The sequence below is a fragment of the Paenirhizobium cremeum genome (assembly GCF_022884085.1).
GTDB classification, from domain to species: Bacteria; Pseudomonadota; Alphaproteobacteria; order Rhizobiales; family Rhizobiaceae; genus Allorhizobium; species Allorhizobium cremeum.
Map to the genome: position 1 here is coordinate 112,108 of NZ_JAGGCS010000013.1, position 42,906 is coordinate 155,013.

At 56.8% G+C, this 42,906-nt stretch carries 38 protein-coding genes (1 of these 38 only partly in view); 12 read left to right on the plus strand and 26 right to left on the minus strand.

From position 1 onward, the window contains the following. The 4 genes from J5N58_RS20675 to J5N58_RS20690 all read right to left on the minus strand — a co-directional run. On the minus strand, positions 1-899 hold the 5' portion of the coding sequence (locus tag J5N58_RS20675; RefSeq protein WP_232365661.1) for an arsenic resistance protein. 64 nt of this gene lie to the left of the window's left edge; 899 of the gene's 963 nt are visible here — the first part of the coding sequence; its start codon is at positions 897-899; the stop codon falls past the left edge of the window. A gap of 370 nt (positions 900-1,269) precedes the next feature. Next, entirely contained in the window at positions 1,270-1,824 is a 555-nt protein-coding gene (locus J5N58_RS20680) for a DedA family protein (RefSeq protein ID WP_244712777.1), read from the minus strand. 347 nt (positions 1,825-2,171) lie between these two features. After that, the gene (locus J5N58_RS20685; RefSeq protein ID WP_083532141.1) at positions 2,172-2,873 is read right to left on the minus strand and encodes a L,D-transpeptidase; all 702 of its coding nucleotides are present in this window, start codon (positions 2,871-2,873) and stop codon (positions 2,172-2,174) included. A 31-nt stretch (positions 2,874-2,904) separates the two neighbouring features. Continuing rightward, entirely contained in the window at positions 2,905-3,519 is a 615-nt protein-coding gene (locus J5N58_RS20690) for an SCO family protein (protein ID WP_154722832.1), read from the minus strand. A gap of 79 nt (positions 3,520-3,598) precedes the next feature. Here J5N58_RS20690 and J5N58_RS20695 point away from each other — a divergent pair, with 79 nt between their 5' ends. The 3 genes from J5N58_RS20695 to J5N58_RS20705 all read left to right on the plus strand — a co-directional run bounded on the left by J5N58_RS20695 (position 3,599) and on the right by J5N58_RS20705 (position 5,764). Then, a complete protein-coding gene (locus J5N58_RS20695) occupies positions 3,599-4,159 on the plus strand; it encodes a disulfide bond formation protein B (RefSeq protein ID WP_244712779.1) in 561 nt (186 codons plus the stop codon). Continuing rightward, on the plus strand, positions 4,156-4,818 hold the full coding sequence (locus J5N58_RS20700; protein ID WP_112590890.1) for a DsbA family protein: 663 nt from the start codon (positions 4,156-4,158) through the stop codon (positions 4,816-4,818). The genes J5N58_RS20695 and J5N58_RS20700 overlap by 4 nt, the downstream gene beginning before the upstream one ends. Positions 4,819-4,912: 94 nt before the next feature. Continuing rightward, the gene (locus J5N58_RS20705) at positions 4,913-5,764 is read left to right on the plus strand and encodes a cation diffusion facilitator family transporter (RefSeq protein ID WP_244712781.1); all 852 of its coding nucleotides are present in this window, start codon (positions 4,913-4,915) and stop codon (positions 5,762-5,764) included. A 2-nt stretch (positions 5,765-5,766) separates the two neighbouring features. Here J5N58_RS20705 and J5N58_RS20710 read toward each other — a convergent pair whose 3' ends face one another. The 3 genes from J5N58_RS20710 to J5N58_RS20720 form a co-directional block, all read right to left on the minus strand. Beyond that, entirely contained in the window at positions 5,767-6,816 is a 1,050-nt protein-coding gene (locus J5N58_RS20710; RefSeq protein WP_244712784.1) for a flavin-containing monooxygenase, read from the minus strand. 200 nt (positions 6,817-7,016) lie between these two features. Next, entirely contained in the window at positions 7,017-8,102 is a 1,086-nt protein-coding gene (locus J5N58_RS20715) for a L,D-transpeptidase family protein (RefSeq protein WP_244712786.1), read from the minus strand. 213 nt (positions 8,103-8,315) lie between these two features. Continuing rightward, positions 8,316-8,849, minus strand: a complete 534-nt coding sequence (locus J5N58_RS20720; RefSeq protein WP_244712788.1) for a hypothetical protein — start codon at positions 8,847-8,849, stop codon at positions 8,316-8,318. A gap of 962 nt (positions 8,850-9,811) precedes the next feature. On the opposite strand from J5N58_RS20720, the gene J5N58_RS20725 reads away from it, so the two are divergent. Continuing rightward, entirely contained in the window at positions 9,812-10,417 is a 606-nt protein-coding gene (locus J5N58_RS20725; protein WP_244712790.1) for a transglutaminase-like cysteine peptidase, read from the plus strand. Positions 10,418-10,690: 273 nt separating this feature from the next. Beyond that, complete coding sequence (lspA, locus tag J5N58_RS20730; protein WP_244712792.1) at positions 10,691-11,200, plus strand: signal peptidase II; 510 nt, start codon at positions 10,691-10,693, stop codon at positions 11,198-11,200. A gap of 54 nt (positions 11,201-11,254) precedes the next feature. On the opposite strand, the gene J5N58_RS20735 is transcribed toward lspA (J5N58_RS20730), so the two are convergent. After that, positions 11,255-11,764, minus strand: coding sequence for a copper chaperone PCu(A)C (locus tag J5N58_RS20735; protein ID WP_113465178.1), 510 nt, complete (start codon positions 11,762-11,764; stop codon positions 11,255-11,257). A gap of 123 nt (positions 11,765-11,887) precedes the next feature. Between J5N58_RS20735 and J5N58_RS20740 the strand changes: the two genes are divergently transcribed. Beyond that, positions 11,888-12,304, plus strand: coding sequence for a MerR family transcriptional regulator (locus J5N58_RS20740; RefSeq protein ID WP_112590905.1), 417 nt, complete (start codon positions 11,888-11,890; stop codon positions 12,302-12,304). Positions 12,305-12,532: 228 nt separating this feature from the next. On the opposite strand, the gene J5N58_RS20745 is transcribed toward J5N58_RS20740, so the two are convergent. After that, entirely contained in the window at positions 12,533-13,858 is a 1,326-nt protein-coding gene (locus tag J5N58_RS20745; protein WP_113465180.1) for an Nramp family divalent metal transporter, read from the minus strand. A gap of 306 nt (positions 13,859-14,164) precedes the next feature. Here J5N58_RS20745 and J5N58_RS20750 point away from each other — a divergent pair, with 306 nt between their 5' ends. Beyond that, the gene (locus J5N58_RS20750) at positions 14,165-15,307 is read left to right on the plus strand and encodes a peptidoglycan L,D-endopeptidase MepK (protein ID WP_230175219.1); all 1,143 of its coding nucleotides are present in this window, start codon (positions 14,165-14,167) and stop codon (positions 15,305-15,307) included. Between the two features lie 74 nt (positions 15,308-15,381). On the opposite strand, the gene J5N58_RS20755 is transcribed toward J5N58_RS20750, so the two are convergent. The 8 genes from J5N58_RS20755 to J5N58_RS20790 all read right to left on the minus strand — a co-directional run bounded on the left by J5N58_RS20755 (position 15,382) and on the right by J5N58_RS20790 (position 25,525). After that, positions 15,382-15,966, minus strand: coding sequence for a hypothetical protein (locus J5N58_RS20755; protein ID WP_113465182.1), 585 nt, complete (start codon positions 15,964-15,966; stop codon positions 15,382-15,384). Positions 15,967-16,095: 129 nt separating this feature from the next. Then, positions 16,096-16,593 carry a copper chaperone PCu(A)C gene (locus J5N58_RS20760; RefSeq protein WP_244712794.1) on the minus strand — a complete coding sequence of 166 codons (498 nt, stop codon included), beginning with the start codon at positions 16,591-16,593 and terminating at the stop codon, positions 16,096-16,098. A 120-nt stretch (positions 16,594-16,713) separates the two neighbouring features. Continuing rightward, the gene (locus J5N58_RS20765; protein WP_290371393.1) at positions 16,714-19,320 is read right to left on the minus strand and encodes a heavy metal translocating P-type ATPase; all 2,607 of its coding nucleotides are present in this window, start codon (positions 19,318-19,320) and stop codon (positions 16,714-16,716) included. Between the two features lie 259 nt (positions 19,321-19,579). Then, positions 19,580-20,035, minus strand: coding sequence for a DUF411 domain-containing protein (locus tag J5N58_RS20770; protein ID WP_244712796.1), 456 nt, complete (start codon positions 20,033-20,035; stop codon positions 19,580-19,582). A gap of 14 nt (positions 20,036-20,049) precedes the next feature. Next, positions 20,050-23,211 (minus strand): efflux RND transporter permease subunit, encoded by a 3,162-nt coding sequence (locus tag J5N58_RS20775; protein ID WP_080843341.1) that lies wholly within the window; start codon positions 23,209-23,211, stop codon positions 20,050-20,052. Further along, positions 23,208-24,638 carry an efflux RND transporter periplasmic adaptor subunit gene (locus J5N58_RS20780; protein ID WP_080843342.1) on the minus strand — a complete coding sequence of 477 codons (1,431 nt, stop codon included), beginning with the start codon at positions 24,636-24,638 and terminating at the stop codon, positions 23,208-23,210. The genes J5N58_RS20775 and J5N58_RS20780 overlap by 4 nt, the downstream gene beginning before the upstream one ends. Then, positions 24,635-25,039, minus strand: coding sequence for a FixH family protein (locus J5N58_RS20785; RefSeq protein WP_080843343.1), 405 nt, complete (start codon positions 25,037-25,039; stop codon positions 24,635-24,637). The genes J5N58_RS20780 and J5N58_RS20785 overlap by 4 nt, the downstream gene beginning before the upstream one ends. A 123-nt stretch (positions 25,040-25,162) precedes the next feature. Next, positions 25,163-25,525: a hypothetical protein gene (locus J5N58_RS20790; RefSeq protein ID WP_225341520.1), complete on the minus strand. Its 363-nt coding sequence runs from the start codon at positions 25,523-25,525 to the stop codon at positions 25,163-25,165. A gap of 204 nt (positions 25,526-25,729) precedes the next feature. Between J5N58_RS20790 and nadE the strand changes: the two genes are divergently transcribed. Beyond that, a complete protein-coding gene (nadE, locus tag J5N58_RS20795; protein WP_230175143.1) occupies positions 25,730-26,548 on the plus strand; it encodes an ammonia-dependent NAD(+) synthetase in 819 nt (272 codons plus the stop codon). A 22-nt stretch (positions 26,549-26,570) separates the two neighbouring features. Here the strand turns inward: nadE and lspA (J5N58_RS20800) are convergent, their stop codons facing one another. After that, complete coding sequence (gene lspA / locus J5N58_RS20800; RefSeq protein WP_080843345.1) at positions 26,571-27,062, minus strand: signal peptidase II; 492 nt, start codon at positions 27,060-27,062, stop codon at positions 26,571-26,573. After that, positions 27,059-27,925: a cation diffusion facilitator family transporter gene (locus J5N58_RS20805; protein WP_225341519.1), complete on the minus strand. Its 867-nt coding sequence runs from the start codon at positions 27,923-27,925 to the stop codon at positions 27,059-27,061. The genes lspA (J5N58_RS20800) and J5N58_RS20805 overlap by 4 nt, the downstream gene beginning before the upstream one ends. 69 nt (positions 27,926-27,994) lie before the next feature. Between J5N58_RS20805 and J5N58_RS20810 the strand changes: the two genes are divergently transcribed. Beyond that, complete coding sequence (locus J5N58_RS20810) at positions 27,995-28,390, plus strand: MerR family transcriptional regulator (protein WP_097143401.1); 396 nt, start codon at positions 27,995-27,997, stop codon at positions 28,388-28,390. 862 nt (positions 28,391-29,252) lie between these two features. Here J5N58_RS20810 and J5N58_RS20815 read toward each other — a convergent pair. The 6 genes from J5N58_RS20815 to J5N58_RS20840 all read right to left on the minus strand — a co-directional run bounded on the left by J5N58_RS20815 (position 29,253) and on the right by J5N58_RS20840 (position 36,440). Further along, positions 29,253-30,065, minus strand: a complete 813-nt coding sequence (locus tag J5N58_RS20815) for a hypothetical protein (protein ID WP_244712798.1) — start codon at positions 30,063-30,065, stop codon at positions 29,253-29,255. Between the two features lie 6 nt (positions 30,066-30,071). Then, positions 30,072-32,528, minus strand: coding sequence for an AAA family ATPase (locus tag J5N58_RS20820; RefSeq protein ID WP_244712800.1), 2,457 nt, complete (start codon positions 32,526-32,528; stop codon positions 30,072-30,074). Beyond that, positions 32,525-32,737 carry a hypothetical protein gene (locus J5N58_RS20825; RefSeq protein ID WP_244712803.1) on the minus strand — a complete coding sequence of 71 codons (213 nt, stop codon included), beginning with the start codon at positions 32,735-32,737 and terminating at the stop codon, positions 32,525-32,527. Before J5N58_RS20825 ends, J5N58_RS20820 begins: the two co-directional genes overlap by 4 nt. A 354-nt stretch (positions 32,738-33,091) precedes the next feature. Continuing rightward, on the minus strand, positions 33,092-34,354 hold the full coding sequence (locus J5N58_RS20830) for an HNH endonuclease (RefSeq protein WP_342346011.1): 1,263 nt from the start codon (positions 34,352-34,354) through the stop codon (positions 33,092-33,094). A 43-nt stretch (positions 34,355-34,397) separates the two neighbouring features. Continuing rightward, positions 34,398-34,880, minus strand: coding sequence for a hypothetical protein (locus J5N58_RS20835; RefSeq protein WP_342346012.1), 483 nt, complete (start codon positions 34,878-34,880; stop codon positions 34,398-34,400). 346 nt (positions 34,881-35,226) lie between these two features. Continuing rightward, positions 35,227-36,440, minus strand: a protein-coding gene (locus J5N58_RS20840) for an IS3 family transposase (protein WP_244712807.1) whose coding sequence is annotated in 2 segments (ribosomal slippage) — positions 35,227-36,104 and positions 36,104-36,440 — 1,215 coding nt in all. Because the reading frame shifts where the segments join, the coding sequence is not laid out codon by codon here. 209 nt (positions 36,441-36,649) lie between these two features. On the opposite strand from J5N58_RS20840, the gene J5N58_RS20845 reads away from it, so the two are divergent. Genes J5N58_RS20845 through J5N58_RS20855 form a run of 3 tightly spaced genes read left to right on the plus strand, consistent with a single transcriptional unit; the run spans position 36,650 to position 41,785 of the window. Continuing rightward, the gene (locus J5N58_RS20845; protein ID WP_244712809.1) at positions 36,650-40,087 is read left to right on the plus strand and encodes a hypothetical protein; all 3,438 of its coding nucleotides are present in this window, start codon (positions 36,650-36,652) and stop codon (positions 40,085-40,087) included. Then, positions 40,084-40,545 (plus strand): DNA-binding transcriptional response regulator, encoded by a 462-nt coding sequence (locus J5N58_RS20850; protein WP_244712811.1) that lies wholly within the window; start codon positions 40,084-40,086, stop codon positions 40,543-40,545. Before J5N58_RS20845 ends, J5N58_RS20850 begins: the two co-directional genes overlap by 4 nt. Position 40,546: 1 nt before the next feature. Then, a complete protein-coding gene (locus tag J5N58_RS20855) occupies positions 40,547-41,785 on the plus strand; it encodes a phosphorylase family protein (RefSeq protein WP_244712813.1) in 1,239 nt (412 codons plus the stop codon). 3 nt (positions 41,786-41,788) lie between these two features. Here J5N58_RS20855 and J5N58_RS20860 read toward each other — a convergent pair whose 3' ends face one another. Next, on the minus strand, positions 41,789-42,883 hold the full coding sequence (locus J5N58_RS20860) for an RHE_PE00001 family protein (RefSeq protein ID WP_244712831.1): 1,095 nt from the start codon (positions 42,881-42,883) through the stop codon (positions 41,789-41,791). Positions 42,884-42,906 lie beyond the last annotated feature (23 nt).

Below are 42,906 nucleotides of genomic sequence, written 5' to 3' on the forward strand. Positions count from 1 at the left end.
TCGATCAGTGTCTGCGTGACAATTATTGCCGGAAGGATCGGTACAGCACCCGGGACAGCGAAAGCCAGCGGCAGGACGACCAGAGAGTTGCGCGTGGCGGCACTGAATGCGACGGCACGGCCCGCTGGCGCATCAAGCCGGAACAACTTACTCATACCCCACCCCGCCAAGGGCGCAGCAACCGCGTATGCCACGTATATTGGCACAACACGGAAAGTGGCATCGAGTGCGGGGCCGAGTTGCGGTACGACGGCAGCAACCACGACGAAGAGTACGAACGCTGTCGCAGGAACCGGAAGCAGCCCCAAAACCGCCGACGCACGCTGCCCTGCCACACTTCGGCCGGCCGAGAACTGGATGAGGACGGCGAAGACAAGCGGGACTGCGATCAGCCAGACGAACGCGTGGAAAAATGGTCCGGCTTTGATAAGAGACCCAGCCTCGGGACCGAGGAAAACGCTCAAATAGACGGGCAACAGTAGCATTTGGACGATCAAGAGCGTGGGTGTTGCTGCCAGCAGGAGACGGGCGTCGGCGCGGCCAAGATGCGAGAACGTAACGACATAGTCGATGCATGGGGCGAGAAGGACCAGCAATACGCCAAGCCGTATCATCGGATCAGGTGGAAGAAACGGGACGAGAACTCCCACTAGCATAGGCATGACGACAAAATTCGCCAGCAGCAGGACGCCAAGGAAGCGGAATTGCGCGAGGGCCATCCGAAGTTCGGCAAGCGGAACCTGAAGGAAGGTCACAAACAACATGAACGCTAGCGACGGATTTATGCCGATCTCAAGTGCGGTTGTTCCAGAGATCGAGAGAGCCGCCAGAGCGCCAAGGATAACTGCGCCAAAATAGATCTGGACCTGATGATTTTCGAGGGTGTCACGGAGGGTCAACGGAGCGCTTTCAGTTTTCATTTCAGGCCGACGAAGCTAGCCAGGTCCGAGAACAATGGCCGCCGTTGCTATCCGGTGGTTTAGTCTTCGAACGCCTTTGGTGCCAGCTCGTTGCAGACAAGAAAAGCGCTGCGGGGCTGGAGAACTGGACAGGGAGGCGGACAGAAAAGTCCGATTTCCAGCATCACCTGAAAGCTTCCACTATATGCCGCAAGTCGCTGAATTTGAGCATGTCGACCTGCGCCGTAGATCAGCGTGACAGTTTGAAAGGTCTGGGGATAGGTCGGTCCGGGTGCGTGTCAGGCTTTGCGGTATACATGCGCTGTTCTCTGCCTTTCCATGTTGACCAGGCATGAAACTGCTGATGACTTCAATTGGATTGTTCTCCAATTTTCGGGATTCGGACAGCTATCCGATTTATCCGCCACCATGCGAAGACCGACAGGAGGAGCATTGCGGCAAGTAAGACAATACTTGCAAAGCCCCAGCCGGTTTCCACCGCCTCCTCTATCTGTGCGCCGAAAACGAAGCCCGCCGAAACCAGGCAGGCGGTCCAAACTATTGCGGATGCTGCATTCAGAACTGTAAACTTTGCCCATGACATTGATCCGAGACCAACCGGAAGCGCGCCGATGGTCCGCATACCCTTGGGATATCTGTAAAGAAAGATGTAGGCCCAGCCGTACTTTGCAACTAGGATTTTCGCGGCCGCATAGGCCTTTTCGGCAAAAGGCCACCTCGTTAACCACGCATCCCCGTATCGTCTCGCGATAAAGAACCGTGCTTCGTCCCCGAGATAGCCGCCGGCAAAGGTCACCGCTAAAACAAGGGACAAGTCCAAAGCTTGTGTTTGAGCCGCATAGCCCGCGAACAACGGGAGACTACCGCTTTTCAGCATGCAGTATGCGAAAAGCAGGATGTACATCCATGTCCCGTATTCTCGTACTAGATCAGACAAACCGTCCATATCGCTTCACCAAATCAAATCGCAGGCACAAACAGAAACTCTTTTGTGTACGATCTACACGATCTATCGGATGTTTTCCGTCGCATGGCCTGCCTGGTGAGTGCACGACCATCGGACATCTGGTTCAGTTTGGCATAGCCCGGGCACGAGCTGAGGCTTCCGGTGTTTTCCGACAGCCTCTACATGACAGCGCCAGGGGAATGCGGATAATCGGAGTCAGCTCCTACAGGGCACAGGCCTCGCATGCCTGGCCTCACGACTTCAGGCCGCTGAACTGTCGGTGGGGACTTCACGGTTTTCTCCGCCTATGCCTCAGAGAAGCGAGGCAGGCTGGTAACGACGATGGGGGTTTTGCCTGGCACTCGACCATACAAGTCGACCACGTCCTGATTGATCATCCGGACACACCCTGAGGATACCGACTTGCCGATCGTCCACCATTCTGGCGATCCATGGATGCGGTAAAGCGTGTCTTCGCCATTCTGGAAAATGTAAAGCGCACGCGCGCCCAATGGATTCTTGAGGCCAGGTGGCATACCGCCATTGGCAATGCTGTAGGGCGCAAGTTCCGGCTGTCGAACGACCATCTCGTCAGGTGGCGTCCAGCGCGGCCACTGACGTTTGTACTGAATGACCCCCTTGCCCGACCATTCGAACCCCTGCCGGCCGAGACCGACCCCGTATCGCATCGCCTGTCCGCCCTCGTAAGTCAGGTAGAGAAAATAGTTGGCCGTATCCACGACCAATGTGCCTGGCCGCTCTCCAGTCGGATCACTCACCATCTGCCGGTAATAGCGCTTGGCGATCTTCTGGTAGGGTATAGCAGGCAGCGGGAACTGTTCGTTCAGTATCGGTCCATAGGTGGTTTCCAGAACTGGATGGGATATGGGTACGATTTCAGACTGTGTCGTCTCTGCGGTCGTTGCCGAGCAGCCAGTCAATACAGCCGCCGCTGCCCCAGCCCCCCCGATAACGAAGCCTCGTCGTGTCAATTTGCCAGACTGCAATGTATTTCCTCTCGACGGTTGAAGTTCTGGCTTACGAGCCGGTCATCAGATTGCGGATTTTCTTCATGCGAACCTCGCGGGATTCATGCATGTCGAGCGTTCCTTTGAAGCTACCATTGGCGTCCATCATGTATACGCCAGCCGTATGGTCCATTGTGTAGCTTCCATCTTCGGTCGGAACCTTGCGTGCGTAGGCGGAGAAAGCTTTGACAGCCGTCGCTGTTTGCTCCGGCGTTCCCCGAAGGGCAAGGATTCGACGGTCGAAGGATGTCATGTACTCGTTGAGCAACTGCTGAGTATCTCTCTCTGGGTCAACGCTGATGAAAACAACGTTGAAACCGCTCGCAGCGGGCCCGAGTTCATTCATCAGGTCACTCAGCTCGAACAGCGTTGTGGGGCAGATGTCAGGGCAGTGGGTAAAGCCAAAGAACGCCAAATACGGCTTTCCCTTGAGGACAGCGTTATCGATCACTTGGCCCCGGTGCGAAACCAACTCAAATGGGCGACCGATCGAAGGGGTAGAGGACGTGTCTGGCTCACCACGTTTGCCGCCACTCGATTGGAGCAAGTAACCTATAATCAGTAGCAATGTGACGATCGCAACCACACACCACGCCACAAGTCGAAACGCTCTGAGAGCTTTCATCTAATTCCCTGCCGACATTCACCCTGAAGAACCTCTTAGAGTAGTCCTAATCCCTCTAGTAGCTTGAGGTTCAAGGCAAGTGGCGAAGAAAATCGCAATTCTCCTCAGTCATGTCGCTGTCATCCACATCGGACAGAAAGCGCCCTTGACCCTCAAGCTACTAGAGGTTTCATACTGGCAAGCATCAATGAACGACGGGAATGGCAGAGCAGTGGTGAAATCTAACGACGGGGCATGGCTTGCGATCTTTAGCGCGTGGATGATTGCCATGAGTTCGACGCTCGGCGCATTGTTCATCGGTGAGGTCATGGGACAAATGCCATGCGATCTCTGTTGGCACCAACGAGCCTTCATGTTTCCACTGGCAGTCCTGCTCGCCGTCGCCGCCTTCCGCTCTGATGCCCGTGCCTGGATCTATGCAGTTCCGCTGGCAGCGGTGGGATGGTTGATCGCGGCATTTCACAACCTGCTCTACTTCAATATCATCCCCACGGCCATCAAGCCTTGCGGCCAAGGGCCATCCTGCTCGGGCGCGGGTATGCTCCTCTTCGGAACCCTCCCCATTCCGCTCCTGTCGCTTGGCGCGTTTACCGTCATCATCGCCCTACTTCTAATCGTGCGCCGGAGAACACCAGCATGAACAGACGCACTTTCGTCATCGCTTCGGCTTCAGCTGCGATCGCAGTTTTCGCAGGAGGTGCCGCCCTCTATAGTGGGCTCACTCCAGAAGCTGAGCCAGCGCCCTCCCCAATGCCGGGGAACAATACCCTTGTCAGAATGCACTCGCCGGTCATGGGGCCGGTTTCGGCGCCTGTGACAATTGTCGAATTTTTTGATCCGTCATGTGAGGCGTGCCGGGCATTTTATCCGCTCGTAAAGCAGATGATGGCGCAGACCGGAACCGACGTGCGGCTCGTCCTGCGATACACCGTATTCCACGAGGGTTCCGACGATGCCGTGCGCATATTGGAGGCCGCGCGCAAACAGAACCTGTTTGAACCGGTCCTAGAAGCGATACTGGAACAGCAGCCGGTCTGGGCCGACCATGGCAAGCCAGATCTGGAAAAGGCATGGCAGATTGCGGCAATGGCCGGACTTGATGTCGAGCAGGGCAAGAAAGATGCGGTGTCCCCCGCGATCGACAATATTCTTGCCCAGGATATGGCGGACGTTCAGGCCAACAATGTGAAACAGACCCCGACATTTTTCGTCAACGAAAAGCCTCTGACAGAGTTCAGTCCGCAAGGTCTTTTCACACTGGTGAAGGCTGAGATCGATGCCAGCAAGGCAGGATCCTGACCTCGGAGACAGGACCGGAATTCATGAGTGGACATCACCACGATCATGGAGCGGATGCAGGAGACAAGCGTATAGGGGAGCAATTCTCGTAAACGTGCTCCTTACCTTTGCGCAGATTGCCGGCGGCATCTTGTCCGGCAGTCTTTCCCTGATCGCGGATGCGCTCCACAACTTCAGTGACGCTGCATCACTTGTGATTGCGTATGGCGCACGCCGAATCTCGCGCCGCCCTTCCGACAAAGGGATGACGTTCGGCTATGTTCGTGCCGAAATCGTCGCATCGCTGATCAACTATACGACTTTGATCGTCGTTGGGCTCTATCTCGTGTATGAAGCGGTCATGCGGTTCATCACACCGGAGCCTATAGAAGGGTGGACGGTCGTGATCGTCGCAGGCATCGCGCTCGTCATCGATTTGATCACAGCGATGCTCACCTACACCCTTTCAAAAACCAGCATGAATATCCGCGCCGCTTTCTTGCGCAATGTGTCGGACGCCCTTGGATCGGTGGGTGTTATCATTGCCGGCACGCTTGTGCTGATATTCGGCTGGACATGGATTGACCCGGCGATCACCCTCATGATCGCAGGCTACATACTCTGGCAGGCCTTCACTGAGATCGGAGGATCGATCAGGATTCTGATGATGGCGGCGCCTGAGGACGTGGATGTGAACAAACTTGTTTCAGACATGCGTTCCGTCGAAGGCGTCCAGGAGGTGCACCATGTGCATGTGTGGCGGATCGATGAAGATCACAAGGCATTGCAAGCGCATCTCGTTGTGACGGAGTCATCTCTGCGCAGTGTTGCTGAAGTGAAAGGCGCAGTGCGAAAAATCCTGCGGGACAGGCACGGTATCGACCACAGCACTCTGGAGATCGAAACGCCAGAGGACGGTTGCGAAGACGGCGTACAGGTCATCGGTCATAATGTTATAGAGACCTGAGACTAGAGGCTTTGCAGGCACCGTTGACGGATATGCTCGACGATGAAAGCCGCATCGTCAGCGGCACCTGCGATCAGACCAGAGGCACGGTTCCGCTGCCAAGGTCGGCCAACATAGTAGAGACCGGCAACAGGCGAAACCCCGTTGGAGTGTATTGGGACAGCCCGAGCATCAACTGCACCCTCGACTTCAATCCAAGGGAGCTCATCGGCATAGCCTGTCGCCCAAACTATGGATCTGATGTTCTCGCTCGATCCGTCGGCGAAACTTGCCCCGCGGTCATGGATCGCAGCCAGTCTCGGCTTCAGGATTACCCCCAACCGCCTAAGTGAAGCATCGTCATTGCCACGAACAGGGAATGGATCCTCACGCCTCATCCTTCGCCCGATGATCCCCTGCGCCGATACACGTAGAAGGCCGAGCTGCCCCAGCCATACCCACAAACTGCGTCCGAGGATCTTCTCCGGTAAAAGCCTGCGCTTTCGCCCGCGTGCAAGCAGCACCTGTTGAAACCCAGCCATCGCAATTGCCACGTCCCTTCCACTCGCGCCATCTCCGACAACAAGAACAGGGCCTTTCGCCACCGAGCCCGGATTGCGGAACTCAGCTACGTGCATCTGCTGAATGTCGGCCGGGAGCAGTTTCGACAATCCAGGAATTCGCGGTGTCGAAAATGCCCCCGTGGCAACGATGACGGTATGACATGTGATTCGATCGCCGTCTTGCGTTGACGCCACGAAGAGACTGCCCACCTTCTCAAGTCGGACGACCTTCTTCGAACTGATGACCGGAAGTTTATGGAAGGAAGCATACCGCCGCAGATAGTCATCCTTTCCAGCAAAGCCATTTGCATCACCAACCAGGGGCATATCCGAGAGCGCGCTGATGCTGCGAGGGGTAAAGAGTGTGAGGTTGTCATATCTGTTGCGCCAGCTGTCTCCGATTTTTGTGCCAGCATCGACAATGAAGAATGTCAGGCCCTGCTGCTTCAAGGCATACGCCGCGGCGAGCCCGGCTTGCCCCGCCCCGATAATCAAGATGTTGGTCCGCACTGCATGCCCCTCAAGCAACATCGTCTTTACCCATCAACGGCTGGGGACGTTACGATTACATTGGGTTCAGGCCTTGCCTCTCGACCAATATGCGAGAAGCTCAAGAGAAAGACCGCCACAACGAAAATCGTGAGCACTGCCAACACAATCCAGTTATTGCGCCGTATCTTCTTAATCCGATCATCGGGCTGGGCCATAATTCAGTCTCCTGTCGCACTTGCGGCAGTCACCCCGTCGCCAGACCTGGCTTTCTTCTTTTGGAATGGGTCAGCCAACGCCGCATCTGGTCTGCTGACCGGATATTTTGTGCCCGAAATGCGAGCCGCAAGTCGGTCCGGACCCTCTTTCTTAAGGAGTGCGCGGAAACTTGGATGCATTCCGCCATCCACATAGGATGACACCGTCGAGCCGCCGGCCTGTTGAAGAGCAGCCTCAAGCTTTTGGGTTTCTTCGGCCATGCGGGCCATCAGTGCGGGATCAGAAGAAGCGGCGCTTGCGGGGCAAGCCTCCAGTGGGTAACGGGGCTCTCCGCCCACGAACTCTTTGTTGAACATGTAGCGGCGGCCACACACCGAGACTTTTGGTTGCTCCCGGGTCAATTCGAAAACGTCGTATCCCTCCTTCAGCGTCCGCCAGAACGACAGGTGTTCGTTGTCTCTGTGCAGCGTCATATTTTCCGTCGTCATCCGGAAAGGATAGGCCTGGACCTGGAAACGCTCCTGTCCCGATGAAAGTGCCTTGGCGACGATCGCATATATTTCACCGACGCCCTGGTCTGTCAGCGCAAAGCAACCGGAAGAGGAGCAAGCACCGTGGACCATCAGCGCCTCGCCGGTATAGCCGAGTGCCGACTCAAGCCTGTTTGGATACCCCAGGTTGAAAGATACATAGTACTGCGATTTAGGATTCAGCATCCCTTTCGAAACGTGGTAGAACCCCTCGGGTGCCTGGCGATCACCTTCCTTGACCTTGGGGCCTAGCTTCCCGGACCACCTGCACATAGGATATGTCTTGAGCAACGCGTAGCGCCCACTTCGGTCGATCTTCCAGACCTCGAGCTCGCTTTCCTGCTTGAAGATCCTGATGAGGACAGGGCTCTCCGCTGCCATCCCCTTCTTTGACATCTCTGCCAGCATCTTGCTCGACAGTTCGGGTGCCCTGCTGGACAGGTCGTCCAGCCCCATGTCTGAAACACATCCGGATAAGGAGACAGCTATAAACGCTCCAATGCAGGCATTCCGCGCGATCAAAAGTGCTCGCTCATTCAAATTCTGAAACCAATTCATTTCGTCACTCTTCGCGCTTTCAATGAAACCCTGCCGAAATCACCCGGAAGATGCCGAGCCCACCACGGCAGCCGGCAGTCCAAGAAGGGGGGACGACCGCACGACGCCGCATCGAACAAATCCTTAGCCGCCGGTATAAATATAGGACCTCAAGTAACTAGAGCTACAAGGGGTCGCCCTCGGAAAAGCTGAACGCTTCTCCCACCCAATCATCTACCCATCTTTGGGCACCGGACCAGGCACGACATCGAGCAGAGATTTATCAACCAGGGGAGTTACCTTCATCGGGCTTGCCCCGGAGGTGCGCATCCGGTCCATGTCTGCTGCAGTGAGGTAATCGAGCTTGGTGATCAGAGTTTTATAGTAGGCTTGCCGACCAGTCCGCTTGTTCATCCGCTCCACCAGATCTAACCTCAGGGTGTCAGCTGCGAATTCGGGATCGGTAAGAACCGGTCTGGACACCAGTGTCGCGATCAATTCGTCCGTCAGTTCTACCTCCGGACTGGGACTAGCGCGGAGTGCCTCGTCATTTGCGGTCATTGCCACTTCCGCGACGACGTAACCGTCAACCTTGTTCTCCCGAATGATCGGTACGGTCACCATCGCCGACTTAACCACCTCATGTTCGGTCAGCCTAGGAGACTGCGCCTCAACCTGTTTGGGCGCCGGTGCCCACTGGAAACCAGCGTAGACAGCAACCAAACACACTACGACACACCACACCCCGGAGAATGCAATCTTCCACATTTACTGATCTCCATGAGGACCAACCGGTGCTACGCCGGGATCCTTCGACGGATCGCTGTCTTGTCATCGCATTCAGGCGTGATTGGACAGTGCTCGATCCTTTATTCGATGAGAGCCGCTTTCAAGCCGCGTGTTGGACCCAATCCAACATCTACGGAAACTCGTTGACGATCCGTGCGCTTTAATCGGGAAGGTCAGGCTCGGGGAGGAGGATCAAGGAGATAGATGCCGGCGAAGATGCGGAACCGATTTGCTGAGACTCTATAGGCAGAGCTCATTCGCTCCGAAATTGGAGCGCTTTTCTGTATGCAAGCCAGAAGCTCGTGGGAATGTTCGACCAGATGGTGGCATTTCGCATGGGTACCGCCAGACCCAGTCCCTTGATGGACGTTCATGCATATCGTCGGCCCGGAGCTGCTGTCTCTTGCGACTGAGCCACGCGGACCCATGATGACAACTGCCAAAAGCAGTGCCACACACAAAATCCGAATCGATTTTCTAAGCCGCAACATCATCACACATTACATTCAACCTGTTTGACATTGCGTGAAGCTGGTGCGCTGACCTTGCCGCAGAACGGTTCATGCAGACAATAAGAATTGATTTCCCCGTGTAAGACCGTCGCCTCTAAACTTGGGATATGATCGCGTCAATTACACAAATCTCAAAGAACCTTGGAATGATCGTTGCGTTTTCGCTGGCGGGATTTGTGTCCGTTAAGATTGCTTTTGCCGTCGTTTGCTGGGGCATAGGACATGACTCCTTCGAGGCCATCGCGGGAATGGTCGCATCCATTGGTCTTGGGGGCTGGATCGGCATAGAGGCCTATCTGTCGTTCACAAGCTGGCGATCCAATAGGAAGGTGTCTGAATTCGACACAAGCCGATAAAATTGCACTGAATATCTTTGCGTGATGGTCGTGTTCGATCCTCATAAATCGTCCAAGCACACAGGGACGACTTATGACCGCTAGATTTCTGCTCGCAATTTTCGCCATAACGATCATTTCGACCGGCGCCGCCTGGAAACCGGAAGCGGCAACGTGGGATTCCATGCCTGTCGCCGGGGCAACGTCACAACCGATCGGCCACTTCGAATTCTGCAAACGATATCAAAAAGAATGCCAGCCTAACGCTGCAGATCGCGCACGCCTAAAGCTCACAGAGGAGATCTGGAATAGCCTCGTTGAGGTCAACCAGGTCGTCAATACAATCCCGGCCATCGAGGATATCGAGATCTATGGCGTCGAGGAATTTTGGAACTATCCTACCACCGCAGCCGACTGCGAGGACTTTGCTCTTCTGAAGCGCAAGCTTTTGATGAGACGCGGGATCGCGGTCTCCAATCTGCTGATCACAGTTGTACTCCAGCCGGACGGATCCGGGCATGCTGTTTTGACGGTGCGATCACAGATGGGCGATTTCATCCTCGACAACCTGCGTGGTGAAATCAGAAATTGGTCAGAAACTGAATATACCTACCTCAAGCGTCAGGATTCACGCAATCCGGGGAAATGGGTGAAGATCAGGGACGGTCGAGACACAACGGCGGTCAGCGGCATTCACTAACCCGACTAACCAGGTAGACCGGCCGACCCTGCGGCAGTCAGCCGGGGATGCCTGACGAGGCGAAACCTCGCAGTAACTGGTGACCCAGCTCGGATGATGAGCTCCGGCCGCCACTACACGTTTCCTTGATGCAATAGCTGACGCCCAAGTTTACGCTTGAAGCTCTAGTTCCTGGAGGTCGTATGGCAAGAACCCTGTGAGCATGAAATCCCGCTCGCGGCCAATCTTGCAAATCTTCGCGCATGTCAGAGCGTGCTCAGCCTGGAACTGAAAATGTTATTCTCGAATAAAGGCCTGTTCAGGCTTACCCTTATCGTCCTCGGGGTTGTCGCAATCTGCGGTATCGATCTGTCCGTCAAATCCGTCATGGCCGAGCTTCTGGAAGCCCCAACGGGGGCCATTGAGTTGACCCCCTTTTTCAACCTGACGCTCACCTACAACACGGGTGTCAGCTTCGGACTATTTTCCGACACCATCGTGTCAGCACCCCGGATGTTCGCCACAGTTCAAGGGGGCATCGTTGTCGGACTGGTGATCTGGGCAGTATTCGCCAACAGTGTGCTGGAAGGAATGGCCATCACGGCAATGGCTGGGGGTGCGAGCGGAAATGTCGTCGATCGTTTGATGAACTTGAGAGTTACCGACTATCTAGATTTTCACGCGTTCGGCTGGTCATGGCCTGCCTTCAATATTGCGGATGTGTTCATCGTCTGCGGTGCCATTGTCCTTGTGGCGGCCTCGGTAGTTCAGACTAAAGACGAACATTCGTCGACGAATTCCTGACGACGTGCGGCGCGAGGACAAAGCAAAGCACCAACTTCCAGTTTTTGGTGGCTTTCATTCGCGATTTGGTTCTCCATGGTGATGATTGGTTTCCGCAGAATCTGGAGCAATAATCTCAAGCGGGACAGCACGCGAGGTTCCGTCATCAAATTTCAGCGTCATTGTTGCTGCTTTGGGAGGACCCGAGTTACGCACCAGTGAAATGAAAACCGAGTCCGGTCCCATGTCCAGTTCCGCCTTTCGGGGTATCACGACATAGGTGTCCGACAGCGGCACTTGTTCGAAGCCCTTGGATTTCGCCATTGGGCTCACGAGTGTGGCAGTCGTGTAGCCTGCGACCTTGACAGAGACAATCGCCATGTCATCGGGCGTACCATTGTAGACGGTGACATATGCTTTATCCGTTGCCCCGTCCGGCGTCAGAGCCAATTCGGCGTGTTCGATGGTCAAGGCATCGTAGTTGATTTGATGAAGACCATTTGTCACTTCAGCCAATACGCCACTTTGACCGGCGATAAAAAATGCGCCGGCTGCCACACGCCAACGTTTCGCTTGATTTGCCATATGTAAATCCTCACATGTGCCGAACCATTGCTTAAATACCTCTCGGTTGCCCGAGGGTTCAGGTTCGCGTGATGGGCTAATTTGTCGCGGCCTGCACCTGCCGCGTCTGGAGAGGGAGGAAGCATGCTCACGATCGGAGATCTGTCCAGGACCACCGGCGTCAAGGTACCAACAATTAGATATTACGAACAGATGGGACTGCTCTCACCGCCGGAACGTTCTGAGGGCAATCAGCGACGATACTCGAAGAGCGAGCAGGAACGCCTCTCATTCATTCGGCACGCCCGCGATCTTGGACTGACGATCGAAGCTATTCGCGAGCTTATAGAGCTCAGCCAGCATCCCGAAAAGCCGTGTGCGGAGGCCGACAAGATAGCTGCCGAACAGCTCGTCACAATCCGACAGAAGATCGAGAGGTTGAAGAAGCTGGAAGCCGAACTCGAACGGATCTCAACACACTGCCATTCGAATCAAGTACGCGATTGCTATGTGATCAGGGCTTTGGCGAACCACGATATGTGCGCCACCGAGCACGACTGACGCTCACTTTCGAACGCCTAACACTGAGTACGCGGTCATTCCAGTTGATGCCGATCTGTTTTGTCGGTGCGATGCGTGGCGCGCACAAAGTCGCACACATCGTTTAGGCTTATAGAATGGATCAGTGGCACAGGCACTAAATCTCGTAAGGGTTACATCAAGGTGCCCGCTACTTCTCGGAGTGGTTCGAAGTACTCCGGAAAAGATGGGTCTATCGTGGCTACTGCATCACGAAACGAAGTCGACCAAAAGCTTCAGGTTCAGCAAAGCGATCACGATGGCGATGATCCAGGCGAAAGCTGAGAGCCATAGGGGTGTTTTCATCTCTCCCATTTTAGCAGCGTCGGCGGTAAACATGACCAGTGGGAAAACCGCAAAGGAAAGTTGGAGACTAAGCACAACCTGGGTCAATATCAGAAGTTGGGCAGTGCCGCTGTCCCCGAAGGCTATCGTGACCCCTGCGGCGGGTATGATGGCGATCCCCCGGGTGATCAGACGGCGAAGCCAAGGTGCAAGCTGGATCTTCAGGAATCCCTCCATCACGATCTGACCCGCAAGCGTCGCCGTCACCGTTGAATTGATGCCGCAGCACAACAGGGCGATTCCGAACAATGTCGGTGCAACGGCCAAACCTAGCAAGGGGGCCAGCAGACTATGAGCCTCACCCAGCTCTGCGACTGAAGTCAGCCCCTTTTCGTGGAACGTTGCGGCAGCTAGGATGAGGATAGAGGCGTTGACAAGCAAAGCGAACATCAAGGCGACCGTAGAGTCGATCGTCGCAAATTTAAGAGCCTCGCGCTTTTCAGGCAGCGTATCACCAAAGTCCCGCGTCTGCACGATGCCAGAGTGGAGGTAGAGATTGTGCGGCATGACGGTCGCACCGAGTATCCCGAGCGCCAAATAGAGCATGTCTGGATTGGTGACGATCTCTGTCGTTGGAGCGAAGCCGAGGATCACTTGACCCCAGTCCGGATCAGCAAGAGCGATCTGAACCGCGAAGCAGACGGCGATAACGCCGAGCAAAGTTATGACAAGCGCTTCGACCCAACGGAAGCCAAGCTTTTGCAGGTAGAGGATCAAGAATACGTCCAGAGCAGTGATGACCACTCCCAGCTCGAGCGGAATTCCGAAAATGAGGTTTAGGCCGATTGCAGTGCCGATCACCTCGGCGATGTCAGTCGCAATAATCGCAATTTCGGCGAGCAGCCACAGCACCATGGCGACCGGTTTGGGGTAAGCATCACGACAGGCCTGCGCAAGATCGCGCCCCGAAGCGATGGCAAGGCGCGCGCATAGCGACTGAAGGACGATCGCCATGATGTTTGAAACCAGGGCCACCGTGAGTAGCGCATAGCCGAAGCGCGATCCCCCGGCCAGAGATGTCGCCCAATTGCCTGGATCCATGTACCCGACTGCGACAAGATAGCCGGGGCCGAAGAACGCCATCGCCCCTCGGAAAGTGCCAGCTCCTGACGCGACCTTTATCGACCGGTGCACATCCGAAAGGGATGCCTCGCCAACCGTTCGCTGCCATCCCCTCACCGGTCCGTCCATCGTCTCACCGTGCTTTCAAAGCCCGCCCCTATTTGCAATTGCAAATCATTCTCATAAAGGGGCTATACACGCAAGCGGGATCGTTCAGATCCTCACCAATTGGGATCTATTAGGGCTTTGTTGACCATAATCGGATTTACTAATGGCGATCCGTGGGTGGCAGCAATGTTCGCCAGACCCGTACTCAGAGAGCCGTCAAGTGTGGAGTAACCAGTGAGCGAGTTGCCAGCTTGCGTCAGACCCTGTCCAGCCGCAGCCTTCCTATCTGGGTTCATGCGGTGCGTGGGGACGGCTACAATCGCAGTGATGCTCGCAGTGGTACTGCTGGTGGGTTCGTCGTCACTTGCGACAGCCGCGGCCGACAGATCGCTGAAGCTGTTTTTCACTCACACTGGGGAACGTGCGACAATTACATTCAAGCGGGGCGGGAAGTTCGATGCCCGTGGCCTTGGTCAGATCAACCGTTTCCTGCGTGACTGGCGCAAGAACGAGCCAGCGAATATCGATCCCCGTCTACTCGATCTTGTGTGGGAAGTTTACCAGCGCAGCGGATCAAACGACTATATCCATATAGTCTCTGCCTATCGCTCCCCGGGGACAAACAAGATGCTCCGAGGACGATCGAGGGATAGTGGGGTCGCAAAAAACAGTCAACACACCCTCGGCAAGGCGATGGATTTTTATATTCCGGGCGTCAAACTGGCCAAGCTGCGATCACTTGCAATGCAGATGCAAGTTGGTGGAGTGGGCTACTATCCGGCATCGGGATCTCCGTTTGTCCATCTTGATGTCGGCAATGTCCGTGCATGGCCCCGCATGACGCGCAAAGAGCTGGCTCGGATCTTTCCCGATGGAAAAACAATGCACCTTCCCTCTGATGGCCGCCCTCTCCCCGGCTACGATTTGGCAGTCGCCGATTATCGTCGGCGCGTCGGCGCAAAATCGATCGAGATCGCTTCCAGTGCTGGAGATGACGACAGTAATTTCACTTCCGCTTCGTCAAACAGCAGCCTGGTCACCGCAATGCTACCGACTGGACGGAGCCGAGCGGAGGACGCGCTCGATCTTCAAACAAGCCGGCAGACCATGGTCGGCGAGGCTAGGTCCGAGTTCACCGATTTAAGCGCTTTGGCCATTCCTGTACCAGTTGCACGCCCTACTTCCGAAATGGAGACACCTGAGGTCGAGGTTGCCTCACTTGGCCCGATCACTGATCGCACACAGATTGAGAGTTTCCGCCCTTCCGCCATCCTTGATCTGCCGGAGCCGGCAGCTTTGATCGCGCTATTTCCGATTCCTGCAGCAGACAGAGATGCTGAGGAGGAGGCTGATGGTCAGGAAACGCTCATGACATGGGCGCTATCGGCTCCAGGCGCCACAACGGGATTGAAAGCGCCCCTCATGTCTGCACGACTGTTTGCAATCAGGACTACCCAGATCGCCCCCTAAATCAAGGGTCGGAGCCGTTGTGCCAGGCTGCAACAAACGTCTCGCACGTCGATGCTCGAATCTTCGGCTGTGCTTCAGCTTTTAGCAGGGGCCGGCATTTCCAAATCGTTTGAACAGCCTGTCGCGTCATCAATGCCGGCGGCGATTGCTGCCAGATCTTCCGGTTTGGCATTGAAGCGTAGACCGTGAAACTCGCCGTCTGACCCAGCTCCACCTTCTATAGAAAACCCGGAGAATTCGCCTTTTTGCTTTTCTGCGTCACTAACTGGACTGGGAATGAGGATCACCTGGGCGCCGATTGCCCGACCGCGCATTCCGGAGACCGTGGTTGGCCCTTTGCTGTCCAGAACGGAAATCTGGATGAGATGACCCGCCTCGACCTTGCGAAGAGATTCGGCAACACGCAGGGCGGTCCGAAGACGGACCTGTTCATCCACTGGCTCTGTGACGATGAACTGCCGGATCCAGATGCCGTCGCGATCCCTCGCCTTGGCTGTGGCGACGGTCTGACACTCGGCACCGCTCTTCTCAGCCGATAAACCCAAAAGCTCTTCTGGACCATAATAGACTGCAGCCGCACCACCGGCAACGCCGACGCAAAGTGCTCCGAATAAAACCGCCAAGCTGATCCTTAAGATGCGCCGTCTTCGTTCCTGCATGGAGAAAACCTTCGGTGGGAGCCTATGCCCAGATCTAACCACCGAAGTCTTGAAACCGAATGAAGCAAAAAGGTTAATCGAGGTTCCCCGCAGAGCACCCGCCTGCAGCCAACACGCGTTCACTGAGGATCACGGGGTGTGCCCGGCGTGGTCATCCGAGTTTGCTGTTGCACCTTTTTGGACGACAAACTCCACTTCCACGGCCCCTGCCTTCTGGAACTGCAGCGTTGCCTTGAACTTCTCACCCTCCGCCGGACGCTGCGTCGGTTTTTCAAACATGATGTGTGCGGCGCCCGGCTCCAGCTTCACAGTGGAGCCGGCGCTTATTGTGATGCCTTCCTTGACGGGTCGCATACGCGCCACTCCGTCGACGACAGATGATACGTGGATTTCAAACCGCTCAGCGACCGGACTGCTTCCTCCAAGAAGGCGATCATCCGTCGTGCCCGTGTTGACGATCGTCAGATAACCGCCAAGAACCGGAGCAACCACAGGAGCCTTTAAGGACCACGGATGCTTTATCTCCAGGCTCCCTACCGTAAAATCATGAGACGATGCAGGACCGAAAGACGCAGTCACGCACGTCAAGGCAACGAGCCCAAAAGCCAGTGTTTTTTGAAATTGCACGTAATTTCTCCGCATAGTTAGTGGGATACATCAGATCCGAAACCGTCATCTCTTGAGAGGTCTGAACAGGTTGGCATGACGACAAGTTGAAAGAGACCTGGAACGCCGGTGGCGCCGCGTTCAGCGAATGGGACGTAACAACCGCAACGCATTCATGGTTACAAGGACTGTCGCACCTGTATCGGCAAGAATTGCAGGCCACAGGCCCGTGATGCCCAGGATAGTCGTCACCAAAAATACCACCTTCAAACTCAAAGCGATGGTAATGTTCTGGAAAATGTTGCGCATAGTACGTTTCGAGAGATCGATCATAAGGGCGACATCAGCCACCCTGCCGTGGAGAACCGCGGCGTCTGCCGTCTCCAGCGCCACGTCCGTTCCACCACCCATAGCAATCCCGACATCAGCTGCCGCTAGCGCTGGCGCGTCGTTGATCCCATCGCCGATCTTGCCGACAACATAGCCCTCTTTCTTCAATTCGCCCACGATCCGCTGCTTGTCTTCAGGCATCAGCTCCGCACGGACCTCGATGCCGAGTTGCGCACCGATGGCGGTGGCAGTCCGCTTGTTGTCGCCTGTCAGCATGATCGTCTTTATGCCTGCATCCGTCAGGGCCTTGAGACCCGCAACAGCATCGGCTCTAGGCTCGTCGCGCATGGCAATGGCACCAGCGAGAACATCGCCAATGACCAGTACAGACACGGTCTTTCCTTCATCGTTGAGAGACGTGATCTTCTCCAAGTGAGCAACTGGAACCGGAACTCGCTCTGCTGCAGCCCTGGGCGAGCCAAAAAAGACCTCAACGCCGTCCACGATGGCGGAAACACCCTTGCCGCCGAGAGCCTTCGCATCGGTCCCCGTGGGCGGTACGATGCCTTCCTCCTTGGCTTTGCTTAAGATCGCAAGGGCGAGAGGATGGCTGGATCCCACTTCAAGCGCTGCGGCAAACCGAAGGACGTCCTCACTTTCCCGGCCGAACGCGACCACATCAGTCACCTGCGGTTTGCCTTCGGTGAGCGTGCCAGTCTTGTCGAAAGCAATCGCCGTAAGCTCGCCAAGACCTTCTAGAACGGCGCCGCCTTTGAGGAGCAGGCCGCGGCGCGCGCCCGACGACAGTGATGCAGCGATCGCAGCCGGGGTCGAAATGACAAGTGCGCATGGGCAGCCGATCAGCAGCACGGCAAGCCCCTTGTAAACCCACTCACTCCATATTCCACCCGCAAACAGCGGAGGAATGACTGCCACCAAAGCGGCAACGACAACCACGCCAGGAGTGTAGTATTTGGAGAAACGGTCAATAAAGCGCTCAGTCGGAGCCTTGGATTCCTGCGCTTCCTCGACGAGACGAACGACACGGGCGATCGTATTGTCTGCGGCTGCGGCCGTGACCCTGACACGCAGAACCGCATCACCATTTACGGTGCCCGCAAAAACAATGTCGTCGACGGCCTTGAGAACAGGCACACTTTCCCCGGTCACGGGCGCCTCGTCGATCGAACTTTCGCCTGCAACGATGACACCATCGGCGGAGATCCGATCACCAGGGCGGACCAGTATGATTGAACCAACCGCAAGAGTTTCGGCTGGCACCTCGCGGGTCTCGCCGCCTTCCTCCAATAACGCCGTCTTGGGAACGAGCGCCGTAAGGGACTTGATGCTGTCGCGCGCCTTTCCGGCGGCAACGCCTTCAAGCAGTTCGCCAACCAGAAAAAGGAAGACGACCGCAGCGGCCTCTTCGGTTGCGTTAATGACCAGTGCGCCAGCAGCGGCGATCGTCATCAGCATCTCGATGGAGAATGGCGTGCCAGCCAGCGCGGCCATGATAGCCCTTCGGGCGATCGGCACGAGGCCGACAAGCATTGCAATCGTGTAGGCATATGTTTCGATCGCTGGGAACATGTACCCAATGCCATAAGCGACAGCTAGCGATCCACCCGCGAAGATCGTCAGACGCCCCTTCTTGCTCGCCCACCAAGGACCTTCGGAAGAACCGTGATCGTGACCGTGGAGTCCCTCAACTTTGTCCAGCGCCGCGCTTTTCGATCCATGGTCGTGTCCAGCGTGGGCGTTGTCAGAACCCTCTTGGGTCGTGGACGATGTGCGCCTGTCCGTTCCTGGCATGGGAACGATCGTGTAACCGAGACTGGAGACCCGTTTTTCTATCGCTTTGATATCCGCTGACTGCCGATGTTTGACCGTCATGGTTCCGGCCGTGACCGACACGGAGACGTCATCGACAGCGTCCATCCGTCTGATGGCCGTGTCAATCTTGGAAGCACATGACGCGCAATCCATTCCGCCGATACGGAAACGTGCCTGCAGGATAGGGGGTGCCACATCATCTGAAGGCGCGACGCGATCGGGCTCATGATCATGCCCAGTGCAATGGGCGCCATGATCCGAACGATCATCATGACTGGACTGTCCGTGCGGCTCTGCATGTAGGTGATCGCGCATGCAATCCGGTCCGTGTTTATGGACGGGTTTCCCAACGGTTTTGGAAATTGTTGAGATCAGGAAGGCCTGATAGCCTAGGCCCGACAGCTTGTTGCGAATCGTGTCCAGAACGCTGATCTCATCGTGCTCGACTGTCATTGTGCCGGCGGTGACAGATACAGACACCTCTTGAATGCCCGGAATACGTTTTACGGCGGTGTCGATCTTGTTTGCACACGAGGCGCAATCCATTCCGGTTACCCGGAAACGAGTGTGTAACGAGTTGCTCACGGGAAATCCTCACAATGTGAAAAATCAACCGTACGACCTCTAGCTACTAGAGATACAAGAAAAATCTCTCAATCGAGAGACGGATCAATTCAGCCGGCAAGCTCAAACTGCCTTGTAGCCTGAAGAGATTCGAACCTTCTGCCCATCAACCAGACCTGCGGGTAGGGTCACACCGATCGTGGCCACTAACCACCGCGATGACTTCGATGGCAGACGCACCCAAAAGCGCTGCTACCTGAAACGTCATCCCATCCTACGGTTAGATCTTAGGCCTCACCGCTTGGTAGAGGGTACGAATGCCGTCCCTTCCAACGGACATGACGTCGTACGAAGCGCTGGGGCTGTCTCCCATGCCCAACGAACCGACAGGCATGCCCGGAACAGACAGACCTGCCAAGTCCGGTTTTTCGGCCAACAACCTCGTCACCGCCTGTAGTGGCACATGTCCCTCCAGGTAGTAGCCTGCGACTACGGCGGTGTGGCAGCCACGGAGGTCGGTCGGGACATTGAAACGGTCCTTCACGACCTCGATGTCGACTACCTCTTCGGCCTTCACCACAAACCCAGCATTTGTCATTGCCGCAGCCCACGCGTAACAACAGCCGCAGTTGGGGTCCTTATACACGATCATGCCTTCACCTGCCGCCAGCGCCGTTCCAGTGACGGGCAACGCTGCGACAGCGACCAGGGTGCAAAGGAATTTTCTTCGATTCATCGTCGTTCTCCTTCTCAAAAAGCTTCTGCCGTTACGGAAGCCGGAAACTGGCTCACCTCGCGTGCTCGCTTCAACCCGTAGCCCTTGACCAAGCCGTAGACGGCGGGAATCACGATCAACGTCAGCAACGTCGATGATACCATGCCGCCGATCATCGGCACGGCGATCCGCTGCATGATTTCCGACCCCGCTCCCGTGCTCCAGAGGATAGGCACGAGACCCGCCATGATCGCCACGACGGTCATCATCTTCGGTCTAACACGCTCGACCGCCCCGATCATGATCGCCCTGTCGAGGTCTTCCTTTTCGAATGCCCTGCCCTCGGCCTTGGATTTGGCCTTCTCGTCCCTGAGCGCGTGGTCGAGATAGATCAGCATGATCACACCGGTTTCGGCCGCCACGCCTGCAAGCGCGATGAACCCGACCGCGACGGCGACGGAAGCGTTGAAGCCCAGCCACCACATCATCCAGATGCCGCCGACCAAAGCGAACGGCAGAGACAGCATGACGATCAGTGTTTCGGTCAATGCCTTAAAGTTCAGGTAGAGCAACAGGAAGATCAGCGCCAGCGTCAGCGGGACGACGATCATTAGCCGGTCCTTTGCCCGTTCCAGATATTCGAATTGCCCGCTCCATGCGACGGAATAGCCCGTGGGCATCTCGACGCTCGCCGCGACGGCTTCTTGGGCTTCGGCAACGTAGCCCCCAAGGTCGCGGTTGGCGATGTCTACGAAGATATAGACGGCGAGCTGGCCGTTCTCCGTCCTTATGGTCGTGGCACCGCGCGTGAGCTTGACTTCGGCGACCTCGCCCAACGGAACCGTGCCGCCACCGGGCAATGATACCTGGACGTCCCTCGCGATGGACTGGGGATCGCTTCGGAAAGCCCTTGGGTAACGGATGGCGACGCCGTACCGCTCTCTGCCCTCCACCGTCGAGGTCACGACCTCGGACCCCAGGGCCATTCCGATGACATCCTGGACATCGTCGATCGAAAGCCCATAGCGCCCGAGCGCCATGCGATCAGGGATGATATCGAGATAGTATCCACCGATGACGCGCTCGGCGTAGGCACTCGACGTTCCCGGCACCGCCTTGAGAACGGTCTCTATATCGCGAGCGACCTTCTCCATCTCGTTCAGGTTGGTCCCGTAGACCTTGACGCCGACGGGCGTGCGTATTCCGGTCGAAAGCATGTCGATGCGGGCGCGGATGGGCATCGTCCAGGCGTTGGAGACACCGGGAAACTGAAGTGCCGCGTCCATCTCCTGTTTCAGACTGTCAGACGTGACGCCCGGCCGCCATTCGGACTTGGGTTTCAGGGTGATGATGGTCTCAAACATTTCCGTCGGAGCCGGATCGGTTGCCGTCAACGCCCTACCCGCCTTGCCGAACACCGACTCGACCTCGGGGAAAGATTTGATGATGCGATCCTGCGTTTGCATGAGCTCCGCCGCTTTTGTCACCGAGAGGCCGGGTAGCGTTGTCGGCATGTACATCAGCGTGCCCTCGTCGAGATCAGGCATGAACTCACTCCCGATATGCTGCACGGGCCAGACGGTCACCCCGAGGATCACGATGGCTACCAGGATTGTCAGGCTCTTGGCCTTAAGGACGCCCGCGATGACCGGACGGTATATCCAGATCAGCAGTCTGTTCAGCGGATTCTTGTGTTCTGGGACAATGCGGCCGCGGACGAACAGGATCATCAGTGCCGGAACAAGTGTGATGGACAGCAGCGCTGCCGCCGCCATCGCGAAGGTCTTGGTGAAGGCGAGCGGTCCGAACAGGCGGCCCTCTTGCGATTCAAGCGTAAAAATCGGCAGGAACGACACCGTGATGATCAGCAGGCTGAAGAAAAGCGCCGGGCCGACCTCGCTTGCCGCCTCGATCAGCACTTCGGCTCGAGGCTTGTCAGGAGGCGCGCGTTCCAGATGCTTGTGGGCGTTCTCGATCATGACGATGGCCGCGTCGATCATCGCACCGATAGCGATAGCTATCCCGCCGAGGCTCATGATGTTCGCTCCCAGACCTAGCGCCCGCATGGCCATGAAGGCGATGAGAATGCCGATCGGCAGCATGATGATGGCCACGAGCGCGCTTCGGATATGCAAAAGGAAGGCGATAGTCACCAGTGCAACCACGATCGATTCCTCGATCAACGTGACTTTCAAGGTCTCGATTGCCGCTTCGATGAGTTTCGAACGATCATAGACGGGCAGGATTTCGGTACCAGCCGGAAGACTGCTCTGCACCGCCGCCAAGCTTTCCTTCGCATTTTCGATGACGGTCAGCGCATTCGCGCCGTCGCGCTGGAGGACGATTCCGCTCGCGACTTCGCCGTCTCCGTTCAGCTCTGTGATCCCGCGCCGCTCGTCCGGGACCAATTCCACTCTCGCAACGTCGGACAGACGCAGCGGAACGCCCGCACTGGTGTTCAGGACAATGCTCTCGATGTCCCTGATGCCCTGCAGGTAGCCCTTGCCACGCACCATGAACTCAAATTCGGAAAGTTCGATCGTGCGCCCGCCGACATCGCGGTTGCTGGAGCGCACGGCATCGGCGATATCCGAAAGCGAGACATTCTGGGCCCTTAGCCGGGCTGGATCAACGACGATGGAATATTGCTTGACGAAGCCGCCGACGCTGGCCACCTCCGCCACTCCCTCGGACTTGGAGACGGCGAAGCGTACTACCCAGTCCTGAAGTGAACGCAGCTCCGCGAGCGACAGCTCCTTGGCGACCAAGGCATACTGGTAGACCCAGCCCACGCCCGTGGCATCCGGGCCGAGACTTGGCGACACGCCGTCAGGCAGCCGGTTTGCGGCCGCGTTCAAGTATTCGAGCACGCGGCTGCGCGCCCAGTAGGGATCGGTTCCGTCCTCGAAGATCACATAGACGAAAGACACGCCGAAGAACGAGAACCCCCGCACGACCTTCGATTTGGGCACTGTCAGCATCGAGGTCGTCAACGGATACGTAACCTGGTCCTCGACGACCTGCGGAGCCTGGCCCGGATAGTCAGTGAAGACGATGACCTGTACGTCGGAGAGATCGGGAATGGCGTCCAGCGGAAGCGTGCGCAGCGCATAGACACCACCCGCGATGGACAGCGCCGCGCCGACGAAAATGAGGACAATGTTGCGGGCCGACCAGGCGATGACGTTGGCAATCATGGCTTCGCCTCGTCGTCAACGGTCAGGGCGCTGAGCGCGGCGTTCAGGTTGCTTTCCGCATCGAGAAGGAAGTTGGCGGACACAACCACGCGGTCACCCGAGACGACACCCTTGGTTATCTGCGTCACGTCTTCACCTCGAACACCGAGAGCGACATCGACAGGCTCGAACCTGCCCTCGCCCTTGTCGAGGAAGACGATCTGGCGATCGCCCGTGTCGATGACTGAACTGTTGGGGACCGCAACGACCGGGTTTCCCGCTCCCGCTTCAATCTCCACCTCCGCATACATGTTGGCCATCAGCTGCCCCTCGGGATTAGGAAGCTCAATCCGGATCTTTGTCGTGCGGGTCTGCATCTGCACCTCGGGATAGATGAGGTCGACCGTTCCCCGGAAGATCGTGCCGGATACGTTTCGGACGCTGACGGAAACGTTGGCACCCATACGAACGGAGCCCAGTTCGTATTCGGGGACGTCGGCGATCACCCAGACCTTCGATACGTCAGCGATGCGGAAGAGAATGTCTCCAGCCTCGGCCATCATGCCGCTGACCGCCATGCGCTCCAACACGACGCCGTCCCTTGGCGAGGTGTAGGCAATGCTTTGTGGGACCTTTCGCTCAGTCGCAATGCTGGCGATCGTCGCCGAGGGCACCCCAAGGTTCTTCAGGCGGAGCGCAGAGCCAGATTCCGGCCCGGGCTTGCCGCCATTGCGCATCTCCGTCGCATATTCGGCCCCGGCGGTGGCGATCTCCTTCGAATAGAAGTGAAAGAGATTCTCGCCCTTTGTGATCCTGTCTCCTGTCGTGACGTCCGCGACGTCTTCGACAAAGGCGTCGGCCCGCATGGAAACGATGCTGACCATGCGCTCGTCGAGTGCGACGGTTCCGGGTACTCGGATTTTCCGGCTGACGTTCATCCTTTCAGCGAGCGCGGTCTTCACCCCCGTCCGCTGGAGTTTGCCCAGCGTCACTTTGACGGTGGAACTGTCGCTGACTTCGCCGTCATAGACAGGGAGATAGTCCATCCCCATCGAATCCTTCTTCGGCACCTTGGACGTGTCGGGAAGGCCCATGGGGTTGCGGTAGTACAGGACCTTCCGTTCCGGTGTGACTGATGACGTGTCGGCCGCAGGCAGGACCGCCCCGCTCGCGCCGAGGCTGATGTCCTCGCTTGCCCGGACAGGTGTGAATGGCCGCCCGTCATCCGTGTTCGTCGGTTTGGCAGAGTATTCGGCCATACCGTCCGGGTGACGGTAGTAGATCACCGCTCCCGTTCCTTCGTGTCGCGGTTCAGCCTCGGTGGCCATCCCGGTGCCTTCAACGTATCGCCGCAGGTACGCACCGACATCGTTCTTTCCCGCCCAATAGCCTCCCCCGCCGACGATCGCGGCGAGGGAGAGCGTGACAATGATGCGCGAGGTGCTCACGGGACAGCCTTGAAGACGACTTCGCCTTTGACCGTCTCAGGCTCGCCCTGAACCTTGGCGGCGACCTGGAACCGCCATCCGCCTTCCATGGAAAGGTTTGTCGTGAAGGCGTAGACGCCCGGCTCGGTGGAGGGTGAGGGTTCCACGGTGGTGGTCATCATCTCCATGCCGTCGGGAGCCATGTCCATCCGCGTTGTGAAGATGACGGCGTCGGGGACTGCCTTGCCCGTCCGCTTGTCGATCAGCCGTACCGACACGGTCGAGCCTCGTCCCTGTTTGATGTCCGTGTTCACGGCTTGGAATTCGTAGTCCTGCGCTCCGGCGAAGGAAGCGGTGGCGGTGCTGAACAGCATCGCGCCAGCGAGGAGCGCGGTCCTCGCGTTGAAGGTGGTATTTTCCATGATTCAATGTCTCATCCGGACGGGTCCGTGACCGCGTCCTCAGTCAAAATGGATCGCCGTCGGTACCGCACGGACGCAAGACCTGCGACCGCGCCGATCGACGACGTGTTCACTGACGTGGGATCAGACTCGCGGAGGACGTACTGGCGGATCGACCAGTGAGGAGGCAAGCTCCGCATGAAGGGCAATGAGGAACCGATGGGCGACCCAACCGAGATTCAACGACCAGGAATGCGGGTTAGCCACCTGGCCGACGATCACCGTCGTACACACCAAGGCCAGAGGACATGACTTGCCGCTGCAGTCGGGCTTGGCCGGCATTTCGTCAGGGCAACACGGCATGTCGCCTGACATCTCCATGCCGGACATGCCGTGCATCGCGGGTCCGGAGGCCGCCATTACGCTGTCCGCCGCCCCGATGCTCAAGGGACCGACCACAATCCCCAGCAGGGCGGTCACGAACAGCAGTCGATGGATGACCTTCATGAACCTCACCCGCATAGTCTGGCACGAAGACATCGGGGTTGGAAGAGGTCTCACGGAAAAGTGCGTTATCGACAGCGACGCACTTCGCGCCTGCTCCGGTTACGTGTCGATCTGCAGCCATGTAAGTTCACGAGACAGTCGGGATTCGGCAGGTTGCAACTTTCTCGCCTGGTTTGGATTTCACAGCTGTTATGGAGGATTGTCGTGCGTGACCAACATTTGCAGATTATCGAGGCGCTCGGAGTAGCGAAGGAATTCGACGCGTCCGCGGAAGCCGAGCGCAGAACGGCCTTCCTCGCGGATTACATGCAAGCCTCGTCGTGCGGAGCGCTCGTCCTTGGCATCAGCGGGGGAGTGGATTCGCTCACCGCGGGACTGCTTGCCCAGACTGCGGTGAACCGCCTCCGGGGCAGAGGGCATAAGGCGGAGTTCATCGCGGTCAGACTGCCTTATGGCACGCAGGCCGACGAGGCCGACGCTCAGAGAGGGCTCGCGTCCATCGGCCCCGACCGCGTAGTCACCATCGACATAAAGCCCGCAGCCGACGCGATGATGGCCGAGGTCTGCGGGGACGCAGGCGACCTGTTCGAAACCGTTCGGCTGGACTTCCACCTTGGCAACATCAAGGCGCGCCAGCGGATGATCGCCCAGTACGCGCTCGCCGGCGCGGTTCGTGGCCTGGTGATCGGGACTGACCATGCGGCGGAGGCATTGATGGGCTTCTTCACGAAATTCGGCGACGGCGCTGCGGACGTCCTGCCGCTTTCCGGACTGACCAAGCGGCGCGTGCGGGCGCTCGCCGAATATCTCGGAGCGCCGAGGGACCTGGTGTTCAAGGTGCCGACCGCCGATCTGGAGTCCGACGCTCCGCTGCGGCCCGATGAAGACGTCTACGGGGTCACGTATGATGACATCGACGACTTCCTGGAAGGAAAGCCGATCGGAGAACCCGCGTTTCAGCGCATCCTCGCGACGCACGTCGCGACGGCCCACAAGCGCGCCCTGCCACTCTCGCCGCAATGACAGGAATGGCCCTTAGGCCCCGTTACCGTGCTGACGTACCGTCGCCCACCTCGGCGGTTCCGCTTTGCGTGGTCTGCAGGACCAACAGAAGGGCCACGCCTGAAGAAATCCAGACATCGGCCGGATTGAACACGAACGGCTCCCATTCACCAAAGCGGAGGCTCAGGAAGTCAGTCACGGCGCCCCTCATGCTGCGGTCGATCAGGTTTCCGAGCGCGCCAGCCAGGATCATCGACAGGGCTGCCCGTTGCCAGCCGCGCGAACGATACGCCCATATAGCGATGACAAGTGTTATAATGCCCGTAACCCCGATCAGGACTGCTTTGCCGATTTCGCCGTCGACAGCGAACATGCTGAACGACACGCCTTTGTTGAAGGTCAGTCGCAACGGTACCAAAGGCAGAAAGTCCGTGGGGGGGCCGTAAGGTTCAAGGCTCGCCCGCGCCCACGCCTTCGCTCCCAGGTCAAGTGCCGCGCCGACCAGGACCACGGCAATTGAAGCAACCGCCCTCATCTGTCCCTCGCCGCAGAGAGGTCCTGTCTTGCGTCCCGGATGATCGACCACGCCGATTGAAGGAAGAGGCCTGCAACTGCGAACGCGACCACGAGGTCAGGCCATTGTGTTCCCGTCCACCAGACCAAGCCCGCGGCGGCCACGACCGCGAGATTGCCGATCGCGTCGTTTCGCGAAAACAACCACACCGCCCGCATGTTCGCGTCGCCCTTGCGGTGCGGGATGAGCACCACGGCCGCCAGAACGTTGACGACGAAGGCGACAAGCGCGAAGCCGCCCATGAGCACGGATTCCGGCTGATGCTCGATAAACACCCTGTAGATGGTGGACGCGACGACGCCAAGTCCGAGCAGGCCGAGGAAAACACCCTGTAGAAGAGCCGCCTTGGCGCGAGCGGCGAGGCCCCATCCGACCGCGACCAGCCCCAGGAATGAGATCATGCCGTCCCCCAGGAAGTCGAGGGCGTCCGCCTGTAGCGCCTGGGAGCCGGCGAGGAAGCTTCCGACGATCTCAACGACTCCGTAGCCAACGTTCAGCAGCACGACGATCCAGAGCGCCCTCTTATATGCCGGGGTGACATGCGACAGGTCCGGAATCCTGTCGTCGTCATCGCCGTCTGCCGTGTCGCTGGATGGGCCGATGCGGTCAAGCTGATAACCCAGACCCGTGATGGCGCTTTCCAGCAGAGGCAGGCGGTTCGCCGGCTCGTCAACTTGCAGTGTCATAATCTGCGATGCGATCGATACCTTCACGTCGGCCACGCCTTCGACCTTGCGCGCGGCCCCCTCGATCTTGGCGGCGCAGGAGGAACAATCCATCCCCGTCACCTGATAGCGGATCGTGTCGGTTGCAGCTGCTGCCATTTCGTCGGTCCTCGATATTCGAATTCGACCATGGTACTACCTGTAGTGACTACAGGAGCAAGACGAAAAATGCAGATCGGCGACTTATCCGAGAAATCGGGCGTGAACATAGAGACTATTCGCTATTACGAGCGCATCGGGGTCCTCCCAATCCCAGCCAGGATGTCCAACGGCCGTCGCACCTATGGCGAAGCAGACGCGCAACGACTGTGCTTTATCCGGAATGCCCGGGAACTTGGTTTCGATCTGGCATCGGTGCGCGTTCTTCTGGCTCTCCAGGAACAACCGGAAGCATCGTGTGAGGATGCAAGCCGCATCGCCCAAAGCCAACTCGACGCCGTGGAAGATCGTATCGCCCGTCTTACGAACCTGAAAACGGAACTGCGGCGGATGATAGCCGAATGCCGTCTCGGTCAGGTGGCCGATTGCCGGATCATCGACGCCATGGCGGGAGGAAGACCCTGAGGCTGACATCAAAACTGTGTTGGCAGACTTCAACCGACAGTTCCGGCGGACGAGGCCCGGCAAGTGGATGTTGCCCAGCGTCTCGGTGTCGCGCAGCCGACTGTCGCAAAGCGTCGGCCAGTGTTTTAAGCGGCCCGTCATTGTTGTTGGAACTGGACATTGAGGAGCACGGCCTTCGAGGAGAAACTCACGCAATCTCGGTACCAGACGCAGTCGCACAAAGACAGGCCGTCGGCGTGGTTGGGCTGCTTGCGTGGCTCAACTGAGGATCAGGCTCGCCATTTGCAGCTCAACCGGCTGATCGGCACATCAAATCTTCAACGCCTCGACAATAACCTTGAAGGCTGGCGAGTTCTGCCGTCTGCCGGGATAGAACAGATAAGCATGGACGGCTGTTGGCATCGAACGCCTTGAAGGGATTCGAACCTTCGACCTCGTATCTCTAACCGGTTGAATCTATTGCTTTATAGAGGTTCAAGGTGAAATTCTGCCTTTGATTTGGTGTTTCTCTTCGGAAATAGCCAGGCAGGCGGGCCCAATACAGCGCCGCGATGAGCGTAAGAAGTATCGTCGATTGTCAGGTCATCCATTTCGCATCTCCATCACGGTTGTGCGAGTATCAGACCAACACGTAATGGGGTTGGAAATCAGGGAATGGTCACATCTGAAAATACGGAAATTTCGTATCTAGGTACCGAGAATGATGGAAAGACATTCGACGCCAGGTCATACGTCTGGGAGCGAGAAGGCCGCAGGCGCCGAGCAAAGCAGATGAGGTAGATAGGCCGTGTAAAGCTGCCTCGGCCTTGTTGAAGAATGTTACGTGCTTAAACCGGCTGACCCATCCCCTTGAGATGGCTCACTAACGATCCCTCAAGAAGCGGCGGATGTGCCGCATGCCCGCGAGGCCGCCGGGGATCATGTTCAGTCCATATGGGTGCTTGGAGGCAAGGCTGTATTTGTCCACCATGCGTTCTTCGGCCAAGAGCGCAGCCTCCCGCGACATGCCGGTCCCGCAGACAGACGAGATAAGCCCAACCAGCTTGGGGCGATCGTCCCTCAGTCCAGCCAATTCGGCCGCACGTGCATCGATTAGCTCGTTGAGCTTCCGCGCCAGCAGGCGCTTCGACCTTTGGGCGACGGCGGCCCGTGTGTGCTCATTGAAACGGATGCTCCAGCCTCGCTTGGTAATGCCATAATAAACATAGGTCGGGCCATCGCTGGAACACAATGCATGAACATAAAGCGTATAGCTGTCTGCCAACGGCGGATTGCCTAGCATCAGCGCCCGCAGTGGGACCTCGACACGCATAGGCACGTCCAGCGTAGGCGACTGCATCGAGAAGAAGACAACGGGTGCGGTCTCCTGTTCATCGTTCTTGCAGAGAACTGTCGCGAAATAGCCTCTCTGTCCGCGAGAGTTTGTTGTCTGCGCAATGTCGACAATGATCCGTCCATTCGGCTCCACAGGTCCTGGGCCACTCGCAACGCCACCGGCGCGAATCCAGTCCAACATCCTATCCGGCAAACCATTCTGCGTGTTCAGGCCGATCAGTGCGCTATCCAATACCTGCTCGCACTGCTGAAGATCGAAGGTCAGCCCCTGAGCCAACTTCTTAAGGGCGTCTCGATCGACATATCTTAAAGATGGTCCGTGTTCATTGGTTGCGGTCAAAGTTGACTAGTCGCCCTTCTTTAAGAGATTCAGGTTGAGCGTACCGCACCCGCAACGCAACGCTTCTTTTTTGCCTCGGTCTGGAGTTACGAAATACAACTCGCCGCAGGTGGTACAGCCAAATGAACTGGTGAATGCGCGAAACGCCGCGACGACGGGCATGAAATCCTCCTTCTGGAGGTCGGCCCACTCGTTGAAATGAACGGCTGTATTGATCTGCCAGTTGTCGTAGCCGGTATTGGTCTTCGCCTCGATATAAGCTGTCTCGATCGCGCCAATCCGCTCGACGACCTCCTTCTGATTCCAAGAGTTGGCGGCGACCTTTGCCTTTTTCAGCAGGTCACCCAACGAGCTGGTAGCATTGGGGAGAAGATCGCCCAGCGCGAATTGGGCGTCACCTCGAAACTCGACGTTCGCACGCAGACGGTCGCAAGTCTCCTTGGCGAAATGCTCGAGGTAATGGCGAAGCAGCGCTGCCGCAGCCCGCACGTCGTTTTTGGCGAGATGCTCCTCCAACTCTGTCCATACGTCGCGATCATCCCACTCGGTCGGTCCGAGATCTACGGTCCAGGTCCGGAAATGAGCGAAGTTGCGGCCTTTAATCAGACCCTCCGACTTCATATGCCGCAACCAGATTTCGTCGTGGGTCGTGAATATGAACTGCGTGTTCGGGAACATCGCCTTGATGAGCGCGCAGACCTGACGGCGGTGACCAGAGTCGACTGACATCAAGACGTCGTCGAGGACGGCGAACGTGAAGTTCTGGTCGAGCAGGTGGTTCATGAGCGCTAGATAGAGGCAAAGTCCCATCCCGTCTTGATGACCCTCGCTATGATAGGCGCCCGGCGGAAAATGGCCGCGACCATAGAAGTCCACGTCGAAGCCTAGCTTGCCGATAGAGGGTATCAACTTCGCCGAAAACGCCTTCTCATCGTCCTCGTTGATTTTGCGATAGTAGGTCGCAAACGTCGTCTCGACGTCCTTGTAGATCTTTTCCAGAGCATTCGTTGTTACGGTGCCGTATGTGTTGAAGACTTTCGAGGCCCGATCTGCGTGTACCTTGCCGACCGCGTATTTCTGCTTTGCGGTCCGGTAGATATCCAGTCGCTCGTGCGCAAGGACAAGGAAGTCGCGCGCTGCGTCTTGCTTGGTAGGCTCGGGAATTGCTGCAATCGCGGTAGCTAGCGAGGTTAGCGACGGCTCCAGATCCGGCACGCTGTGGGCCGTGGTCAGTATTGCACAGGTGTCATCAAGCGGCAGCAGCTTCTGAAGCTGCTGGTATCGTGCGCGAAGAACAAACCTGAACTCAGCGAGCGCGGTGGCGTCGATCTTCGGTGAGAACATGCCGGCGTGATCGATCATGGTGTTCAAGGCCGTGCCTGCGGCGTGTACCGTATCGAGAATTGGCTTCAGTTCCGATTCTATCGCGGCACGTCGTTTGCTTACATCCTCAAGATGCGCGAGCTTTCCAGCCAGATGGCCCGTGAAGGCGTCGGGTTCGAACGGGGTATCGCAGACGGGGCAAGCGGAGCCATCATAGAGGTCCAGCGCCGACTTAAGAAGGGATTCACGAGACAGACCATCGATGCTGTCCGCGTCCTTCCCAAGTTCGGCCGCGTTTGTCTCAGCCGTCGCGCAGGCTTGCTTGAAGAAATCGGTTTGGAGCGACTGGAGCGCTTCCCGTAGAGTCGTGAGGTCGGCAGTCGCCTGGATCTTGGGAACGCGCCCTGGTGCAATGGCCGTGACCGTCCCCAAGCCGTCCTTGAGCGATGTAGTGGCGTCCAAATCGGTGAGTGGCGCAAGACCGAGGATCTCGCGACGAGGATTGACTGCATCCAGGACGGATTTCTTGGTGAGCTGTGCCGTGTCGAGGACAGCGAGCAGATTGGTTATAGCATCCTTCTCCGCTCGTTCGAAGCCGGGCAGGTCTCTGGAGCAAGAGTTTGCAATCTTCTGCAGGACGCCGCGCAGCTTCTCGATATCGTCTAGGCGCAACAGCGATTGGACTTCTTTTGACCGATGCCCAGGCTCCGAAAGCACATATCGGATCAACTCGCGGCGTGAGAGGACGAATTCCGGATGGAGGTTCACGCTCTCGAAGGCCGCTATGACGTCCTTGTCGGAGGGGTTGATCTGAGGCGTGTTCGCCGTTTTCACGGACCGCCTGATTTGCGCCTTCTTGCTGCCCAACGATGGGATGGTGACGTCGATTGTAACCGACGCTGCCTCCGGCTTGTTGCGGCTATCGACGTGGGGGCCGTGAGCCTTGACGGACAGACCGCCGGTCCCGGTGCCGGCTAGGCGCGAGATATTGCCCGTCAGAGCGAATTCGATCGCATCCACGATACCACTCTTGCCTGTCCCGTTTGGGCCGCAGGCCGCAAAATTCTGCCCCTTGAGGTCGAGGGTTAACTCCCGAATGCCACGAAATTCTTGGATATGTATTTTCTCGATCCGGATCATGATGCGTCCGGAAACAATGCGGTGCGGACCGAGGGCTCTGCGAAGACACCGTCTTCGAGGACTACCTTGCGAAGCCTATTGGCGACGTCCTCAAAGCCTTCCTCTGCCTGTAGGGCGTCAAAGAACTCGCCAAGGATAGTGGCGGCGACCGACTTCACTTGTACCGTCGGCTCGACAACGCTGTCTTCGTTTGATGTGGTGTCCAACATTATTCCCCCCGTCTAATCAGAGTAGCAGGAAAGGCTCCTTGTGTAAGAAGCATTTTCACGTATTGGTTGACACCACACAGGCGCGCCCGCGGCCCCTTGTCACCACACCTTCGCCAATAAGGCCAACTTCCTATGGATCATCGTGTCAGAAATCTGGGACGCGATAAGCCATGTGTTTGTCCCGAATACGAATCCGACCTAAAGGTTAGCAGCGTCAGTAGTGGAATGGGCAGCATGAAGGAGCTTTACCAGGCTTGCCGCTTTTCCCTTTTTTGCTCTTGAGCGGTCCGAACCGAGCCATCCGTTCTTCCGACCGGCTTTGCATTCCTAGTGAGTGCTGCGGTGCGCTCTGACTCAGTCGGCGGGAGGCGATGTCTTTTTCGGTGGAAGCAGGCTCATATTGTCCCTGGACATTTCTATCTCGCGGAGGATGGGAACAACTCTGTTTCCAAGTTTGTGTGCGAGGACTTCGGGCAAGGCCAGAGGACCGACGAAGGATTCTCCTGGCAGTGAGATAAGGTAGATCTGGCCCTCCCTATAGTCTGCGGCATCGATCACAGGGTAGCTGGATAGCTCCTCTGCGATCACGATCGAGAGCTTGGTGCCGCCAGGACTATGAACGTGCGCGGCAAGCCGATCGCCGTGATTCCAAATGCAGATCGTCCAAGCGCCAGGCCATGTCAGGAATTCCCGTAACTCTTGAGCAACCGTGGCCCGCCCGTCCCCGAGCATACCCGTTCCGCGAATCCGGAGCTCCCGCCTTTCGCGACTATTCCTGGCCCAAAGACCTTTGCGCAGCTCAGTACCATAGCGGCTCTCGCCATGACGTTTGCCGAAGATCCTATGTCCAATGCCAAGCGCAAGCTTGCATAGGAATCGGCCATCGAAATCAGCCTGAACAGGTATCCGGGTGTGAACGCCATTATTTGAGAGAGCGTGCGCCAGGACACGTTTGTCTCGCGCCTGCTGTGGATCCGCTGGATCTCCCTGAGAAAAAAGAACCGGCAAAATCGGCGCGAACTTTGGATCGTCAATCGCGACCTCGGTAAGTACACATCTTTTGGCCCTCGCGAATTGTTGCTTGAAGCTGAGGGCCGCGGTCAGAGACCAATATTCGTTGGAGGACGTAAAGGCCAGATAAGCCCGTCCAGGATCCTTTTTCTTTCGGCGGATCGTGTCTCCCCCGGCGAAGGTATCCCAGCGTTCTTCGTCAGCCAGGTGAAAATGGTAGATGCGTTCGCCAGCAGGACCCTGCCATCGTTCGCAGATCTCTCCTTCCTCTGTTGGTAAACTGGGCTCGACACCAAGATAGTGCAAAGGCACCGCGGTCGGCTTGGATGGATTCAAGAATTGGTAGCTTTGGTTTGCGATCTCCATTTGCACGAACCAGCTTTTGATGAACGCGCCGTCGACGAAGAGACCGCATACGTTATTGCACTTTTCGCAAACCTCTCGTGTCTTGAAAAAGTCACCACAGAGCGCTCCGCCCAGCGCATCGGGCCAAATGTGCTCCAAGGAGAACTCCTCAATCGGTTTTTCTTGGAAGCAATAAATGCAACGCCGCTTAGGGAATATTTCGGACAAAATGCACTCCTCGCTCCGTAGCTGGAAGGACAATGCCAGCGCATCTATTAGATCGATGGACGCCGGCAGATCCTCGTTAGGAAATCAAATTGACGCCCTCGACGGGATAGAGGCTCTGAAACCAACAATACGCCCGGCACCAGTCGGCCGCGACCGGCGACAGCCAGCTTATCATCTGCAGGATATTTCCGTGGTGCTTCGGCAGATCCCAATAGAGGACCGTCTCATGATGGGCGAGGCGGTTGCGCAAGGTCCGGATCGGACCAAGCGGCCTGGTGAAGTCCTTGCGGCGAAGACCCTTGACATCCTCGCGCCTGGCGATGTCCTTCAGGGTCTGCTGCCACAGGTTCTCGTATTCCTTACCAAGCATGGCTGTCCAAAAGCCGAAGGTGAGCGCTGCAACGATCCGGGCAGGGGTGTCGTCCTTGCCCTTCTCGGCAATATCCTGGCGGGCTCTGGCCAGCATGTCGGGCTGGATGGCGTTGAGCTGGTGCTTAGGCATGTCGAACCAGGTATCTCCATGCGCCTCGGCCATGACCTGGTGGATACGATTGCGCAATGCCACCTCCGGCATGTGGAGTAGGAGCTGGAGGCTCTCGCTTAACAGGGCATTGAGGGTATAGAGGCAGACAGCCTTGTTGCGGTCGACAATTCAACGGCCCTGTCGATGAAACCCTCTGTGTTTGTCCCAGGGGGCGAACAATGTAGTCTACGATGCGCGGCTGCTCACCAACCACACTGAACTCTCGTACGTCGCGCCTCGGTCTTTCTACAGGCAGCGTTAATGACGGCATACTGCGCTCCCGGAAGTTCCGAGGTTAGAAGGGCATCCTGCATATTGACCACCCCATCGCATTCCGATCGGGACACAGGTGGAGTGCACCCCGTTTCACCGGACATGTCGGCTAGTTTGATTTAGCCCTGATGAACTGCCGAGGGGAAGCCATCTTGAGCGCGGAATGGGGATGGATTTCGTTGTAGTCCTCGATCCATCCGTCGATGAGCCGGAGCGCTGTTTCGGCGTCCGGTAGTGCTGCGATGCGGATATAGTCCCGCTTCAGGGTTTTGACGAAGGCTTCCGACATGCCATTTGACTGCGGACTGGCCACCGGCGTGAAGCAGGGTGTCAGATTGAGCGCCTGGGCAAACAGCCTCGTGTCCCTCGCGGTGTAAGCAGAGCCATTGTCCGAGAGATGCTCGATTGCGTGCGGGGCTCGAGTTGCGCGGAACCGCTTCTCGACCGCCTCCAGCATCATGTCGCGCACGTCAGAGCCGGAAATGCCCGCGTTGGCGACCGCCGTCCAGGCGATGATCTCCCGGTCGAAAGCATCGATGATGAAGGCGAGACGAATGACCTCGCCGTTCCAGCAGGTGAACTCCAGACCGTCCGAGCACCAGCGCAGGCTCGAGCGCATGACCATCACCTTGCCGTCGTGGAGGCGGCCCTTGCGAACGGCCGTGTGTTTCTCCAGCAGCATGGCATGGTTGCCCATGATGCGATGAACCCGCTTGGCGTTGACGATAGGCTTATCGGCGGCTCGCCTTTCGCGATTGAGGAGCGCGGCGATCCGCCGATAGCCATAGGTTGGCCTTTGATCCACCAGCCTGCGGATGATGGGCAAAAGCTCTGCATCCTCGGCCTTGTGATAGGAGCCGCGCGGCTTCGATCTGCCTTTCAGGCGCTCGATCAGATTGGAACGGGAAACGCCGAGCGTGTCGGCGACAGCCTTCATCGGGAACCGTCCTTCGGCAACAAGATCGGCCGCGATATCCGTTTTTTTGAGTCTGCTTTGGACAAGGCTTCCCGGAGGATTTCGACCTCCATCGTCTTGCGGCCGAGCATGCGCTCCAGCTCGCGGACACGATCCTCCAGCTTCTTCACTTCCGAATTGCCGACAACCGGCTCGTCAGAATCCACGGCTGCAGCACCTCCCTCACTCAAGAGCCTGCGCCAGCGGTAAAGCAGATTGGGCGCAACGCCATGGCGGCGAGCGGCCGAAGACACCGTCTCGCCTGGTTCGAAACTCTGCTCGATGATCGTCAGCTTCTGCTCGGTTGTCCACCGTCTACGGCGGACATCACCCGTCAGCAATTCAACGTGTCGATACTCGTTAGACATAAGCCTGTCCTCAAGCCTGTGCTTGAGCCTTTCTGCTTATGCCGACTGTCCGGTCGAAATGGGGGGCAGTTCAACAGGATTTGAGCAAAAATGCGTAGTTCCTACTACCGTGAAAAGCACCGAGTGGGTAATAGGTAGATCATTGGTTGCTAGATGACATCGACCGAAACTTGCTTGGTCTTCCGCCAAGCTTCCAAGGTGGGACAAAAGTGAAGGTTACAAACTGGGCTAAAGTTTTTCGTAAAGAAGTCGGAAGCCGGAAGAACCCACGATCTGCATTGCAGGAGATCAGGGCTCAACTGGGTGACCAATCCCCAACACCGTTGTTCGGTGAGTTGGGCCATGTGCCACTGTTCAAATCGTCGGTGGCTAAGAACGGTTTCCCAACACGCTTTGCAGAACTTTGGTCGAGCCCTCGCCTGAGGTCAATGGGCATTGCATCAGACATTCTGTGGAACATCGAGGTATGCCTGAAATTTTCCAAAGAATTAAATGCGTTTATCTCCGATGAAGCCCGATTCAATGATCTATATATTTTTGGCGATTTCCCAAATGGGCTAGAGTTGATCGACAAAATACAAGGGCGTCTCGGGCTTTCGCTTTGGCTACTTTCGAGGCGCCTCACTTTGCTTTCCCATATCGACACTGGAAGGTATGATGATTACGTCAGCGATCTGATTGGCAGTGGCCGAGACGGCAGTATCGTCTCCTGGCTTGTATATATGATGTCCTACAGGGCGGATAAATCGGTGACATCTGCTCAGTATTTGTCACAAATCGACCGATCCCTAGACAGCAATGCCATAAGAGACGATCTCAGATCTTTTCTGAAGTACCACACACTTAGTATTCCGCCCCAGACGCTACATGAGTGCGAACACATTGCCGCTGCATCTGAATCAGCGCCGATCATTGATCGCTATATGGCCCTCGTCGACATACTCCAGTCCCTGACAGTGCAAAGCCGGCAGAATCCGGGCCTACGCCCCTTCATATTGTTGGCGGTAAATCGGCTTCGCAGTTTGATAAGTGACTACAGACTAGAACTCATAAACGAAACTCTAGACCCCAACGAAATATCAAATTTGCTCTCGCGTGTTGATACTGACGCTGCTGATCTATACACCAGAGGTGAATACGATCTAGCCGCAGCTGAGCTAAGTCGGCAGATCTCAGACGATCCCTCAAGCTGCGGCCTGTATACGTTGCTGGCACATGCTACAATCAGGTCTGAGTGCAGTCCGGAACTCCCGGTTCGAACAGCTGACATCGTGCGGCACATTTCAGCAATCATCACCTTTTCCGAAGATGAACAAACTGCGTTCGCCTCCCTCTCAAGGGAAGGCTTGTCAGGAGCCCACCGCCCATTAGCCACTGTGGTTCGGACCCTCTTCTCTGATTCAGACAGCACTTCGATCGAACCTGACCACGTGTTCGCAGCACTCAACTCTCGAACAATTACTCCGAGGCAATTAAGACTGTTGCCCGTGCCAGACGAATCCGCCGTGCTAGACGCCGCGAGAGACCGATTCAGTGACTCGCTAGCCATAGAATTGCAGCATGCGATTTCCCTTTTTGGCAAAGAAGAATTGAATGAAAATTTGCTAGTGCGACTGCCACCTGAGAGAGCAGCCCTCTATGCAGCCAGGGCATTGTCTAGACTGGGTCGACAATCCGAGGCGATCAATATACTTTCGAGTCTCGAAGCAAATGAGCTCGATGTCGTCGCGAACGATGCGCTTCGAGAGCTCTTCATTGCATTCGCCTCGAACAATCGGTTGAAAGACGCTTTACGTGTTGCGGCAAGAGCACATCGACGTAATGAGCGCCTGCACCCTCTTTTCAAGATAGAACCTCTATTGCAGCAGCTTAGTGAGGCGGGCTCGCGGCCTCCATACGAAGAGATAGCTTTGTCTATCTGCCATTACATACACAACCGGTTCGGAGGAGGTACAGACGTTGGCGCGCAAGCTGACGCCGCAGAGGAATATGTGCTGAGCCGCGGCATGGAGCGCCCCTCAGAAATCAATCTGAGCGCTGACGATGAAGATGCGAGCCTCCTTCCCATCTTCCTAGATCAAGTTTGCTCGCCACCGGTGCTAGATCGCTTTATCTCCGTCGATAACGCGGCACAGGCTGAGTTAGAGCGACTGGAAATCTGCCGAATCCTTTCGGAAATAGACCCTCGCGATCGTCAGCGATACCTCGATGAAATCAGGGAAATAACTCGTCGGAGAGTCGTTCGAGAGCGATTTCAGCAGGTTGAACGGACCAAGATTTATGTCGACACAGAGGGCATCAAGCGACAAGCAGAGAAGACGCTGCGTGATGCCTATATTCGATTGACAGCGACACTCTCCGAGGGCACCCCCAGCAGCGAGCGAGTGGAGCTTATGCGCAAGGTACAGCGCATCCTTTCGGAAGTGAACGCCGACGGGATCAGAGTGATGTTTCCCGATCTACCAGCAAACGAAAGTGACCTTCAATTTCACCGTCTTGTGAATGATGTGATGCGGCTACTTATATCGAGCCAAGAGTATGGGCTTGAGGCATATTTAAGTACTCGTGTACGGCACGGGACGATGGGAAACCAGCTCCGGAGCGCTTTTGAAATGCAGACCCTTGTCACTCAGCGTGACAAGGGTCGCTACGTCCCGGATGAATTTTGGGCCAACCGGCTTGCTATTGATGACCATCAACTTGCGAGTTGGCTTGCCAACAGACTGGCTAAATTCTCCGAGCAGATTGATGCAGCCATTGAGGACTTGGTTCGCAAACGGGTCCAGGTCCGATCTGAACAACTCCCGGAGGGACTATTCGTATTCCAGACTTTTGAACCAGACAGCTTGAAGATTCAGAGCGAGATCTCGGCCGAAACAAGCTTTGACCTGTTTATGGATAAAGTCATCGACCAGTTCTGGGATGTTTTAGAACAGACCCTAGTGCAGGTTCGGCGGTTCATTGAAGGAGATTTTCAAACCACCGTGCATTCGCTTACCGATGAACTAGAGCGGGATCTTACGAAACAGCTAGCTGAACAACATGTACTGCCTATCAGAGACGCGATCGCTGCCGCACGGACGCAGCTATCGGTAAACGTCGCGAGTGTGGCGAACTGGTTCACTCTTGCTCGAGGTACTGAGCGACCAGACTACGAATTCGGTGTCGCAGTTGAAGTTGCCACCGAGAGTATTCGGGCTTGCCACCCGAACCTCGACATCGAGCTCACTCGAACTGATGAGGTCACATTCGAGTGCCGTGGTCGCACGCTGGAAAGTCTGGTTTACATGGTGTTCACTGCGCTCGATAATGCCATCAAGCACTGTGGTTTCAGTGGTCGGCGACCAGCCATTTCCCTGTCGACTAAGGTAGATTCTGGTTGGCTAGAATTACGACTTACAAATTCATGCATGGAGGTTGTCGATTACGAACAGCGGAATTTGCGCCTGAGAGAGCTGCGGGACATTTTGGAAACCGAAATCAGTGCTCGTGGCCTGGCCACTACTGAAGGAGGATCCGGATACGCTAAGATTGTTCGAATTTTGAAGCATGACTTACTATCCAAGTATACATTGTCATTTGGGTACGAGACCGCTGCATCGTATTGCGTTGTTATTGGTATGGAAGCGAAGGCAATTATCAAATGAAGATCCTTCTCATTGAGGACGATGACTTCAAAGGCGAACGAATAGGCTCCTTCCTCGTAGCAGAACTGCCTGACCATCACATCGAGCGTGCCCGATCATACAAGTCTGGGCTGCGTTCACTCAGTTCATCAGAGTTTGCATTGGTCATTCTTGATATGACGCTACCCACATATGACATCCAACCTGGAGCGGACGGCGGGCGACCTATGAAGTTGGGCGGCCGCGAGTTGCTGCGCCAAATGAAGAGGCGTTTATTGGGCTATCCGGTGGTCGTGGTGACTGGCTTCGACACCTTTGGCTCAGGCAGCGAAGCGACGACGCTTTCCACTTTGGATGAAGATCTGGCAACAGAATTCGGGGGCATTTATCGCGGTTCTGTATATTTTAATGCCACCAGCGACGAGTGGAGAGATCATCTGCGCCTCGCAATAAAAAGCATAGATACATTGGAATTATGACATGAATATACTGATAGTAGAAGATGACGTTCATAAACTGCGAAATATTGTAGCAACCTTGACTTCAGTTGACGGAATTTCTCTCTCAGATATAGAGACTTGTACTGATGCTAACGCCGCTAAGGCAATTTTGCGACGGTCTGCCGTCGACCTACTCATTGTGGATCTGCATATCCCAGATCGAGCAGACCTCGCTCCCACGGCTGGTGGGGGTTTAGACTTCGTTCGCTCCTTGATATCTCGCCCGTCGTTCTTTGTGCCAACTTACGTCGTTACGATCTCTGGAAACGCAGAAGCCGTTGCGACTGCTGGTGACGATACAGGTGAGTTGTGGGGCATTATCAACTACGACAGCGCCAGTGAGACTTGGCGGAATCAGCTTAGGGGACGAGTGAGGTACATCCTATCCGCGCTCAACTCGATTGTCAGCCGCCCCAGAAAAGCCAGGGCTTGCGACATAGCTCTTGTAACAGCGTTGGACGACGAGTTAAGCGGCGTATTGCAGCTCCCATTAGACTGGTCATCGTATCAGTCGGAACAGGATGGGACGACGTATCACGAAGCGACGCTTCAGGTAGGCGCGGCATCTAAACGCCTCGTCGCTGCAACATCTAGTAGGATGGGCATGGCAGCGACCGCAGCTCTTTCATCCAAGATCATCGACCTGTATCGACCGAAGCACATGATAATGACCGGTATTACAGGGGGGTTAAGAGGGCGAGTGCAGTTAGGCGATATTCTCATAGCCGACCCTAGCTGGGACTGGGGGTCTGGAAAGTACGAAGTGATCGAGGGTAAACCACGGTTTTCCGCGAACCCTGATCAACTAAGGATCAGTCCAGATATCAGGCCGCTTCTCATCCAAGCGTCGAAAGACGAAGAGCTTCTAGCATCCATTAGATCATCATTTACTGGGACGAAGCCTCGTGAGTCGCTTAGCTGCTATGTGGAAGCAGTAGCAAGTGGTGCCTCCGTCTTGGGCGATGAGGCTGTCGTGCAAGAAATCAAGAGCCAGAACCGGAAGCTTCATGGTGTAGAAATGGAAGCCTACGGCTTGATGATGGCCGCGGAAACTTGCTCCAGACCTCGGCCAATCGCATTCGCGGCCAAAGCTGTATCAGATTTCGCAGATACGACGAAGGATGATGATTTTAGAGCTTACGCAGTTCATGTGAGCGCGCAGTTTGCGTTCAAGTTTATCAAAAAATACCTTATGAGGCCTTCGGAACTGCCAGCCTAACCACTACAAGATTCCCCAGGCCCGAAACCTCCCCCTGCCCGTCATCTCGCGAAGACCAAGTTCCCGAACAATACGCCGCGCGCCTTGCGGCGTCACCTCGAGCGTCTTCGACACCATGCCGGCCGAGATCAGCGGCCGCGCCATGACCAGGTCGACCAACTCAGGCAGCCTGGACGACGTCCGCCGCCCCTCCAGTTTGCGCATCATCATCTGCCGCGCCAGCACCAGCCGGTCATGCTCCTTCAGCCCCGTCTCGGCGGCAACCGTCAGCGCCCTTGCTATGGCCAGCAACCGCGTCTCGCGATCACGATGCCGGCGCCGATCGACGGGAATAGCCTTGAGCCCGACATTGATCGCTGCGAGATGGCCACCGGTAGTGACGCCGCCCTCGCGCAGGATCGAGGCAGCCAGCAGCCGACCGAGCCAAGGCGCATGCTGGAGCACGGCGATTTCATTCCAGGCGTCGAGCGCCAAGATGAACTGCAGGACCGGCGGCAGATCCTGGGTCCGCGCCAGCACAGCCTGCCAATCCGCCAGCCGCTCGTCCTCATCCCAGTCGAGATCGTAGACGAAGGGATCCTTATCCGGAGCGTTCTTCACACGTCCCGGCTTCTTGGCCTCTTCGATCGCGGCCTCGGACCGGGCCAGCACCGCATCGATCGCGGCAAACGCATCACCCAGATCATCAATGTCGGGATGCTCGGCCTCCCCTACCCCAGCCGGAGTATCGCTCACCTCAACATTCCCATCCGGCACCCCCTCTCCGTCTCCACCCAATGATGCTGCAGGCCACGCCTGCCCGCGGAGGGAGGCGAGGCCGGGGCTCGAGAGTGCCCAGGTGGCTGGATGAGCGGCGATGCGGCGTCGGGTTTTCAGGATGTCGCGGGCGATGGTGAGTTCATGGGTGGGAGCACGGATGTCCCGGAGCGTGTCATGCAGGACGAGGTCTTCGAGATGGACAAGTTCGCCATCGACCCAGAGCGAGGCGTGCGCGTCGAGGAAATGCGAGCGCTCGAGAAAGCCCTCGCCGACGGGAGAGCGGGCGATGCGCTCGTCGAGCCGGGCAAGCGCGACCGCGGCTGTGGCTTTTACTTCCAGATTTCAATCCGGGGAATGTCATA

Excerpts from the sequence above, each read along its gene's own strand:
- J5N58_RS20680 (WP_244712777.1), bottom strand. The coding sequence starts at position 1,824 with ATGTACATCCTGCTTTTCGCATACTGCATGCTGAAAAGCGGTAGTCTC.
- J5N58_RS20690 (WP_154722832.1), bottom strand. The coding sequence starts at position 3,519 with ATGAAAGCTCTCAGAGCGTTTCGACTTGTGGCGTGGTGTGTGGTTGCG.
- J5N58_RS20700 (WP_112590890.1), top strand. The coding sequence starts at position 4,156 with ATGAACAGACGCACTTTCGTCATCGCTTCGGCTTCAGCTGCGATCGCA.
- J5N58_RS20715 (WP_244712786.1), bottom strand. The coding sequence starts at position 8,102 with ATGAATTGGTTTCAGAATTTGAATGAGCGAGCACTTTTGATCGCGCGG.
- J5N58_RS20720 (WP_244712788.1), bottom strand. The coding sequence starts at position 8,849 with ATGTGGAAGATTGCATTCTCCGGGGTGTGGTGTGTCGTAGTGTGTTTG.
- J5N58_RS20725 (WP_244712790.1), top strand. The coding sequence starts at position 9,812 with ATGACCGCTAGATTTCTGCTCGCAATTTTCGCCATAACGATCATTTCG.
- lspA (WP_244712792.1), top strand. The coding sequence starts at position 10,691 with ATGTTATTCTCGAATAAAGGCCTGTTCAGGCTTACCCTTATCGTCCTC.
- J5N58_RS20735 (WP_113465178.1), bottom strand. The coding sequence starts at position 11,764 with ATGGCAAATCAAGCGAAACGTTGGCGTGTGGCAGCCGGCGCATTTTTT.
- J5N58_RS20740 (WP_112590905.1), top strand. The coding sequence starts at position 11,888 with ATGCTCACGATCGGAGATCTGTCCAGGACCACCGGCGTCAAGGTACCA.
- J5N58_RS20745 (WP_113465180.1), bottom strand. The coding sequence starts at position 13,858 with ATGGACGGACCGGTGAGGGGATGGCAGCGAACGGTTGGCGAGGCATCC.
- J5N58_RS20750 (WP_230175219.1), top strand. The coding sequence starts at position 14,165 with ATGCTCGCAGTGGTACTGCTGGTGGGTTCGTCGTCACTTGCGACAGCC.
- J5N58_RS20755 (WP_113465182.1), bottom strand. The coding sequence starts at position 15,966 with ATGCAGGAACGAAGACGGCGCATCTTAAGGATCAGCTTGGCGGTTTTA.
- J5N58_RS20770 (WP_244712796.1), bottom strand. The coding sequence starts at position 20,035 with ATGAATCGAAGAAAATTCCTTTGCACCCTGGTCGCTGTCGCAGCGTTG.
- J5N58_RS20775 (WP_080843341.1), bottom strand. The coding sequence starts at position 23,211 with ATGATTGCCAACGTCATCGCCTGGTCGGCCCGCAACATTGTCCTCATT.
- J5N58_RS20785 (WP_080843343.1), bottom strand. The coding sequence starts at position 25,039 with ATGGAAAATACCACCTTCAACGCGAGGACCGCGCTCCTCGCTGGCGCG.
- J5N58_RS20790 (WP_225341520.1), bottom strand. The coding sequence starts at position 25,525 with ATGAAGGTCATCCATCGACTGCTGTTCGTGACCGCCCTGCTGGGGATT.
- lspA (WP_080843345.1), bottom strand. The coding sequence starts at position 27,062 with ATGAGGGCGGTTGCTTCAATTGCCGTGGTCCTGGTCGGCGCGGCACTT.
- J5N58_RS20805 (WP_225341519.1), bottom strand. The coding sequence starts at position 27,925 with ATGGCAGCAGCTGCAACCGACACGATCCGCTATCAGGTGACGGGGATG.
- J5N58_RS20810 (WP_097143401.1), top strand. The coding sequence starts at position 27,995 with ATGCAGATCGGCGACTTATCCGAGAAATCGGGCGTGAACATAGAGACT.
- J5N58_RS20820 (WP_244712800.1), bottom strand. The coding sequence starts at position 32,528 with ATGATCCGGATCGAGAAAATACATATCCAAGAATTTCGTGGCATTCGG.
- J5N58_RS20825 (WP_244712803.1), bottom strand. The coding sequence starts at position 32,737 with ATGTTGGACACCACATCAAACGAAGACAGCGTTGTCGAGCCGACGGTA.
- J5N58_RS20850 (WP_244712811.1), top strand. The coding sequence starts at position 40,084 with ATGAAGATCCTTCTCATTGAGGACGATGACTTCAAAGGCGAACGAATA.
- J5N58_RS20855 (WP_244712813.1), top strand. The coding sequence starts at position 40,547 with ATGAATATACTGATAGTAGAAGATGACGTTCATAAACTGCGAAATATT.